At 62.6% G+C, this 57,671-nt stretch carries 45 protein-coding genes and 2 pseudogenes (1 of these 47 running past the window's edge); 24 read left to right on the forward strand and 23 right to left on the reverse strand.

Going from position 1 to position 57,671, the window contains the following annotated elements; translation table 11 throughout:
• The 5 genes and pseudogenes from E4Q23_RS14835 to E4Q23_RS14850 form a co-directional block, all read left to right on the forward strand.
• Nucleotides 1-1,499 (forward strand): annotated as a pseudogene (locus tag E4Q23_RS14835) (hypothetical protein); the annotation flags it as partial.
• Between the two features lie 409 nt (nt 1,500-1,908).
• Nucleotides 1,909-2,730 (forward strand): hypothetical protein, encoded by an 822-nt coding sequence (locus E4Q23_RS23955; protein ID WP_248595471.1) that lies wholly within the window; start codon nt 1,909-1,911, stop codon nt 2,728-2,730.
• Nucleotides 2,612-3,448, forward strand: a complete 837-nt coding sequence (locus tag E4Q23_RS14840; protein ID WP_248595481.1) for an IS66 family transposase — start codon at nt 2,612-2,614, stop codon at nt 3,446-3,448. Before E4Q23_RS23955 ends, E4Q23_RS14840 begins: the two co-directional genes overlap by 119 nt.
• A complete protein-coding gene (locus E4Q23_RS14845) occupies nt 3,445-4,140 on the forward strand; it encodes a Druantia anti-phage system protein DruA (RefSeq protein WP_169067361.1) in 696 nt (231 codons plus the stop codon). The genes E4Q23_RS14840 and E4Q23_RS14845 overlap by 4 nt, the downstream gene beginning before the upstream one ends.
• Nucleotides 4,141-4,144: 4 nt before the next feature.
• Entirely contained in the window at nt 4,145-4,438 is a 294-nt protein-coding gene (locus E4Q23_RS14850) for an acylphosphatase (protein WP_169067362.1), read from the forward strand.
• Nucleotides 4,439-4,456: 18 nt separating this feature from the next.
• Here E4Q23_RS14850 and pbpC read toward each other — a convergent pair.
• The 9 genes and pseudogenes from pbpC to E4Q23_RS24610 form a co-directional block, all read right to left on the reverse strand.
• A pseudogene (gene pbpC, locus E4Q23_RS14855) lies at nt 4,457-6,738 on the reverse strand (penicillin-binding protein 1C).
• Nucleotides 6,739-6,834: 96 nt separating this feature from the next.
• Nucleotides 6,835-7,131, reverse strand: coding sequence for a type II toxin-antitoxin system RelE/ParE family toxin (locus E4Q23_RS14860; RefSeq protein ID WP_169067363.1), 297 nt, complete (start codon nt 7,129-7,131; stop codon nt 6,835-6,837).
• Nucleotides 7,132-7,141: 10 nt separating this feature from the next.
• On the reverse strand, nt 7,142-7,426 hold the full coding sequence (locus tag E4Q23_RS14865; RefSeq protein ID WP_169067364.1) for a ribbon-helix-helix protein, CopG family: 285 nt from the start codon (nt 7,424-7,426) through the stop codon (nt 7,142-7,144).
• An 84-nt stretch (nt 7,427-7,510) separates the two neighbouring features.
• Nucleotides 7,511-12,676 carry an MG2 domain-containing protein gene (locus E4Q23_RS14870; RefSeq protein WP_248595472.1) on the reverse strand — a complete coding sequence of 1,722 codons (5,166 nt, stop codon included), beginning with the start codon at nt 12,674-12,676 and terminating at the stop codon, nt 7,511-7,513.
• A 123-nt stretch (nt 12,677-12,799) separates the two neighbouring features.
• A complete protein-coding gene (locus E4Q23_RS14875; RefSeq protein ID WP_169067365.1) occupies nt 12,800-13,618 on the reverse strand; it encodes a symmetrical bis(5'-nucleosyl)-tetraphosphatase in 819 nt (272 codons plus the stop codon).
• Nucleotides 13,619-13,627: 9 nt separating this feature from the next.
• Nucleotides 13,628-14,632, reverse strand: coding sequence for a UDP-glucose 4-epimerase GalE (gene galE, locus E4Q23_RS14880; protein ID WP_169067366.1), 1,005 nt, complete (start codon nt 14,630-14,632; stop codon nt 13,628-13,630).
• Between the two features lie 378 nt (nt 14,633-15,010).
• Nucleotides 15,011-15,385 (reverse strand): H-NS family nucleoid-associated regulatory protein, encoded by a 375-nt coding sequence (locus E4Q23_RS14885; protein WP_423753347.1) that lies wholly within the window; start codon nt 15,383-15,385, stop codon nt 15,011-15,013.
• Nucleotides 15,386-15,583: 198 nt separating this feature from the next.
• On the reverse strand, nt 15,584-15,931 hold the full coding sequence (locus E4Q23_RS14890) for a flavin reductase family protein (RefSeq protein WP_336511704.1): 348 nt from the start codon (nt 15,929-15,931) through the stop codon (nt 15,584-15,586).
• Nucleotides 15,856-16,290 carry a flavin reductase family protein gene (locus tag E4Q23_RS24610; RefSeq protein WP_336511705.1) on the reverse strand — a complete coding sequence of 145 codons (435 nt, stop codon included), beginning with the start codon at nt 16,288-16,290 and terminating at the stop codon, nt 15,856-15,858. Before E4Q23_RS24610 ends, E4Q23_RS14890 begins: the two co-directional genes overlap by 76 nt.
• Between E4Q23_RS24610 and E4Q23_RS24615 the strand changes: the two genes are divergently transcribed.
• From E4Q23_RS24615 to E4Q23_RS14910, 5 genes are all read left to right on the forward strand, one after another.
• On the forward strand, nt 16,253-16,384 hold the full coding sequence (locus E4Q23_RS24615) for a hypothetical protein (protein WP_272873696.1): 132 nt from the start codon (nt 16,253-16,255) through the stop codon (nt 16,382-16,384). The two genes, E4Q23_RS24610 and E4Q23_RS24615, sit on opposite strands and share 38 nt — an antisense overlap.
• A gap of 326 nt (nt 16,385-16,710) precedes the next feature.
• On the forward strand, nt 16,711-16,854 hold the full coding sequence (locus E4Q23_RS14895) for a hypothetical protein (protein ID WP_169067367.1): 144 nt from the start codon (nt 16,711-16,713) through the stop codon (nt 16,852-16,854).
• Nucleotides 16,847-17,968 carry an A/G-specific adenine glycosylase gene (mutY, locus tag E4Q23_RS14900; RefSeq protein ID WP_169067368.1) on the forward strand — a complete coding sequence of 374 codons (1,122 nt, stop codon included), beginning with the start codon at nt 16,847-16,849 and terminating at the stop codon, nt 17,966-17,968. The genes E4Q23_RS14895 and mutY overlap by 8 nt, the downstream gene beginning before the upstream one ends.
• Nucleotides 17,969-18,056: 88 nt before the next feature.
• On the forward strand, nt 18,057-18,737 hold the full coding sequence (locus E4Q23_RS14905) for a heavy metal response regulator transcription factor (RefSeq protein WP_169067369.1): 681 nt from the start codon (nt 18,057-18,059) through the stop codon (nt 18,735-18,737).
• A complete protein-coding gene (locus E4Q23_RS14910; protein ID WP_169067417.1) occupies nt 18,734-20,155 on the forward strand; it encodes a heavy metal sensor histidine kinase in 1,422 nt (473 codons plus the stop codon). The genes E4Q23_RS14905 and E4Q23_RS14910 overlap by 4 nt, the downstream gene beginning before the upstream one ends.
• A gap of 94 nt (nt 20,156-20,249) precedes the next feature.
• Here the strand turns inward: E4Q23_RS14910 and E4Q23_RS14915 are convergent, their stop codons facing one another.
• Together E4Q23_RS14915 and E4Q23_RS14920 are read right to left on the reverse strand one after the other, a co-directional pair.
• Entirely contained in the window at nt 20,250-20,939 is a 690-nt protein-coding gene (locus E4Q23_RS14915; protein WP_211203775.1) for a CatB-related O-acetyltransferase, read from the reverse strand.
• A gap of 2 nt (nt 20,940-20,941) precedes the next feature.
• The gene (locus E4Q23_RS14920) at nt 20,942-23,284 is read right to left on the reverse strand and encodes a carboxy terminal-processing peptidase (protein ID WP_169067371.1); all 2,343 of its coding nucleotides are present in this window, start codon (nt 23,282-23,284) and stop codon (nt 20,942-20,944) included.
• A 798-nt stretch (nt 23,285-24,082) separates the two neighbouring features.
• Between E4Q23_RS14920 and E4Q23_RS23960 the strand changes: the two genes are divergently transcribed.
• The 3 genes from E4Q23_RS23960 (at nt 24,083) to E4Q23_RS14935 (ending at nt 26,751) form a co-directional block, all read left to right on the forward strand.
• A complete protein-coding gene (locus E4Q23_RS23960) occupies nt 24,083-24,925 on the forward strand; it encodes a PEP-CTERM sorting domain-containing protein (RefSeq protein WP_248595473.1) in 843 nt (280 codons plus the stop codon).
• 496 nt (nt 24,926-25,421) lie between these two features.
• Nucleotides 25,422-25,808 carry an alpha-amylase family glycosyl hydrolase gene (locus tag E4Q23_RS24620; RefSeq protein WP_169067372.1) on the forward strand — a complete coding sequence of 129 codons (387 nt, stop codon included), beginning with the start codon at nt 25,422-25,424 and terminating at the stop codon, nt 25,806-25,808.
• Nucleotides 25,771-26,751, forward strand: coding sequence for an alpha-amylase family glycosyl hydrolase (locus tag E4Q23_RS14935; RefSeq protein ID WP_169067373.1), 981 nt, complete (start codon nt 25,771-25,773; stop codon nt 26,749-26,751). The genes E4Q23_RS24620 and E4Q23_RS14935 overlap by 38 nt, the downstream gene beginning before the upstream one ends.
• Before the next feature lie 112 nt (nt 26,752-26,863).
• Here the strand turns inward: E4Q23_RS14935 and E4Q23_RS14940 are convergent, their stop codons facing one another.
• Both E4Q23_RS14940 and E4Q23_RS14945 read right to left on the reverse strand, forming a co-directional pair.
• Nucleotides 26,864-30,037 (reverse strand): efflux RND transporter permease subunit, encoded by a 3,174-nt coding sequence (locus E4Q23_RS14940; protein ID WP_169067374.1) that lies wholly within the window; start codon nt 30,035-30,037, stop codon nt 26,864-26,866.
• An 11-nt stretch (nt 30,038-30,048) separates the two neighbouring features.
• Complete coding sequence (locus E4Q23_RS14945; RefSeq protein ID WP_169067375.1) at nt 30,049-31,257, reverse strand: efflux RND transporter periplasmic adaptor subunit; 1,209 nt, start codon at nt 31,255-31,257, stop codon at nt 30,049-30,051.
• 186 nt (nt 31,258-31,443) lie between these two features.
• Here E4Q23_RS14945 and E4Q23_RS14950 point away from each other — a divergent pair, with 186 nt between their 5' ends.
• A complete protein-coding gene (locus tag E4Q23_RS14950; RefSeq protein WP_248595474.1) occupies nt 31,444-32,055 on the forward strand; it encodes a TetR/AcrR family transcriptional regulator in 612 nt (203 codons plus the stop codon).
• A gap of 83 nt (nt 32,056-32,138) precedes the next feature.
• Here E4Q23_RS14950 and E4Q23_RS14955 read toward each other — a convergent pair whose 3' ends face one another.
• The 4 genes from E4Q23_RS14955 to E4Q23_RS14970 form a co-directional block, all read right to left on the reverse strand.
• Complete coding sequence (locus E4Q23_RS14955; RefSeq protein WP_169067376.1) at nt 32,139-35,615, reverse strand: HEAT repeat domain-containing protein; 3,477 nt, start codon at nt 35,613-35,615, stop codon at nt 32,139-32,141.
• A complete protein-coding gene (locus E4Q23_RS14960) occupies nt 35,612-36,502 on the reverse strand; it encodes a TIR domain-containing protein (protein WP_248595475.1) in 891 nt (296 codons plus the stop codon). Before E4Q23_RS14960 ends, E4Q23_RS14955 begins: the two co-directional genes overlap by 4 nt.
• The gene (locus E4Q23_RS14965; protein WP_169067377.1) at nt 36,495-37,811 is read right to left on the reverse strand and encodes an SIR2 family protein; all 1,317 of its coding nucleotides are present in this window, start codon (nt 37,809-37,811) and stop codon (nt 36,495-36,497) included. The genes E4Q23_RS14960 and E4Q23_RS14965 overlap by 8 nt, the downstream gene beginning before the upstream one ends.
• A 258-nt stretch (nt 37,812-38,069) precedes the next feature.
• Entirely contained in the window at nt 38,070-38,738 is a 669-nt protein-coding gene (locus tag E4Q23_RS14970; protein WP_169067378.1) for a TetR family transcriptional regulator, read from the reverse strand.
• Nucleotides 38,739-38,982: 244 nt separating this feature from the next.
• Between E4Q23_RS14970 and E4Q23_RS14975 the strand changes: the two genes are divergently transcribed.
• From E4Q23_RS14975 to E4Q23_RS14985, 3 genes are all read left to right on the forward strand, one after another.
• The gene (locus E4Q23_RS14975; protein ID WP_169067379.1) at nt 38,983-40,806 is read left to right on the forward strand and encodes an acyl-CoA dehydrogenase C-terminal domain-containing protein; all 1,824 of its coding nucleotides are present in this window, start codon (nt 38,983-38,985) and stop codon (nt 40,804-40,806) included.
• A gap of 76 nt (nt 40,807-40,882) precedes the next feature.
• Nucleotides 40,883-41,338, forward strand: a complete 456-nt coding sequence (locus E4Q23_RS14980; protein ID WP_169067380.1) for a hypothetical protein — start codon at nt 40,883-40,885, stop codon at nt 41,336-41,338.
• A 47-nt stretch (nt 41,339-41,385) separates the two neighbouring features.
• Nucleotides 41,386-41,592, forward strand: a complete 207-nt coding sequence (locus E4Q23_RS14985; RefSeq protein WP_169067381.1) for a hypothetical protein — start codon at nt 41,386-41,388, stop codon at nt 41,590-41,592.
• A gap of 429 nt (nt 41,593-42,021) precedes the next feature.
• On the opposite strand, the gene E4Q23_RS14990 is transcribed toward E4Q23_RS14985, so the two are convergent.
• On the reverse strand, nt 42,022-43,131 hold the full coding sequence (locus tag E4Q23_RS14990; RefSeq protein WP_248595476.1) for an AraC family transcriptional regulator: 1,110 nt from the start codon (nt 43,129-43,131) through the stop codon (nt 42,022-42,024).
• Nucleotides 43,132-43,398: 267 nt separating this feature from the next.
• Here E4Q23_RS14990 and E4Q23_RS14995 point away from each other — a divergent pair, with 267 nt between their 5' ends.
• On the forward strand, nt 43,399-44,877 hold the full coding sequence (locus E4Q23_RS14995) for a DUF1254 domain-containing protein (protein ID WP_248595484.1): 1,479 nt from the start codon (nt 43,399-43,401) through the stop codon (nt 44,875-44,877).
• A 581-nt stretch (nt 44,878-45,458) separates the two neighbouring features.
• Nucleotides 45,459-46,361, forward strand: coding sequence for a hypothetical protein (locus tag E4Q23_RS15000; RefSeq protein ID WP_169067382.1), 903 nt, complete (start codon nt 45,459-45,461; stop codon nt 46,359-46,361).
• A 231-nt stretch (nt 46,362-46,592) separates the two neighbouring features.
• Here E4Q23_RS15000 and E4Q23_RS15005 read toward each other — a convergent pair whose 3' ends face one another.
• The 4 genes from E4Q23_RS15005 to E4Q23_RS15020 form a co-directional block, all read right to left on the reverse strand.
• Entirely contained in the window at nt 46,593-47,048 is a 456-nt protein-coding gene (locus tag E4Q23_RS15005; protein WP_169067383.1) for an META domain-containing protein, read from the reverse strand.
• A complete protein-coding gene (locus E4Q23_RS15010; protein ID WP_169067384.1) occupies nt 47,018-47,371 on the reverse strand; it encodes a hypothetical protein in 354 nt (117 codons plus the stop codon). Before E4Q23_RS15010 ends, E4Q23_RS15005 begins: the two co-directional genes overlap by 31 nt.
• Before the next feature lie 170 nt (nt 47,372-47,541).
• Nucleotides 47,542-48,252, reverse strand: coding sequence for a hypothetical protein (locus E4Q23_RS15015; protein WP_169067385.1), 711 nt, complete (start codon nt 48,250-48,252; stop codon nt 47,542-47,544).
• 686 nt (nt 48,253-48,938) lie between these two features.
• Complete coding sequence (locus tag E4Q23_RS15020; protein WP_169067386.1) at nt 48,939-49,838, reverse strand: LysR family transcriptional regulator; 900 nt, start codon at nt 49,836-49,838, stop codon at nt 48,939-48,941.
• Nucleotides 49,839-49,944: 106 nt separating this feature from the next.
• On the opposite strand from E4Q23_RS15020, the gene E4Q23_RS15025 reads away from it, so the two are divergent.
• The 4 genes from E4Q23_RS15025 to E4Q23_RS15040 all read left to right on the forward strand — a co-directional run bounded on the left by E4Q23_RS15025 (nt 49,945) and on the right by E4Q23_RS15040 (nt 52,492).
• On the forward strand, nt 49,945-50,406 hold the full coding sequence (locus tag E4Q23_RS15025; protein ID WP_169067387.1) for a DoxX family protein: 462 nt from the start codon (nt 49,945-49,947) through the stop codon (nt 50,404-50,406).
• Nucleotides 50,407-50,446: 40 nt separating this feature from the next.
• Nucleotides 50,447-51,385, forward strand: coding sequence for a dioxygenase (locus E4Q23_RS15030; RefSeq protein ID WP_248595477.1), 939 nt, complete (start codon nt 50,447-50,449; stop codon nt 51,383-51,385).
• On the forward strand, nt 51,382-51,621 hold the full coding sequence (locus tag E4Q23_RS25275; protein WP_423753348.1) for a hypothetical protein: 240 nt from the start codon (nt 51,382-51,384) through the stop codon (nt 51,619-51,621). The genes E4Q23_RS15030 and E4Q23_RS25275 overlap by 4 nt, the downstream gene beginning before the upstream one ends.
• A gap of 619 nt (nt 51,622-52,240) precedes the next feature.
• Complete coding sequence (locus E4Q23_RS15040; protein ID WP_211203776.1) at nt 52,241-52,492, forward strand: hypothetical protein; 252 nt, start codon at nt 52,241-52,243, stop codon at nt 52,490-52,492.
• Here E4Q23_RS15040 and E4Q23_RS15045 read toward each other — a convergent pair.
• Complete coding sequence (locus E4Q23_RS15045; protein ID WP_169067389.1) at nt 52,489-52,746, reverse strand: hypothetical protein; 258 nt, start codon at nt 52,744-52,746, stop codon at nt 52,489-52,491. The genes E4Q23_RS15040 and E4Q23_RS15045 overlap by 4 nt on opposite strands.
• A gap of 383 nt (nt 52,747-53,129) precedes the next feature.
• Here E4Q23_RS15045 and E4Q23_RS15050 point away from each other — a divergent pair, with 383 nt between their 5' ends.
• Nucleotides 53,130-57,671: the 5' portion of a DUF4157 domain-containing protein gene (locus E4Q23_RS15050; RefSeq protein ID WP_169067390.1), read on the forward strand. 714 nt of this gene lie beyond the right edge of the window; the window shows 4,542 of its 5,256 coding nt (coding positions 1-4,542); its start codon is at nt 53,130-53,132; the stop codon falls past the right edge of the window.

Raw genomic sequence — 57,671 nt, forward strand, 5'->3', positions numbered from 1 at the left:
ACGTTCCGACCGGCGGCACCCTTCTGCTCGGTAGCGCTTCAGATCCGGTCGGTCTACTGGACATTGCAGACAACGCCACTGGCGGCGCCGACACCACTGCGGACCTCGACTTCTCGGTAACCAACCCCATGTTCGCCGCCTATATTGGCAACGAATTGCGCATTGGTTCCGCGGCGGCCAGCAGTTCCTCTGGTGAGCTTGTCTTGGCTTCAAACTCCGCGCTGAACGTGGGCACCGAAGCAGCGTTGGCTGACGTCAACATTGGATACGCCTACAACTGGGACGCGACCCCGACGGGTGTCCTGGATGCCCTGGACGCTGCCGCAACCATCAACCTGCATCTCGATGGACTCTTTGTCGGCCGTTCCAGCCATAGCGGGGCAGTTGCCGCGAGGGGCACTTTCCTCATGGGCGAAGGCGTGACCGGCGATGCGAATTCCGTGGCAATCGGCGCAGGCACCGGCGCCACCGGCCTCGTCGACATCGTCGGCGGCAGCCTGCACGCCGTGACGCTGACGCTCGCCAGCGGGACGCTCGACGTGAACGACCAGCCGCTAATTATTGGCTCCACTGGCGCGCTCAACGCGCAGACGCTCGACCTGGCCGGCGGCTTGCTGACCGGCCAATCGGTCGCCATCAACGGCGGCACCTTCAACTTCTCCGGTGGCGTCCTGGCGGTCGATACCTTTACTGGCCTGCTTGAACAGGACGGCGGCGTGCTCGCGCCAGGAAACTCGGTTGGCCAGACCACGGTAAGCGGGAACTATGCCCTGGCGTCGGCCGGAACACTGAGCATCGAGATCTTCGGCAGCACCTTCAACACGACCACCAAGCTGTACGACCGCCTGGCGGTCAACGGCACGGTCAATCTGAACGCCGACAGCAACGCTGGTGGTGGCGGCACCCTCGACGTACACCTCGGCTACAGCCCGAGCGTGGGTAGCGCCTTCACCATTCTCACCAACGACGGCAGCGATGCGGTCAGCGCGCGATTCAAGGGATTGCTCGAGGGAGCGACGTTCAACACCGCCTATGGTGGCCAGACGGTGACCTTCCAGATCTCCTATTCCGGAGGTACCGGCAACGACATCGTGCTGACCGTCACCAACAAGACCGGAACGGCGCCGACCGGCCTGACCGTGACCGGGACAGCCGACAGCGAGTTGTTGAGTGGCAGCGTCGGTGCGGACACGTTTACCGGGCTGGGCGGCAACGACATCTTCACGGGATGGCTGGGCAACGACTTGTTCACGTTCGATGTCGGCTGCGGTTTCGACCGGATCAACGACTTCAGCCCCGGCAGTGATCACCTTCAGCTGAACATTGCGCTCGGAGTGGACAGCTTTGCCGCCCTCGACAGCAACAGTAACGGGGTACTGGACGACGCTGATGAGCTCGTGATCGTTGCCGGCAACGATACGATCCTGATGTTTGGCACCGATCAGATCGACATCGTCGGTCAGACGGCGCTGCACAGCACCGACTTCCTCTTCGTCTGACGCCGCGGGAGCGGGCGTTTGGCTCGACGACACCACGGCGTGGTGTCGTCGCCAGCCTGTGTCGACAGCACAACCCTGTCCGGTCAATTGCGTGGCGCCGAAAACGCCTGCCGTTGGGTAAGTATTCGGCCAACCCGTAGTGAGCCAGCGCCGTTGGCGAGGCGGGTTAGCGGCAGAGGACTGATTGGAAGGATCGGTGAAGGGGATCAGACAATCTGATCTCGGCGCCATGACGTTCGCACGATCGTCATGCTAAATCCACGGAAGTTTATGAAGTTGGCTTGCCAAACGATGAGCAGTTCGTAAGGATTCCGTGAACCCGTAGCCCCCGCCGTTTTAGTCGACATGCGTCAGTCAGCGAATCTCTGGCGCGCCGGGATGCTGTACACAGTAGAGAAGATCGGGCACCATGCCGCGCATGGACACGGGTGCGGACATCATTTGCGGAGGATCGGCGGCAAGTCACCGCCAGGTGGTGCCGTTCGCCGAAGTGATGGTGACGTTGACCAAGGAGCAGGAAATCAAGCTCCGTTGCGAGGCCGACTTCTGGCGGAGCCAACATCGGCAAATGCTGGTCCGCTTGGCGCAATCGGAGGCCGCTCATCGGGTGGAAATGGCGCAAGCGGCGGAGCAAGCGGCGGCGCGTGAGGCGGCCTTGCGCAGCGAGCTAGAGCAGGCCCAGGGCAAGATCCGCGATCGGCAAAAACGCCTGTTTGGTCGCAAGTCAGAACGCTCTTCAGGAGCCGAGAAGAACCCGCTAGCAGACCAGAAGTCGTCGCGGGCCCGAGGTCAGCAACCGGGAGCAGCGGGTCACGGGCGGAACCCGGAAAACCACTTGCCGACGCAGATCGAGGTCATCGACGTCGACTGCCCGCATTGCCCGGACTGTGGTCTGAGCCACGTCGACTTTCCCGGCACGGAAGACAGTGAAGTTCTCGAGATCGAGGTCAAAGCCTACCGCCGGAAGATCTGCCGGCGGCGCTACCGGCGGACCTGTCAGTGCCCGGGGGCGCGGGGTATTCTGACCGCGCCACCGCCGGCACGACTCAGCGTTGATTGCGCGCGGCAAGTACGGAGTGTCGATCTGGGTGCACCTGCTGCTGTCGAAGTTCTTGTACGGCCAGCCGACGCATCGGCTTCTGCGAGACTTGTCCGATCACCAACTGACGCTCTCGGCGGGAACGGTGACCGGCGGACTGCGGGCCTTGGCGCCGCTGTTCGAGCCGCTTGAAGAAGCGTTGCTTGGCCAACTGCGCCGCGAGAAACAGTGGCACGCGGACGAGACCCGCTGGCGGGTCTTTGCCGAGACCGAAGGGAAGGTCGGACAGCGCTGGTATTTCTGGGTGTTCCACTGCCCATCGGTCATCCACTTCGTGCTCGACCCGAGCCGCTCGGCGGCGGTGCCGATCCGGGAGCTCTCCGCTAGCGCCGGGGGAATCATCATCTGTGATCGCTACTCGGCCTACAAGAAACTCGCGCGCGTCCTTGCGCACTTCATTCTGGCCTTCTGCTGGGCGCACCAGCGGCGGGACTTCCTGGAACTGGCCAACGCCCGTCCGGATCTCGCGGACTGGGCACTGGCCTGGGTCGAGCAAATCGGTGAGCTCTACTACTTGAACGGGGCGCGCCTGGAAGTCCGTAACGACCCGGCACAGTGGGCCGAGCGCGCCCAGCGCACGCCGGTGGTCGCCCGCAAGAACTTCTATGGGTCGGGCAGTCACTGGTCCGGCGCACTCGCCGCGACGATGTTCAGCTTGCTGCTGACGCTGCGCTTGTGGGAAATCAACCCGCGCATCTGGCTGACGGCGTATCTGGAAGCCTGCGCCGCCAACGGCAGGCAGCCGCCGACAGATTTGAGTGTCTTTCTGCCCTGGGCGATGGCGACCGATCGTCTGGCCCGGATGCGTGACATCCCGGTCGCTCAGACGCGTCCCATCGATAGCTCGTGAAGCCTTATTGCGGGCGTCACTTTACCGCCGACGAACTGCAGACGATCCGCGGCCTGATCGAGGCCCATCCGGGCAACAGTCGCGCACACCTCTCGCGCCAGGTGTGCGAGCTCTTCGACTGGCGCAAGCCGAACGGGGAGCTGAAGGACATGACCTGCCGGGTGGCCATGCTGCGCATGCAAGCCGACGGCCTGCTCACCCTGCCGGCGGCACGGTGGGCCGCTCCTCGTCAACCCGACTATCGGCCCACGCACGCCACCGATCCACAACCGTTGCTCACCCAGCCGGTGCATCAACTACCGCCTCTCTCTGTGCGCCAGGTCGTCGGCTTGGCGAACTCGCGTCTGTGGAACGAGTACATCACCCGTTACCACTCTCTCGGTCACACGCCCATGGCGGGCAGTCAGAGCCGCTACTTCGTCTTCGCCGGCGAGACCCTGGTCGCCTTGCTCAGCTTCGGCGCCAGCGCCTGGAAACTCGCCGCGCGTGAGCAATTCATCGGTTGGCACGATGAGCAGCGACAAAAGGACCTGCAACTCGTGGTGAACAACGCCCGCTTTCTGATTCTGCCCTGGATTCAGTGGCGCCGCATTGGCATTCCTGACGAGCTTTTAAGCAAGCCTGACAGCGGAGCGAAACCCACGGGGTGGCCAGAATTCATAGGTTCCGTACTGCGTGTAACGTTACACTAGCCTGATGAGTGATGCAGTTTGCCGAAATTTGCGTATTCATGGCCGCGTGCAGGGCGTTGGCTACCGCTGGTCCTTGGTTGCCGAAGCGACAAGGCTTGGGCTGAGCGGCTGGGTGCGCAACCGCCGCGATGGCAGCGTCGAAGCAATGGTCAGCGGCCCGTTCGAGGCGGTCGACGCACTGCTCGTCTGGGCCCACCGCGGGCCGTCGATGGCCCGCGTCGATCGCGTCTTGTGCAACGAAGGCAATGCCGGCGAACTGGGCAGCCGCCCCGGCTTCTTCCAGATTGCGACGCGCTGAGCAAAAGTCTTGCTGCCTTCAGCGCACGCTGATTTCGACACGATCGTAACGACCGGCGTCGTCCATGACTGTGATCTGGTAGCGTCCGGCATCGCTGAAGCGCTGTTGCAGGGCGCGACCAGCCGGTACGCGGCCGATCTGGCGGCCGTTCAGAAGCCAGATCAGCTCTTCCTGGCCGCCGCGCGCTTCGAGGCTCAGCTCGGGCGCCGGGCCGTTGCCGGCGCGGCGGATGGTGGCGCCGTTGCTGATGCCGACGATGCGCAGGCCGCCTTCCGGCGCGCGTGCGCCGATGCAGTCTGGCGCCCACTCAGGGGGCAGTGCGCGGGTTCGCGTCGCCGCGTCGAGCCAGGGTTCGAGGGCGGCTGGCCAGCGCGCCATGTCGACGGCAGTCATCTCGCCAGCGGCACAGGCTGCGCGGACGCGTAGTCCGCTGGCGGCGTCGCGGTAATCGGTATAGCGCGGGCTGCCGCCGCGCAGGCGGTCGGCGAAGGTCGGCGGCGCGGTGTCGTTGACAATCCAGGCCGTTCGTTCCTGATGGCAGAGCTCGGGCGGCGTGCTCTCGCTGCGCGTGCCGAGTGGCCAGCAAATGCGGGTCGTAGATACGCTGGTCGGCGGCGTGCGCGGCCCTGGTGGTGAGTCGTCGACGACCGCAAAGACGTCGACCAGCAGGGGTGCCGCGATGTTGGCGCCGAAGAAGCCAGGGTTCGGCGTGCCATCGGGTCGGCCGATCCAGGCGCCGACCGTGAAGCGGTCGCTGACGCCAACTGCCCAGGCGTCGCGAAAACCGAAGCTGGTGCCGGTTTTCCAGGCGATGCCACGGCGTGCGCCGACGCCGTCGTTGAGCTGCCGCGCGACCGGGCCACCCGCTTCGAGGATGTCGCGGATGATGAAGGCCGCGCCTGCGCTCATCATCCGTGCTTCCTCGCGCGGCGCGTCGGCAAAATAGCGCGGCTGGCCGCTGACCCCGGCGCGCGCCAGCGCGGTATAGGCGCCGACCAGACCTTCCAGGTTTACCGCCGTGCCGCCAAGGATGACACTGAGGTTGGCTGCGGCACCCTGCGGCAGTGCCAGCTTCAGGCCGCCGCGGCGCAGCAGGGAAACGAAGCGCTGCGGCCCGAGCCGTTCGAGCACTTCCACTGCCGGGACGTTGAGCGATTTCTGCAGGGCTTCGGAGACGCTGACCGGGCCGCTGAAGTTGGCCTGGAAATTGCCCGGCTGATAACCCGAGAAGGATTGCGGCACGTCGGCGAGCAGCGACTCGGAGTGAATCAATCCTTCGTCGAGGGCCAGGCCGTAGAGGAAGGGTTTCAAGGTCGAACCCGGTGAGCGCGCCGCCTGCACCATATCCACATGCGCAAAGCGCGCGTCGTCGCTGAAATCGGCGGAGCGGCGTAGGCCCGCACTTCGAGAGTCTGGTTATCGACCACCAGTGCCGCCATCGACACGCGTGGCGGCAGCAGCGGCAGCCTGGCCGCAAGCAGGTATTCGACCGCTTGCTGCAGGCTCGCGTCGATGGTGCTGTCGATGCGCGCGACCTGTGGCCGCAGTCGCCGCAGGCGTTCGGCGAGCAGCGGCGCGAGGAGCGGCTCGCGGATGCTTTGTGCGATCACCGGTTCCTGACGGGCGTCGGCGATCACTGCCGCGCCCCAGCGCGATTGCAGGCGATCGAGGACCTTGTCGCGCGCCTGCCGGGCAGCTTCCGGGTAGCGGTCGGGGCGCAGTCGCGAAGGGGCTTGCGGCAGCACGGTCAGCAATGCCGCTTCGGATTCGCTCAGTTGTCGGGCCGATTTGCCGAAGTAGGCACGGCTGGCTGCTTCGACACCCTCGACGACGCCACCCATGGGCGCAAAGCTCAGGTAGATTTCGAGAATCTCGCGTTTCGAGAGGCGCAGTTCGAGCTGTAGCGCGCGCGCGATCTGGCGCAGCTTGCCGGTGGCACTGCGCGAGGGCGCGTCGGGTTCGAGCAGGCGCGCTACCTGCATGCTCAGTGTCGAGCCGCCGGAGATAATCTGCCCGTGTCGCTGCCATTGCCAGGCGGCGCGCAGCAGCGCCCAGGGATTGACGCCGGGATGCCACCAGAAGCTGCGGTCCTCGTAGGCAACCAGCGCTTCGACATAGCGTGGCGAGACGTCTTCGACGCCTACCGGGTGGCGCCAGATGTGCTCGCGGTCGGGGAAGGCGCGCAGTGGCGTTCCGTCGCGGGCGACCACCAGTTGCGCCTGTGGCGCCGACTGCCCAGGCAGGGGGGGCGGGAAAAGTTGGTCGGCGATGAGGAGTGCGGCCAGCGTGCCGGCGAGCATCAAGCGCCAAGCCCTGGGCGATGGTAATGGCAGCTTGCTGCGCGTAGCAAGGGTCACGATCAGGCCAGAGCAGGCGCTTTGTGCAGGGCTTGGCGCTCAAGCTCGCGCATAGCCAGCCTCCCGTTGACTGCGCACGGCCAGGACAAAAACGGTGTCGACTTCAGGCGCATAGACGTATAGCGCCAGATAGCCACGCGAAGAACGCCCGATCACCAGTTCGCGCTGGTCACCATTGACCGGTCGGCCAATCAGCGGGTTATGTTCCAGGACGCTGATCGCGGCGATGATTTCGCGCAAATGCGACGCGGGGTCGGCGGCCGCGTAGCTGGCGAGATGATCAAGGATTCGCTCGAAGTCGTCGCCGACCTCCGGCGCGAGTTCGATGCGTGACATTCTTGGCCCGCTAGCCTGCCAGCTTGCGAGCTGCCGGGCGCTTCAGCGTATTGCCGGCCAGGCGGTCTTCAAGATAGGCGCGCATTTCCTGCCAGGGAATGGCCTGGCCCGAAGCCAGGATGCGCGCATGGCGCTCATCGGCCAGCGCAGCGAAATCAGCGCGCAGTTCGGCCGCTGCCGCCTTCTCGGCGATGGCTTCGAGAATGAAGCCATGCGCGCTGGTGCCGGCGCGCTCGGCCGCCGCCACAACACGGGCTTTCAGATCGTCTGGCAAGCGAATCGTCGTCGTGGACATGCTTGTCTCCTGTCGAATCAGAGGTCTGAGCCAACTGTAGCACATTCGTGCTACAGAACCTTTCCAGCTTGCTCCCTCGGCGGCCTATCGGCTCTCGCTTCGATCATCCTTGCCATCGCTCACCAGCAAGGTCTCGCCACCCCCTGCCAGGCCGTAGATCTGCGGCTGGTACATGTCTTCGGCGTAGGTCGGTGGTAGCACGAAGCGCCCCGGCGTAACGACGCGCACGCGGTAGAAGAAATGCATCTTGCCGGAAAGTCTGGCGGCGACGACGAAACGATCGTCGCGGAACTCGACATGCTGGATGCTGTTGTGCTGCATTGCCTGGCGTGGATCGACGCCATCGATGGTGATCACCGCCTGCTCGCCCTGGACGATGTTGGTGTTCTCGATTTCGAGACCGGCCGGGATGTAGTCGACGACCAGGCCGTTGACGTAGCGTCCGGCGCTGTTCACCTGCAGGCGAACGATCGCCGTTTCGCCGACGCGCAGTGGACGCTCGCCGAGCGGCTTGCCGTCGGCCGAGAACCAGTCGCGGCGAAGATCGAAGTCCGTGCGGCGTGCGGAGGGCATGCTCAGCGGGTTGCCGGCGAAGTTGAGCTCGGCGACGAGGGGGGCGTGGCCGGGGTTCCTGATCGTCACTCCTGCCGCCAGTTGCTCGGTCGCCAAAGGAAGGTACTGCGTTCCCTGGCCACCGATCATTTGCGCCTCGCCTGCCGACAGAAATTCGCCGCGCCATTCCCTGGCCGTGTCGGTAGCGAAGCTGCGCCCGAGGAGGAACAGCGCCATCTGTTCCTGCGTGCTGTAGCTGCGCTGGCTGAGCATTTCGCCGGCGACCTGGGCAAGCAGGTCCTCGCGTCCAGCCGGCGTCAACCCATGCTTGTCGAGCAGCACGTAGATCAGCGCCCAGTCGCGCAGATTGCTGCCGTAGTCGCCCCACCAGGCGCCGTGTGGGCCGGCACGCCGCTTGAGCAGGCCGGCGGCGATGGCGCTGTTCGCGCGTGCCTCGTCGCCCATCAGCTTGAGCGCCAGGCCAAGCTGGACCAGGGCCAGCCCGGACGGTGCGGCGGCTTGCGCGTCGGCCAGCTGGCGCAGTGTCGACAGCGGCGCCTTGCCCTGGCGCGCGAGGACGTAGGCGCCGTAGGCGAGCACCGCGAAACGGCCGGAGCCGGCGTAACGGGGGTCGTTCCAGACCGAGTTCTCGTTGTAGGTGACGGTGCCTGTCGGCAAGCCGGCAAGGCCTTCCTGCAGGCCCTTGAGGAGGAAGCCGAGAGCGCGTTTCTCGACTTCGGGCGGCACGTTGAAGCCCTGTTCGCGCGCGTCAATCAGGAAGTTGCTGACGTAGGCCGACAACCAGTACTGGTACTCGGAGAGGTTTCCCCACAGGCTGAAGCCACCGTTTGGCGCCTGCATGCCGGCCAGCCGGGCGATGGCCTTGTCGAGCATCGCAGCACGCTGGGCCTGGGTGAAGGGCTGGAGCGCGAACTTCCGCGCCGCCGCCGCGTCGATGAAGACGTGCGGATAGGCGCTGCTGGTCGTCTGCTCGGCGCAGCCGTAGGGGTAGCGCAGCAAGCCCTGCACGGCGTTGCGCACGTCGATCGGCGGCTGGTTCGAGATGGCCAGCGTCGCGGCCACCGTTTGCCGCAGGAAACCGCCCAGCTCGGCGTCGCGGACTTCGATGCTTTCGCCGGGAGCGATGGAGAGCCGCTTGATCACCGTCTGGCGTGGGGTCGGCGCCTGCACCTGTAGCGGGAAGCGGCGATTGATCTTGACGCGTGGGCTGTCGACGCGCACCTGTATCTCGGTCAGGCCAAGGGCGCTACCGGCCTCGATCGGGATGCGCAGGGTCCGCTTCTGCTGATCCTGGAGCCAGAATTCTTGCTCGCCATCCTGGATCAGCAGGCCGTCGCTGTTGCTGACTGCGAGGCTGATCTGCTGCGCGCTGCCGGCCAGGTTCTGCACATCGAGTGCCAGCACGGCGCGGTCACCGACCGAGAGGAAGCGCGGCGTCGCCAGTTCGACGATCAGCGGCGCGGCGACGGTGACTTCGGCTTCCTGCCAGCCGAAGCGCTCGCCGCTGGCGGCGACGGCCATCAGCCGCAAGCTGCCGTTGAAATCGGGGACCGGCAGCGAAACCTCCGCCTGGCCATTTTCGTCGAGCATGACCGGGCCGCTGAAGAGGTCGACCAGGCGTACTTTCTTGGGCAGGCTGCGCGTTGGCTGCGGCCCGGCGTCGCCGCCAAACTTGAGCTTGCCCCGGTCGCCGGCCATCTTCTCGATGACCCGGCCGTAAATGTCGTAGGCGTCGGCACCGTAACGCAGCTTGGCAAAGAAGAAAGCGAAGGGATCCGGGCTGGCGAAACGGGTGATGTTGAGGATGCCTTCATCGACCGCTGACAGGGTCAGCAAGGTCTTTTGCCCCTTGGCCTCGGGAACGCTGATCTTCACCTTCAGTGGCTGTTCGGGTTCCACCTTTGGCGCGGTTTCGAGGTTCACCGCCAGTTTGCGGCTGCCGCGGTCGAGTGGCAGGTGCAGCAGGCCCAGGGCCCGGGCCGGGGTCACTTTTTCGTCCTTGCCGCCGGGACGCAACACCATCACCGCGACGTAAAGGTCATGCCGTTCCCAGGCCTTGTCGATGGGGATGGCGATGCTCCCGCCGTCGACGCCGATCGTCAAGCGGCGTGCCCACAGTCCACGCTCGCCTTCGACGGTGACCAGCGCTTCGCCGGCGTGCGGCGGGGTGATGGTCAGGCGCGCCGTTTCACCGGCCAGGTAGGCGGGCTTGTCGAGTTTGAGCGTCACCCGGTCGGGGCGGACGCCCTGCGTCTCGTCGTCCTTGGCCGACCAGCCGGCGTAGAAGCGGAAGCGCGTCGTCTGGCCGGTTTCGGGGTCGAAAACTTCGACGCGGTAGCGACCGTACTTGACCGGCAGGCTCAGCATGCCGCGTCCGCCAGCAGGCACCGAGACCTGCGTCGTGGCCACCAGTTCATTGCCTTCGGTGAAACCCGAATGCCAGCCACGCTGGTCGTCGAAGCGCCAGTAGTAGTGCCTGTCCTCGCGGAAAAGCCGTACCGGCAGTGCCGCTCCGGCGAGCAGGGCGGCGTCGGCATTGGTGCGCACGACTTCGAATTCGGCCGGTGCGCCCTCGCGCGCGTAGTCGCCGACGAACATCGGCCGCAGTCCGACCAGGACCGGTGCCGGCCAGAAGACGCGTTCGATGCTGCGGATCACCGGCCGGCCGCCGCTTTCGAGCAGGCTCAGCGTGGCGCGCACGGTGAACGGCGAATGCCGCGCGACGATCGTCGCCAGGTCGACTTCGATGCTCGCCTGGCCCTTGTCGTCCATGCTCGTTTCCGGCAGCTCGCTACGCGACTTGACGCTGTCTTCGTCGGCATCGCCGAAGACGAATCCCGGCAGCTTCTGCGCCAGCGGATTGCGGTTGCGTGCGCTGCTCACCGCGCCGACCAGCTGGTTTCCGGCAGCCGCGGCACCGTACAGGTAACGGCCGCTGACGTCGACCTGCCAGGTAGCCGAGGCTTCGCTCAAGTGATCGCTGGCGGTGCTCAGTTCGAGCTTCATTCTCTCCGGCAGGAATTCCTCGACCGCGAAAGCCATGCTGGTGCTGGCCATCCTGGCCGCCGGGTCGGCGCGCAGTTCGAGTTGCCAGGAACCGGTGGCGGCGTCGACCGGCAGTTCGATGGCGCGCTGGTAGTAGCCGGCGAAGGCCGGGTCGGGTTGCCAGGTGGCCGTCCACTGGGCCTTTCCGTCGGGGCGGCGAAGAATGGCCTGGATCGGTTGTGGGGGGACGGGATGGCCGTCGGCATCGCGGGCCAGAACCGAGACTTCGAAGTGCTCACCCGGCCGGTAGAGGTTGCGACCGCTGTAGGCAAAAAGGCGCAGCGGTACGTAGGGCATGCCGGCGATATCGAATTCGGCGAGGTCGAGCGCCGCTTCGCGCAGCGTGATCAGCGACATCTGCTCGCCTTCTCTGGCCATCAGCACGCGCGCGCCGGCCGGTTTCTCGGCAAAGCTGACGCGGCCGTCAGCGTCGCTCTCGGCACGTACCAGGGTCTTGCCCTGTTTGTCCACCCAGCTCACTTCGACGCCCGCGCGCGCCTTGCCGTCGGTCAGCGAACTGATGTAGGCATCTGCGCCACTGGCGTACTGGCGCAGATGCAGGCCGAGATCGCTGACGTAGAAGTAGGTCGTCTGGTAGTCGCCGCGGAAACGATTCGGTTGCGACATCACCGCCACGTAGACCCCGGGTTCGCGGAGCGCCGGAATGCTCTCGACCGGGATGAAGGTGACGCGGCGGCGATCGGCTTGCTGTTCGGTCAGAAAGCGGCCGACGAAGGCGCTGCTCGTCAGCTTGTGCAGCTGATCGAGATCCCAGTAGCTGACGGCTCCCTTGAGGCGCGTGCCACGCTTGTAATAGTCGTGGCCGTCATCGGCATCAACATCGTCGTCGCGAGCCTGCTCGCTGCTGGTCGCTCCCTGGGCGACGACTTTTTCGAGGAAGCGAGCCAGTTGATCGGGCTTGACCTTGAGGAACTGGATGTCCACTTCCGGCACGTTGACCGTGGTCACCGGCAGGCCGCCGTTCTGCGCTGCCGGCAAAACCATGCCGCGGCTGGCAAAGTAGAAGGCCGGCGGAACAGCTGCGGTAACAATCGAGAAGCGCGCTTCCTGGTCGAGCTTGCTGCCGTTGCTGGCCGGCAAACCGGGCTGGACGCGTACCACGTAGCGTACCTGCGGCTTGATGCGTGGGAAGAACAGCAGGTGTGGGTTTTCGCCGACGACCCAGGCGCCGGCAACCGGCTTGCCGCCTTCGAGTTCGGTATCCTGCGGCGCGGTGCTGGTGGTGGTTTGCGCAGAGCGGTCGTCGTCCCCTGCGTCGTCCGCAGCGGCATCGTCCACGCTGCCGTCGTCGCGCGCCGGGCGGGCTTCCGTCGCGGCAGGCATTTCCAGAACCTGCACGAACTTGTCGTAGTTGCGCTTGCTATCGAGGGGCAGACTGAACGACAGGGCCAGCGCCGGCGAGCCGTCGAGTTCGCGATGCGTGCCGTCGACCACCTCGAAGTGCACGCCAGCCGTTGCCGCGTCATCCCTGTCTTTGTCTGGCGAATGGCCGATGGCCAGAAAGATTGAAATCGCCGCCACCGCGGCTGCGACAATCGCCAGCATTTGCGCCTGGCCAAGCTGTCGCCAGCCTTGTCCGCCGCCCTGTTCCGCCTGTCGTCCGATCTGCATGGCTTTCTCCAGAGGCAAGTTCTCCAGGGATTCTAGCAGGCAGCCGCTGCGCGGTGGCGAGGTCCACGGCAAAGAGCGGCGAGCGCAAGGCTCCGCGCTTGGCCGTGCCGGGGGACGCTCAGCTCAGTTTCGGGCTTCGCCAAGCGCGCAGTCGACCTGAAAGAGCTCGCGGTCTTCAAGGCGAATGGCGGTCAGATGGCGGCCCCAGAGGCAACCTGAATCGAGGGCCAGCAGATTGGCTTCGATTTTCAGCCCGAGCGCCGACCAGTGACCGGTGACCAGCACGTCGTCGGCGCTGCGTTGGTTGGGAAGCTCGAACCACGGCATCAGCCCGGCCGGGGCGCTGCTGAGCTCGCCCTTGGTCTTGAAATCCATGATCCCCTCCGAGGTGCAGAAGCGCATGCGGGTCATGGCATTGACGATGACTCGCAAGCGCGGCCATCCTTCCAGATCGTCCGACCACGCGGCGGGTTCGCTGCCCCACATATTGGCCATGAAATCGAGGTAGGTCGGGCCGGCCAGTACTGCCTCGACCTCCGCCGCCAGCTCGCGAGCCCTGTCCGTGGTCCATTGCGGCAGCAGTCCGGCATGCACCAGGCAGAACGGACCTTCGCGGTGACACAGCGGGCGATGGCGCAGCCAGCCCATCAATTCCTCGCAGTCGGGCGCGTCAAGGATGTCGTCGAGCGTGTCACCCTTGTTGCGCCGGTCGAAGCCCGCGGCGGCCATCAACAGGTAGAGGTCGTGATTGCCGAGAACGGTGGTTGCGGCAGCGCCCAGGTCACGCACGAAGCGCAGGGTTTCCAATGAGCGCGGGCCGCGGTTGACCAGGTCGCCGACAAACCACACGCGGTCTCGCGCCGGGTTGAAGCGGCATTTTTCCAGCAGCTGCTGTAGCGAGTCGAAGCAGCCCTGGATATCGCCGATTGCGTAAGTTGCCATGATCGTCCGTCAGGTCCTGGCGCACTGCTGCTGCCAGCGCCAGGCATCGCTGCACATCTCGTCGATGCCTCGCCGCGCTTGCCATCCCAACAGCTCTGCGGCGAGCGCAGGATCGGCGTAGCAGGCGCCGATGTCGCCGGGCCGCCGCGGCACCAGTGCGTAGGGTATCGGGCGTCCACTGGCGGCTGCAAAGGCGCGCACCATGTCCAGCACCGAGTAGCCGCAACCGGTGCCGAGATTGACCGTCAGCAGGCCACCCTTGGTGAGCAGATAGTCAAGAGCTGCCAGATGGCCGTCGACGAGATCCATGACGTGAATGTAGTCGCGCACGCCGGTGCCGTCGGGCGTCGGATAGTCGTTGCCAAAAACACTCAGTTGCCGGCGTTCGCCTGCCGCCACCTGTGCCACGTAGGGCAGGAGGTTGTTCGGAGTGCCATTCGGTTCCTCGCCGATCAAGCCGCTGGCGTGCGCGCCGACGGGATTGAAATAGCGCAGGCGCGCGATTCGCCACTCCTCATCGGCCTGCGCCAGGTCGGCCAGAATGTCTTCGATCATCAGCTTGCTGGCGCCGTAGGGGTTGGTCGTCGAGCGCGGAAAATCTTCCCGGATGGGCACCGACGCCGGGTCGCCATAGACCGTCGCCGAGGAGCTGAAGATCAGCGTTTTCACCGCGCTTTCGGCCATCACTTCGCAGAGGCTGATCGTGCCCCCGACATTGCAGTCGTAGTAACGCAAGGGTTGAGCGACCGATTCTCCGACCGCTTTCAAGCCGGCGAAATGAATCACCGCGTCGATCGGCGAGGCGGCAAAGACGCGCCGCAAGAGCGCTCGGTCGCGGACATCGCCCTCGAAAAAGACCGGCCGCTGGCCGGTAATCCGAGCAACCCGATCGAGAACTTCGGGGCGACTGTTGGACAGATCATCGACGACGATCACGCCATGGCCTGCCGCCAGTAAGGCGACGCAGGCGTGCGAGCCGATATAGCCGCTACCTCCCGTTACCAGGATATTCATTCTTAGCCTCACATGAATGCGCTTTCGAGCGCGTGGCCAGCGCTGTGCTGCGCGATCAGGCTCTCGTCGGGCTCGCTTTCGCGGCCCTCGCGCCGCGACAAGCGTGCGCTATTGGTCCCGGATTCGCTGGCTCAACTTTTTCGCACTTCTGCCCATGCTGACGCAGCGCCAGGGGCGAAAACGGGGTAGCGGGGAATAGTAACAGGCACACAGGCAACCGACACGCAGACAAATCTTGCGGCAATTTCGAGCATTTCAAAGCCATTCCCAGCATTTCCCACTGGCATCGGGAACGGCACAACAGCGCGGACTGTTCGCCGACAACTCCGGCCGCAAGCGGGCGCGGAGTGCCGGCATCAAGCGGCGCTGCGCGCCCTGCTAGCGAGCCACGAGAAACTCGTCCCGATGCCGACCCTGCCCCTCAAGGCTGGTCAGCCAGTTTGGCGCCTTGCCGCGACCTGACCAGGTTTCACCATTCGGCCCGCGAAACTTGACGGCGACCGTGGTGCGTATTTTTCCAGCCACGACGCCGAGGCCTTTGAAGCCACAATCGGCGGCTGTCAAACCATAGTCGGCAATCAGTTCCTTGGCCTGGGCGATCGCCGCCGACACTTCCGAGCGCCGCGCTTCGGCGATCTGCTGTTCCAAGGAATCACGCTGTTCCAATAACTCTTTGTAAGTCGCCATACTTATCTCCTGGGGTAAAAATGTGTTATCAAAAAAAGCAATTGAAACAGGCTGCGAGCCACCCATCAAGGGAAAATCTCACAAACCCGGGGTTACTCTCTGCCGGTCGGAAGGCCGGCTACAGAGGAGGTCGTGCAGGTAAGTCATTTGCTCACCGCCTTGCTTTGCCCGGTACACCACCATCATCGCTGCAGCCAGGCACCGCTGCGGCGGAAGCGGACCCCAAGCGCTTGGGGTCAAAAGTTGCAGTCTGTTCTCTCAGCGTTATCGCTCCGCAATTCCGCGCAATTGGCGATAGCAGCCACCATGAAAAATCAGGGGGTCACTCGCTTCGCCGCGGGCAAAACGCTGCACCCGGCCGAGAAAGACGAGGTGGTCACCGCCTGGGTGCTGCATTTCGTTGACACATTCGAACCAGGCCGAGCAGCCTTCGATGAGCGGTATGCCAGCGATGCCACGGCTCGTCGCCACGCCGTCGAAACGATTGCTATTGTCCGGGGAGGCGAAGCAGTCGGAGAGGTCTTGCTGATTGGCCGTTAGCACGTTGACCGCGTAGTGCGTTGCACGACGGAAGGCTTCAAGCCTTGGCGAGTGAGCCGACAGGCTCCAGATAAGTCAGGGGGGGGGTCCAGAGAAACCGAGTTGAAGGAGTTGATGGTCACGCCCATCGCCTGTCCATCCTCGGTCAGCGCCGTAAGTACGGTAACCCCGGTTGCAAAGCTGCCGAGCGCATCGCGGAAGTCACGGCAGACAAGATCTCTGGTCGCCAGTGCGCGGCCCGTGTCGCAGGTCTCGCACGGTAGAGGCTCGGCGAGCGCGGTAATGGACGTCGGACATGCCTGGGAATCGAAGCGCTGGGGCATCAGGGGGCGCCGATGCGTGTTCGAGGCATGCTGAAATTCGTGGTCGGCAGGAAGATTCGTGAGGTCCTCAATGGCAGAAAAAACACTGGGCGTTGGCGTTGATTTCATCGCCGGATTTGACACTCTCGATATTATGGTTGCTGCAGGCACCATCATGTCCGATACCGGCAATAATACTAGGGACAGGATTATCCTCGTGTAGCCTTTCTGTGTCGACATAATTCTGGCCCTGGCTCACAGGAAAAGTCTACGCCATCGGCTGGGCAGAACTTCATGGCTTGTCGCTGATAACCTCTGGAAAGAGCGCAGTAGCCCGTTTTAATTGGGAAATCCGCTCAGCACTCGGGGGTATCTCTCGCCTTCGCGCGATTCTCTGCTGGCATTTCAGGCGCCTCTGGGTGCCGGGCGCCGCGCTGAGCGATAGGAGCGCGAAGGAAGTCCTCGCACGCAGACGGGCGGGCCGGTTTGTGCACGACAAGACAGCGCGAAAAAGAGGAGAATCGCTAGCTTTCTGAGAGGAGCCTCCACTTGATCCGTGCCGCTGATTTTCCCATCCGTCGGGGACGCCGCCTGGCGTCGCTAGCCGCCCCTGCGGCTGGCGAATCGATGCGCGTCGCCCTGGGACTGGGACTGGGACTGGGACTGGGACTGGGAGCGCTGATCCATGGCTGACTCTCTGGATGCGGCGCAGCGCGGTTTCGCGCGCCGCATCATCATCTGGCAGGAAGGGCATGGCCGCCACGATTTGCCCTGGCAGAAAACACGAGACCCGTATCGGATTTGGTTATCTGAAATCATGCTGCAGCAAACGCAAGTGCAGACGGTGCTTCCCTATTACGCGCGTTTTCTGATGCGTTTCCCGACTCTGGAAGTGCTTGCTGCTGCGCCGCTCGAGAGCGTCCTCGAACTATGGTCGGGGCTCGGTTACTACGCGCGCGCGCGCCATCTTCACCGTTGCGCGCAAGTCATCGCCGCGGGCGACGGGACGCTGTCGGCAGATCCCGAAGGAAACGCACGCTTGCCGGGGATCGGGCGCTCGACAGCTGCCGCGATCAGCGTTTTTGCCTTTGGTCGCCGGGCGGCCATTCTCGACGGCAATGTTAAACGCGTGCTGGCCCGTTGTTTCGCTGCCAAAGCAGCGGCCACTGCCGCGCAAGATGAACGCCAGATGTGGGCCCTCGCTGAATCACTGTTGCCGGCCAGCAGTATCGAGAGCTATAGCCAGGGCATGATGGACCTGGGGGCGACGGTGTGCTCTCGCCACAAGCCGCAATGTGAGCTTTGTCCGCTCCGCGAGATCTGTCTCGCCTGCCGTGACGGTCGGCAGGCCGAACTGCCGCGGCGGCGAGTGAAACGTGCACCAGCGCAACGGCTGAGCAGCCTGCTGCTGCTCAGCGACGGTCGGCGCATCCTGCTCGAACGCCGGCCGCCTATCGGCATCTGGGGTGGACTGCTGAGCCTGCCCGAAGGCAGCGGCGATTCGGCGGCTGTTTTCGCCGAGCGCCACGGCTGTCGTCTGCTGAGTAGCCGGGAACTGACGCCCATCGAACACAGCTTCACCCATTTCCGCTTGACCATGCAGGTGTTGCACTGCCAGGTGGAGGCGATCGGCCTGCAGGCCAATCAAGCCCCGCTGCAATGGTTGCCGGTCGATGAAGTCGTCGCGGCGGCCTTGCCGGCGCCGATCAAGAGGCTGCTGCTGGCGCTGGGGATGCGCGACGCACCGTCGATCGAGGAAGCGAGCGTCGCCGATGATGAGGCGCACACCACCCGGTCGGAAAGCTGACCGGGTGATTACATTTCTGTAATAGGCCGCCCAGCGGCGTCGCAAGCAGGCACAATCTCGCGCAATGACTGGGCAGCGGACGACGCACATGAAGATACTGATTGTCGAAGATGAGCCAAAGACTGGCGACTATTTGCGCAAGGGTTTGCTTGAGGCGGGTTTCGTTGTCGATCTTGCACGTGATGGTCTCGATGGTCTGCACCTGGCACTGAGTGGCGATTACGATCTGATCGTGCTCGATGTGATGCTGCCTTCGCTGGACGGCTGGGGCGTCCTGACAACGGTGCGCCGTAGCGGTCACGAAACGCCGGTACTCTTTCTCACCGCCCGCGACGGCGTGGAAGACCGGGTGCGTGGGCTGGAACTGGGCGCGGACGATTACCTCGTCAAGCCCTTTGCCTTTTCCGAGTTGCTTGCCCGCGTGCGCACCCTGCTCAGGCGCGGCCGTTCGCAGGAAGTCGAGATGCTGCGCGCCGCAGATCTGGAGTTGGATCTCTTGCGCCGTCGCGTCAGCCGCGCGGGCGTACGCATCGATCTCACGGCCAAGGAATTCGCGCTGCTCGAGCTGCTCTTACGCCGCCAGGGGCAGGTCTTGCCGCGCTCCCTGATTGCCTCACAAGTGTGGGACATGAACTTCGACAGCGACACTAACGTGATCGACGTCGCGGTGCGTCGCTTGCGTGTAAAAGTGGATGAACCCTTCGAACCGAAGCTGATCCGCACCGTGCGTGGTATGGGCTACGTGCTCGAAATTCCGGCAGCTCTCTGAACGTGCGGGCGTGGCCGAGGTCACTGACCACCCGTCTGGCGCTGCTCTTCGCGCTGCTGACGGCGACCTTGTTGCTGGTTGTCGTGCTGGTGCAGGGGAGCGCCGTCGAAAGCCATATGCGCGAGCTTGACGATCATGAGCTCACTGGCAAGGTGACGCTCATCAAGAACGTCCTGCATGATGCCGAACCGTCCGCATCCCTGTCACGTCGGCTTGACGACGCTTTTATCGGGCACGACATGTTGGCGGTGGTACTGCGCGACGCCGAGGGCAGCGTCGTCTATGCACTGCGTCCGGAGTTCTTCGGCGAACGACAATTGGCCGCTGACTCAGTGCTGGATGTCACCACGACATGGGAAAAAGGCGGGGAAAAAGGCGGGGAAAAGGGCAGCGACGAGAGCAGCAAACAATACCTTGGGCTGGAGACTCTCGTCGAAGCGCTCGATTCCGGCTCCAGGCCGACTCGCTTGCGCGCGCTGGTCGGACTCGATGTCTCGCATCACCTGCGCTTCCTCGAAGAGGTACGCAAGCGCCTGTGGATCGACATTTTCTTCGCTGCGATCATCGCGGCTTTGTTCGCCTGGTTCGCGGCACACCGCGGACTCGCCCCCTTACGGCGAGTAACCGCTACCGCCCGCGGCCTGTCGGCAGAATGTCTCGGCGAGCGCCTTCCCGAGCGCGACGCACCGAATGAGGTTCGCGACTTGGTGATCGCTTTCAACGGCATGCTCGAGCGACTGGAATCCTCATTTCGCCGCTTGTCCGATTTCTCGGCCGATATCGCCCATGAGTTGCGCACGCCGGTCTCGAACCTGATGACCCAGACCGAGGTCGCCTTGTCGCACACCCGGAGTCCGGACGAGTACCGCGACGTTCTTGCTTCCAACCTGGAAGAGTACGAGCGCATTGCACGCATGGTCAGCGACATGCTGTTTCTTGCCCAGGCTGAAAACGGGCATCTGCTGCACTCGTCCGAAGCGGTCAATCTGGCCGATGAGGCGCGGGCACTGATTGACTTCTACGAAGCGCTGGCCGAGGAGAAAGGCGTGCAGATCGTCCTTGCGGGAGAGGCGAGCATTACTGCTGACCGTTCGATGATGCGTCGTGCACTGTCCAACCTGTTGTCGAATGCTCTTCGTCATACCCCGTCAGGAAGTATCGTCGAGATTTCGATTAGCAGTCAGGCCTGCTTGGCGATGCTGGCCGTGAAGAACCACGGCGATACGATTCCGTCCGATCAGCTGGCGCGGATTTTCGAGCGCTTCCATCGTGCAAGTCCCGAGCGACACCGACACGGTGAGGGCGCCGGCCTTGGGCTGGCCATCACGCGCAGCATTGTCGAGGCGCACGGCGGTCAGCTCAAGGTGACGTCCGCGGCCGGCGTAACCACCTTCACGCTGCATTTGCCGCTAGTGTAAGCTTGCGCGTAGTGTGGAACACAGGCATTCCAGACATGACAAGGGCTGCCATGGACACGAACGAAGCTTGCGTGCCAAAGGGCAGAGTCTTCGACTAGCTTGAAATGCGCCACGTATCACGGGTAAGCGAAACCTTTCTGTACGCCGATGGACGATTCACGCTGCTGATTTCTTCCAGGAACTTGTCAGGATCGTTTGACGGTAGGCGTTTGAGCACTTCGGGGTCCACTTCCCACCACTTCGAACAAAGGAGTCTGGCAACTGTTTCCGGAGTGTGGCGGTATTTCACAATACGTGCTGGAACACCGACTACGATTGCGTATGCTGGAACGTCACGAGTCACGACGGAGCGTGCTCCGATGATCGCTCCGGTTCCTATCGAGAGACCTTTCATAATCATGGCCTCTCTGCCGATCCATACATCGTTACCAATAACTGTCTGCGCGGGATCTTCCAATTCCTGGTTGAGAGCGTCATTTTGTAAACAACCTGTACTTACCCAATCTATGGGATGGCTTCTCGCATTTTGCCCAAGAACTACCTCATTGCCGATCGAACAAAAACGTCCGATGGCTGCAACGTTCAATAACTCACTTCCACTCCTTATATAAGAGTAGGCTCCCACCTTTAGATATTCGAACTCGGTTACGGAGGCATTGATGGACACCTGCTCTTCCAGGATCAATATTGCGTGTCGTTTGAATCCAGAAACTCCTTGCGATAGCTTTATATTAAAGCGGTGCAGAGAGCTGTTGAGGATGGTCGCTTGCAGTTTTCTTAGCATGGCTAGTACGGATGTGGGGAGAAGAAGCATTTCTTCCTTGCCAAGAGCCGGCCAGTTCGCTTGGAAATGTGGCGTGACTTTGAGGCTTGGCCGGGAAACCGGTATTGTGCCGCTGCAACTTGCTTACCACGTGGTGGCCGGGGCCCTTGGGGCCACGGCTTCTCATCGGAATTTATCGACGAAGCGGGCTTGCCACGTACAGCCACTCGGGTTTCGCGTTTGAGCAGTCCGACCTGATCGCTGAGAATATGCGCGGCCTCGTCCAGCAAGATATCTTTCGCATCTTTCCGCGCTTTTTCCGCTGCCAGTTCCTTCTTGAGATCACGTTCGTCGGCCTGCAGGCCGTCGTCCTGCACTGATCCCGTATTCCTGGCCTCGGTTTCCTCGCCGTTAGGCCCGGACTGGGCATCCTCTTCGGTGCCCCGCAGTTTTTTTCGCAAGGCAATTTTTGCCTCCTGGTCTTCACGCTCGCGGCGTCTTTCGGCCTCGTTTAAAGAGACTGAAGTTCTCTTGCGAAGGCGGCTTGCTTCGGCCACGTCCTCTTTCAGAAACTTGAAACCCTGAACAGATTTTATCCGGGCTTCGTGGCGCATTTGCAAGCTGGGCAGGAGCGCTTTCTGATTGCCCTGCGGTGAATAATCAGCTGCCTGGACTTTTGCCCAGGGGAGCGCATTATCGAAGCTTGATTCGCCGGAGTTCTCTTCGTCTGTAAACGAAGGGAAGTTGATGTCGGGTTCTACACCCCTGAGTTGCGTGGTGCCGCCATTGATACGGAAGAACTGGGCAATGGTCAGTTTCAAGTCGCCGAGTGCCGGAGTCTCGTTCTTGACGATTTGATCGAGGTTGATCATGGTTTGCACAGTGCCTTTTCCGAAACTGCGCTCGCCAATCACAAGGCCGCGGCCATAGTCCTGAATTGCCGCGGCAAAGATCTCCGAAGCGGACGCCGAATTCCGGTTTATGAGCACCGCCAATGGTCCGTCCCAGGCGACAATGGCATCGGCAGCCCTGGCCACGGTAAGGCTGCCTTTAGCATCGCGCTGTTGTACCACTGGCCCCGCGCCAATAAACAGGCCAGTCAGCTGGACGGCTTCAGCCAACGACCCGCCGCCGTTATTACGCAAATCCATCAAGACACCGTCGACCTTGTCCGTCTTCAGCTCATCCAGCAGACGATTCACATCGCGGGTGGCGCTTTTGAAATCCGGGTCACCTCTTCCCCGCGCTTCGAAATCCGCATAGAAGGCGGGCAGGGAGATCACCCCGATGCGGCGAGTGGTCTTTCCTTCGGCCACCGAGATGATCGACTTCTTGGCCGCTTGCCGATCCAGTGTTACTTTCTTCCGAGTCAGTGCGACTAGTTTGTGCTGGCCATCAGGACCGGCATCGACGGGCAGTATGTCCAGCACTACGATGGTGTCCGGCTCGCCGCGAATTTTCGCTACGGTGTCGTCCAGGCGCCAGCCGAGGATATCGGCGACGACCCCGTTTTTTCCCTGAGCAACGCCCATGATGCGATCGCCGGGCTTCAGTTGCTCGGAGAGTTGAGCGGGCCCGCCCGGAACAAGTTCTCGAATGATCGTGTAATCGTCTTTCTGGGTCAGTACCGCACCGATGCCAACGAGAGAGAGCCGCATTGAAATGTCGAACTCCTCCGTCGCCCTTGAACCCATGTAGTTGGTATGCGGTTCGATGGACGTGGCGTAGGCATTCATGAACAGCTGGAAGGCGTCTTCACTCTTGGTCAGGGCCACTCGCTGAAGGGAATTCTCATAGCGCTTGTCGAGCGTCTCGATAATGGCCTTGTCGTCTTTTCCGGCCAGTTTGAGTCGCAACCAGTCGCTCTTGACCCGTGTACGCCACAATTCCTTGATTTCCTGCTCGGATTTCGCCCACGCGGCCTTTTCTCGATTGTATTGGTAATGCTCATTCTTGCGGAAATCGAAACTGTCTTTGAGCAAGCTGCGGGCGTAAGTGAAACGCTCGACGACCCGCTGCGTGTAGAGGTTGAAAATGGCAAAGGGAAGGCCGAGGTATTCATTGTAGATGGCGTCATCGAAGCTGGTGCGTGCGGCTTCGAGGTGATCGATGTCGCTTTGAACAAAGAAACGCTTCTCACCGTCGAGCAATTTCAGGTAGCGGTCGAAGATCTTCGCCGACAGTGCGTCGTCCAGGGGGACTGGCTTGTAGTGGTGTCGGGTGAGCAATTCTGCTGCCAGGTGTGCTGCCTTCGGCTGTTCCGACAGGGGCTTCAAGGGCGGGACAGCTTGCGTCGTCAGTTCGGACGTCGCGGCCTGCACCCCCATCGCTGCCACAAATACGAAGCACCACAGTAACTTTTTCATTGATCTCCTGCCTCATCGAGCCGCCGAGTCCGGTGACTGGGTGCAAAATCGGTATGTCTGCCTTGACCTTCCGGGAACTCGCCGAACGGTCGCAGCAATTGTTGAGTGCGCGCAATACTAGTGGGTTTGTCGGACAACCGATAGACAGGAACTGTAACCGGATGTGCGTGATTTTATATCCGCCAACGCTATCCTGGTCCTGGCCGGCGTGCGCTCGGGGTCGGGCGAAGGGCGCCCCGCTCGGCGCGCAGCGTCTTCCAGGCGCTGTTGGCCACCCTGGGGGCGGTTGCCAGCCGCATCGGTTCGGAGTTCATGCCGACGCTCAACGAAGGCTCGCTGTCCTGCTTGCCGGCATGTCAGCCGGATTCCGTTTCGCTGCTTTGCCACGCACTGCTGACCACAGGTGCAAGCCGGCATGGCCGAAGTTATCGCGAGCAATGGCGATGCGGTAGCTCGGACACGGTGGTCGCGGTTTAGATCCAGGACGGCCATGTCCCGGCAAGAGTTTGGTACGCCAAGACGGGAGGTTGAGGGAATCGTCGCGGTTCTCTTGTCTTGCCACAAAACTCGAGCGAATTTGTCGGATTTTCTTACACTACCGGCGAAGGAATCGGCCGCTTGCCGTCGATTGGTGGCCGCGAAGCGTGAAAAGCGCAATTAATTCAGCTTCGCCGAGCGGTATCCAAAACCTCTGGCACGATTGCTGCTTCGACTAGGCGTGCACGGCGATTCGCCGTAAGGGGCTCGGATCGTTGAGCTCCGACCATTCTTCCACGACACCTGCTACGGGAGTTCCCCATGTTCAAACCAATCTCAATCCTCTCGCTATCCTTGCTGGTGGCGAACGTATCCCATGCCGCTTTGGTCACCGATCCGAACGACGCGCGTTCGTGGCAGGGCGCAACAGTCGGCACCTTCGCTGCCCTCTACTATGGCTCCGACACGCTGGCGAACCGTCAGTTGGTCGTCGACAATCAACTTCTGGACGATAGCTATTTCCAGTCGGCCGGCTTCGCTGCCGCGCAGTTCATCAAGTTCAACGGCGTTGACCTCGTCGCCAACCCTGGTTACAGCAGTTATGGCACGTCGTTGGACCAGCCAAATGCCAGTGACAGCAACGATGGTACCTACAATTACACCGCCGGTGCTCCGGGAGCAGTCGTCGGCGGTAGTAGCGTCGATCAGCACTGGGTACAGACTGATAATGTGATCGGCAATTCGATCTGGGATCTCGGTTTCCAGGCCACCAAGGCTGCCGTTTTCAACACCATCGACCATGGTCCCTTGCCTCAGGAAGCCATCGAATCAACGGTCTACCTGTCCAACGACAAGCTTATCTGGACGCAGGCGGTGACCGAGCGTGTATGGCTTGAGGGCATTTACGCTGACAGCTCGGTGGTCTGGGACGGATTTGCCTACGCCGTGGGCACCGGCAGCAACGCAACTTTCCGCTATGCGTCGGTAATTTGGGGTGGCCCCGGCGCCTTGCTGGCTGACGGTGACAACGAAATCAACGGCATCATGGGTTTGCAGTCGGATTTCCAGCCGCCTCCAACCGACGTTCCCGAGCCAGCCTCTCTCGCCTTGCTGGGGATCGGTTTGGCCGGTCTCGCAGGCATGCGTCGCCGTCGCGGCGCCTGATCAAGCGTGGTGCCGGATGATGATTGCTCCGCCGGTGTCCGGCGGGGTCTTCTCGTTCGGCCAAGCACCATTGTCGGACCGTGTCCAAGCGGGCTGATGGGAGCAAGCGGGGGAGACGGTACCCTGTGCCCCCGGAGTTCGACAGGCGACGTCGCAAGTTGTGGAATATGCAGAAGTCGCTTAGGGAAAGGAGTCGCTCGCTGGGTGTGCCCGCTTGTCCGCGCTTATCCCGGTTCCGCCGCGGCCTACTGACGTTTTCCGTGTCAGGAGTGACCGCTATCGTGCCGCTGATGCAAGGCGCTCTCGATCTTCTTGAGCTCGGTGATGCGGCGAAAGTTGATCAGTGAAACCTGGCGCGTATGCTTCGCCCGACAAAATCGCTACCGGTGTGCGAACGCTGCCGCTGAGACTTGCCAGTCTCGTTCCCTTTCAGCCGCAAGTGTAGGCTGGGCGGGAACGAGACTGATGCGCAAGTTTGCGAGAGGCAGGAACAAGCATGAAACGGCAGCTCATGAAACGCAGTGAAATCTGGTACCACCTCTATCCGCTCGGTTTTCTGGGCGCGGAGGAGCGGAATCCTGCTCCTGGTGCGGTTGATGGCCCCACTGCGCACCGACTGAGGGACCTGGTGGGCTGGCTGGACCATCTGGTCGAGCTTGGGGTGACAGCATTGCTGTTAGGCCCGGTGTTCGAATCGGAATCGCACGGCTATGACGTCGTCGATCCCTTTCGCGTCGATCGTCGACTGGGCAGCGAAACGGACCTGCTCCACCTCATCGACGAGTGCCACCAACGTTCTCTGCGCGTGGGACTCGATGTGGTTTTTAACCACGTCGGGCGCGGCCATGCTTTTTTTTGCCGACGTAGTGGAACATGGTCGTGAATCTGCCCGCTCGGATTGGTTCCACATCGATTTCGATCGACCGGGTCGCGACGGATTCGGCTACGCCAACTTCGAGGGTCACGGCCAGCTGGTGAAACTCAGGCATGCCAATGCCCAGGTTCTCGACTGGGCCGTGGATGTCGCCACCTATTGGCTGGATCGTGGCGTCGATGCCCTGCGCTTGGACGCGGCTTACGCCATCCCGGCCGGTTTCCTGGCGAGCCTTGAGAAACGCATGCGTGCCGCAAGGCCGGATTTACTACTGATCGGCGAAGTGATCCACGGCGACTACGCAGCAATCGCCAAAGCGTCACGGCTGACCTCCGTAACCCAATACGAACTATGGAAAGCCATCTGGAGTTCTCTCAACGAGCACAACTTGTACGAGTTGGCGCATGCGCTGGAGCGGCACATTGATTTCTGCAGGCATTTTGTGCCGTGGAATTTCGTGGGCAACCACGACACGACGCGTATTGCCAGCAAACTGCGCGACCGGCGCCATCTGCCGCATGCGCTGGCGATCCTGTTTACGATACCGGGCATCCCGGCCGTCTACGCCGGAGATGAGCAGGGCGCTGAAGGTACGAAGTACGATCGCGAGGGTGGCGATGCGGAGATTCGCAGGCCTTTAGCGCATCAGCCCGCCGACCTGGCCGGCGACAGCCTGCGCACTTGGCAAATGCACCGTGAATTGATCGCCCTCCGTCGCGCTCGACCCTGGCTCGTCGATGGCGTGTTAAAAGTTACGCAGCTCGGTAATCGTTCGATTGCCTTCGAGGTGCGCGCCCAGAAAAACCTGCTGGTGACGGTGTTGAACACGGATGAGCGCTCTGTTTCGTGCACCCTTCCACCCGGCCTGGTTCTGGTCGCCGGGCACGCAGTGAGCAAGTTGCAGGCGAGCGAGCTACCCGCGCAGGGATGGGGAATCTGGTCGTCGGCGTGAGGCCTGTTGCGCTTTCGGCCAATCACCTGCCAAGGGCTGCTTGACGGGCGCCAGAGAGTAGGCCAGCAAAGCGTTTAGCAAAGCGGCTACCCCAGCAGCAAAGCGATGCGGGTCACGGAGATCCTTCGTTGCGGCCTGCGTCAGTGGCCGCGGCGACAGCCTCCGCTGCTGCCGGCTTGTCCTTGAAGATGCGCTTGATCAGCACATAGAACATCGGCACGAAGAAGAGACCGAGGACGGTGGCCGAGATCGTGCCGCCGAGTACGCCGGTGCCGATCGCGTTCTGGCTGCCGGAGCCGGCGCCGGTGCTTATGGCCAGCGGCAGCACGCCCAGTGCGAAGGCCAGCGAGGTCATCAGGATCGGGCGCAGGCGCATGCGTACCGCGCTCAGCGTGGCGCTGACCAGATCGTGGCCGGCCTCGACCTGGGCCTTGGCGAATTCGACGATCAGAATCGCGTTCTTCGACGACAGGCCGATGGTTGCCAGCAGGCCGACCTGGAAGTACACGTCGTTGGACAGGCCGCGACCGCTCGCTGCCAGCAGCGCACCAAGCACGCCCAGCGGCACTACCAGCATCACCGCAAACGGAACCGACCAGCTCTCGTAAAGCGCCGCCAGGCACAGAAACACGACCAGCAGCGACAACGCATACAGCGCCGGCGCCTGCGCTCCCGAGCGGCGTTCCTCGTAGGAAGTGCCCGACCATTCATAGCCAATGCCCGGTGGCAGCTTGGCGATGAGCTCCTGAACGGCATTCATCGCGTCACCCGAGGAGAGTCCGGGGGCTGCCTGGCCGAGCACTTCGATCGACGGCTGGCCGTTGAAACGCTCGAGAAGCGGTGAGCCAAAGCCCCATTTGGCCGTGGTGAAGGCCGAGAAGGGCACCATTTCGCCTTTGCCGTTGCGCACATACCATTTCTTGAGGTCGTCCGGCGTCATGCGGGCAGCCGCCTCGGCCTGAAGATAGACTTTCTTGATTCGTCCGCGGTCGATGAAGTCGTTGATGTAATTGCCACCCCAGGCCGTGGACAGCGTGTCGTTGATGCTCGCCACGCTCACCCCGAGGGCGCCGGCCTTGGCATGGTCGATCTCGAGCTGGTACTCGGGCATGTCTTCCTGACCATTCGGGCGCACGCCGACCAGTCGCTTGTCCTCTCTCGCCATGCCCAGGAACTGGTTGCGTGCCGCCACCAGGGCATCGTGGCCGAGGCCGCTGCGGTCCTGTAGCTGGACGCTGAAACCGTTGGAGGTGCCCAACTCGATCACCGCCGGCGGGACAAAGGCAAAGACCATCGCTTCGCGGATCTTCGAGAAAGCGGCCATCGCGCGTCCGGCGATCGCCTTGACGCTCATGCCCGGTCCCTGCCGCTCGCTCCAGTTGCGCATATTGATGAAGCCAATGCCCATGTTCTGGCCGCGGCCGCCGAAGCTGAAGCCGGCGACGGTGAAAATCGAAGCTGCGGTGTCCTTTTCGTCGTCGAGGAAGTGGCGCTCGACTTTCTTGAGGACCTCGATGGTGCGCTCCTGGGTGGCGCCTGCAGGCAGCATCACCTGGGTGAACATCACCCCCTGATCCTCTTCCGGCAGGAAGGAGGTCGGCATGCGCATGAACAGGAAGCCGAGCACCACCACGATCAGCGCGTAGATGACCAGGTAGCGCCCGCTGCGCTGAAGAATGCGCCCGACCGCGGATTCGTACCGCCCGGTGTTGCGTTCGAACATGCCGTTGAACCAGCCGAAGAAGCCGCTGAACCAGCCGCCCTCGCCGTGGCCATGGCCCTTGGCCACCGGTTTCAGCATGGTGACGCACAGCGCCGGGGTGAACACCAGGGCGATGAGCACCGACAAGGCCATCGCGGCGACGATGGTGATCGAGAACTGGCGGTAGATGACGCCGGTCGAGCCACCGAAAAAGGCCATCGGCACGAAGACCGCCGACAGCACCAGGCCGATGCCGACCAGCGCGCCGGTGATCTGGCCCATCGACTTGCGGGTTGCATCACGCGCCGAGAGGCCTTCCTCGCTCATTACCCGCTCGACGTTCTCGACGACCACGATGGCGTCGTCCACCAGCAAGCCGATGGCCAGCACGGTGCCAAACATGGTCAGGGTGTTGATCGAAAAACCGAAGGCCGCCATCACTCCGAAAGTTCCGAGCAGCACCACCGGCACGGCGATGGTCGGGATCAGGGTGGCGCGGAAATTCTGCAGGAACAGGAACATCACCAGGAACACCAGCACGATCGCTTCGAGCAGGGTCTTCACCACTTCCTCGATGGAGATCCTGACGAACGGTGTGGTGTCGTAAGGGATGACCACGTCGACGCCGGCCGGGAAATAGCGCTTCATTTCTGCGAGGGTGGCACGCACCGCAGTGGCCGTTTTCAGGGCATTGGCGCCGGCCGCCAGCTTGACGCCGATACCGGCCGCCGGCTGGCCGTTATAGCGGGCAACGGTGCTGTAGTCCTGGGCGCCGATTTCGATCCGTGCCACATCCCCGAGTCGTACTTCGCCGCCCTGGCTGGAGCTGCGCAGCAGGATGTTTTCGAACTCCCCGACGGTCTGCAGGCGACTCTGGGCGGTAATCGCGGCGGTGAAACCCTGCCCGGGCAGCGCCGGCGTGCCGCCGAGCTGGCCGGCGGAGACCTGCGTGTTCTGTGCCTCGATCGCCGTCCGGATGTCGGCCGGCGTCAGCCGGTAGTTATTCAACTTGGCGGGATCGACCCAGACGCGCATGGCGTACTGCGATCCGAAAATTTGCACCTCGCCGACGCCGCTGACGCGCGACAGCGGATCTTGCACCGAGGAGACAATGAAATCCGCCAGATCGACATTGTCGAGCGTGCCCTGTTTCGAAACGAAACCGATCACCATCAGGAAGTTGCGCGCCGACTTGGCGACCTGCACGCCCTGCTGCTGTACCGCCTGCGGCAATAGTGGCAGCGCAAGTTGCAGCTTGTTCTGTACCTGCACCTGCGCAATATCCGGATTGGTGGCGGCATCGAAAGTCAGCGTGATGGCGGCGCGACCGAAGGAGTCGCTCGACGAGTTGATGTAGAGCAGGCCGTCGAGACCGGTCAGTTTCTGCTCGATGATCTGGGTGACGGATTCCTCAACCGCCTTCGCCGAGGCGCCCGGATAGCTGGTGTTGATCACCACGGCCGGTGGGGCGATCGACGGATACTGCGAAACCGGCAACTGCAGAATGGAAAGTGCGCCCGCCAGCATGATGACGATGGCGATGACCCAGGCGAAGATCGGCCGGTCGATAAAGAAATTGACCACGCTTCAGGCCCTCACTTCGCGGCCGCAGCGGACGCCGCCGCAGACGCCGTTGCTCCGGCACCGCCACCGGCGCCGGCTTCCAGCACCGTCACTGCTGCGCCCGGACGGATTTTCTGCAGCCCGTCGACAATGATCCGGTCACCCGCGGCCAGTCCTGCGCTTACCAGCCACTTGTCGCCGATCGAACGGGGTGTGGTCACCTGGCGCGCCTCGACCTTGTCCTCTGCACCGACCACCATCACCACGGCATTGCCGCGCCGATCGTGAGTCACCGCGGCATGCGGCACCAGGATGGCTTTTTCGATCTCGCCCTGTGCGATACGGGCGCGGACGTACATGCCGGGCAGCAGCTCACCCTGCGGATTCGGAAAGACCGCACGCAGGGTCACGCTGCCGGTATCCGTGTCGACCGAAATGCCCGAGAAGGCAAGCCGGCCGCTGGCCGCGTATTCGCTACCGTCCTCGAGCAGCAGGCGTACCGGAACCACCTGTTCTGCAAGCTGCTGCAGTGTGCCATCGGCGAGATCGCGCTTGAGGCGCAGGAGTTCGACGCTCGACTGGGTGAGGTCGACATAGATCGGGTCGAGTTGCTGGATGGTGGTCAGCGGGTCAGCCTGATTGGCGGTCACCAGCGCGCCGGCAGTGACGCTCGAGCGTCCGCTGCGGCCGGCGATGGGGGAGGGCACGCGGGTATAGGCGAGGTCGATGCGCGCTTTTACCAGCGCAGCCTGCGCCGAAGTGACGTCCGCCTCGGCCTGCTTGAGGGCCGCCACGGTGTCGTCGTCGGCCTGCTTGCTGATCATCCCTTTCTTCCCCAGGTCCGCGTAGCGCTGGGCTTTCAGCCGGACAGCATAAAGGTTTGCTTCGGCGCGGCTGAGACCTGCCTTGGCGCTTTCCAGGGTGGCGCGATAGCTTGCCGGGTCGATCTGGTAGAGCGTTTGTCCTTCCGTGACCTCGCTACCCTCGGTGAACATCCGTCGCTGCACGATGCCGCCGACCTGCGGCCGTACCTCGGCGACCATGTACGCCGCCGTGCGTCCGGGGAGTTCGGTGGTCAGCCTGACCGCCTCGGTGCTGGCCACGATCACGCCGACCGGAGTCGCTGCGGGAGCGCCACCGGCTGCCTGCTGCGGGCCACCGTCGCTGCATGCGGCCAGCGCCAGGGCGCTGGCGAGCGCGAATACCAGGCTTGGGGATGGCAGCCGTGATGGGAGATTCATGTTGTGCCTCGGTGGAGTCAGTGTAGTTGGTAGGGTTGGTGGAGTCGGTAGCGTCGGAGACTCCTGGGCAGGAGCGCTTGGATAGGTGGCGAAGGATAAACTAGAATGAACGTTCAATCTAGTGTATCTTTCCTGGCCCATTGCAAACTGTTTGCGAACTTTTCTCAGCCACTCCGTGGACCGTCGATGACCGAAGAAATGCACCCTGCCGCGGAATGCTCGCGCGCGGAAGCGCGGCGCACCCAAATCCTCGACGCCGCCGAGAACTGCGTTCGCGAATACGGCTTCCATCGCGCCAGCATTTCGAAGATCTCAACAGCTTCCGGCATGGGTGCAGGCCACATCTACCACTATTTTGCGAACAAGGAGGCGATCGTTGCCGCCATTGTCGCGCGTGAACTCGAGCGCTTGCTAACGCTCACCGCCGAGGTGCAGGCGGCAGAGAACATGCTCGAGGCGCTGGCCCTGCGTACCGCAACGGGTGTGCTCGGAAACCTGGATCCCCATGCTGCGGGACTCAAGCTGGAAATCGTTGCCGAGGCGTCGCGCAACCCGACGATCGCCGAAATCGTGCGTGCGGCGGACAGCCGCCGCAGCGCCGGTCTCGAAGAAACCCTCAGGGCCTTGCGGCAGGCGCACGGCCTTGCCGACGACGCGGCAACAATTTCAACCATTGCCGAGGTGATCGCGGCAATGTTTGAAGGTCTGATGGTGCGCGCCATACGCAATCCGGCCGCCGACCGTCAATTGATCGCCCGAAAATTCCAGCAGGTGGTCCGCGATCTGGTGCTTTCGTGAGCCGGCAGCGTGCGCGGCGGGCGTAAGCGGGGGGGCGAGTGTGCTCTGTCGCCGGGTCTCGCGGTTCTCTGTCACTACCCGTTTCAGCCTTCGGGCTTGTTGCTTTCGACGCGAATTTCCGCTGACCGAGGCACGGCGGCCGCCTGGAGCCGCTTTCTGAACTCAAGCACATCGGCGATGACCGGAATCGTCCAGTCGATGCGCTGCAGGATGGTCTGCTGGACCCGGCGCTGAGTGCTCCACGCGGACGCCAGAGTCGGGTCCTCCTTAAATTTCTCGGTCAACTCCGTTTGCAGGGCCTGCAGCGTTACCAGGTCACTGGCGTCGCCGACCACCTCCAGGCGTTGCAGCAGGCGGTCGATGGCGCGGTACAGCGCGAAGCGGTACAGCGGATTGTTCTCGTTCGCGTGCTTGTCGATCAGCCAGCGGACCCTTTCGGCATTGCCGCTCGCGGCGAAACCGATCCAGGCGCCGCGACGGATGGCGTAGCTCGGGTCAAGCAGCAGTTCCTTGGCGCGCTGTTCGTCCAGACGGGCGATCTGGCGGGCGAACCAGGTTTCCAGCGCCTCGTTGGGCTGCATGGCCTTGAGCTTGCGCTCCCATTTCTCCCTGGCCTGACTGAGTTCCTGTCGCTGGTCCAGGAGCTTTTTGTCATTGAACGCTTCCTGCCAGGTCGCGCGGTGCTTGCGCCAGTCCTGCCGGCGTTCTCGCTGCGCGCGCAGGCCCCGTTCCATGAAGGGCAGGGCAGTCTTCGATGCGATGCGGTCCAGCGCGCTGTAGATCGGGTTGGCCAGGGAGGGATCTTTCGTGATGAGCTCGGCCAGGAATCCGGCCGCCGAATCTGACCCGCTGTCGCCCAGCGCTCGGATAGCCGCGACGCGGATCGGGCGCGTTTCCCGCTCATCCTCGGCCACCGCCTGCAGACGCGCGATGGCCTTCGGGTCGCGAGTCTTGCCAAGAGCCAGCAGAGCGGCAGTGCGCTTGTTCTGGTTGTTCTCCTTGGTCCCGGTCTCCAGTTCGAGGAGCTTCTTCAGGATCAGCGGCGATGGAAAGCGGGCGAGCTCGGGCAGAAAGGCGTTGCGCTCTTCATCGTTGAGCGCCTCGATGCCGGACACGAGCAGCGCAGCATTGCTGTCTCTCATCGCCGCTTCGGCAGCTGCGCTGGAGTTTGACGGGGGTTTGGCCGCTATCCCGCTTTGATGCGGTGCACCGGATACAGCTTGGTCCGGGTTCATCAGGGCCAGAGCCAGCCGCGCTGGAAAGCTTGATGCTCCGGTCCCGGATTCGGCGAGGTGTCGAAGGGAGGCGGTAGCGGACGCTATGTCGAGGAGGCCTGCATAGCGGAGGAGGACGCTGGTCGCGCTGTTTCGGACCTTCGGGTCCGGGTGTTTGAGCAGGGCGACCAGCGGTGCGACGGCCTGGTCGCCGCCGGGCTGCCCGGCAAAGCCGCCGAGGGCGCTGGTCGCCCTGTCACGGACCTCGCTGTCGCGGACCTCGCCGTTGCGGCCATCCGAGTCCCGCTTCTTGAGTAGAGCGACCAGCGGTGCGACTGCCTGTTCGCCGCCGGGCTGCCCGGCAAAGCCGCCGAGGGCGCTGGCCGCGCTGCCGCGGACATACAGGTCCGGGTCCTTGAGCAGGGCGACCAGCAGAGCGACGGCCTGTTCGCCGCCGGGCTGCCCGGCAAGGCCGCCGAGGAGCGCAGCGACCTGTCGCCTCACCCCCGCGGTTCCATCGCGCGAGGCATCTTCCAGCAGACCCGGTGCGTGTGTGGTCGGCAGCCCCCGCCAGTCCGCGACGAGTTGTTCTCTTCTCTCTGGATCGGGCTCGTCCTCGAGAAATCGGGCCACAACGGCGCCGGTAGCAGGGTTGCGGAACCGGACCAAACGCAGCATCGCCTTCGCCGACGCATCCCGGTCGCGACCAATCAGTGTCTGCGTGAGCAGTTTCAGCCCCTGCTCATCGAACCCGGCCTCGCGGTAGGCGTCGATGCGCTCTATCAGCGACGTCAGCCCAATCAGCTCGATGTTGAGCTGCTCGTAGTCGCCTACGGGTGCGTGTTCGAGCTGTTTGTCTGGTGCGACCTCGTTGCGAAGCAGCTGGGTCTCGGCCTGGAAGGTCCGCTGGCCAATCAGGTCGAACCCATCGTGGGTGCCGCTCCACAGCTCGATACGGTCCGACAGGCCGGCCGGGGGCGCCAGGCGCAGGTGGTCGTGCGTGCGCTGGTAGACGATGTTCCAGGCCGCGTAGAGTAGCAGCGCGCCGGCGGCCGCGCCGGTGACCCCGAACACGGTGCGGCGCCGGGCGCGGCTGATCTTGTATTCGCGGTTCCAGTCGTTGACCGCCTTGGCGAAGAGGTCGTGGTACAGCTCGTAGTAGGGCTCCCACTCCGTTCGGTCGCTCTTGGTTTCCAGGCGTTCCTGGCGACGCAGTACGCGGGCCTTTTCGAGGTCCTCCAGCACGAGCGCAAAGGCATTGGCATTCCGTACGCCGGTGCGTTTGAGCAGCTCGTACAGCGGGTAGGCCATCTTGGTGCCCTGGCTGCTGACCAGGAAGTCGAAGGCGCGCGACGCGAGGTCTTGTTGGCCGGTGCTCAGTGGCGCGACCTTGGCTTCGAAATAGCGCTTCAGCAGGCCGTCGGTGCCGCCCATGCTCTGGTAGGTGCTCTGCCGAAGCTGCCGGCTGTCGTCGGCGTGTTCCTTTTCCCAGAGCTGGGTGCAGATGATCTGGATCTGCGCCGGTTCGATGCGCGCTGGCGGGAGCTCCAGCAGGCGACCGCCGGGCTGTGAGCCGCTGTCCGGCTGCTGGTCGTACTTGCCGAGGTCGTTCAGCAGTGCCTCGAGCAACGCCGCTTCGCAGTCGCAGTCGACGCGCTTCAGCGGTGCCAGGATCACGGTCTTTGCGTTGTCGCGGCTGAGCGCCTCCAGCCGGAAGTAGTTGTCGAACAGCAGGGTCGGCAGCTCGGGCTTGAAGGCGTTGAGCTCGAGAGCGAAATCCTCGCGCATCGAGAGCAGGAAGCGGGTCGCGCTGGCATCGTCGCGGATCGCGGCGGACAGTTCGTGGATGAAGGGGCGGAACTCGGGCCGGTGGCGCTGGTAGTTAAAGAACTCCTCGAACTGATCGAGGATCAGCACCAGGGGGGCGCTGCTGAAGAGGGTGCAGCGACGCAGGAATGGTGCCAGTGGGGCGTCCAGGGGCAGTGGGTAGTCCTGGGGGATCTTGTCGCGGCGCCTGAGCTCCTCCACGACTTTCGTCTTGAGGGTGACGCCCGGTTCCTTGACCCAGTCGTTGCAGTACACCACGTCCAGGGCGTCGTGGCCCGGCGGCTCCGGATGCTCCAGGGCCGGCAGCAGCGCGGCCTGCAGCAGCGAGCTCTTGCCGATGCCGCTGGCCGCGAACAACAGGGTCAGCTTGCGGCTGAGGAGCTTGTCGGTGAGGATGCGGGTCTCGCCGTCGCGGCCGAAAAAGTTGTCCTTGTCCGACTCTTCGTAAGGGCGCAGGCCCTTGTACGGGCACTTGCCGTCATCCTTTGCCGTGCCGGTGTCGTTCGCCGGCGTGCTCATTGGCGGTCTTGCTTCATGGCGGCCTCGATGGCCTGGTACAGGGTTTCGAAGTCGCTGCCACGGTGCATCTCCGGGGTCAGGACGAGCATGTTCCTGAGAATGTCGGTCAGCCCGGCGATCTGGTTGCGGATGCGCGTGTACAGGTCGATGTCCTCGCGGATGCCGTGCAGGTTGGCGCTGCAGACTTCCTTCATGGCGCTGTCCAGCTCGGCGATGCGCTGTTCCCAGTACTTGATGTAGCGAATGCGCTCGATGGCCTTGTAGATGTCGGCGCCTTCGAGAACGATGGGGAAGATGCGTTGCTGGAGGTCGCCGTGGCCGGCGATCTCCAGCAGCTCGAACATGCAGTTCTCGGACTTCAGGTATTTCTCGCTGATCACGACGATGACGTAGCGCCCGCGCCCGATGCTTTCCATGAACGCCTTGATGCTGCCCTTGTAGCCGAGATTGCGGCGGTCGCGGATGATCTCGATGCCGCGAGCCTGGAAGTTGCGGTCCAGATCGTCGACGATCTCCTCCCAGGGTTGGCCAAAAGCGTAGCTGATATAAATGGCCGCTTTGCTCTCGGCGGAGCTGGCGCCAGCGGTCAGCGTGCTTGTGCTGGATGGTTTGCGTGGTTCGGGCGGAGCTGTCGTGCCCGGTGCCGGCGTGGGCAGCGCGTCGTCCGGCCAGTCCAGTTCTGGCCGCAGCTTCCGCCCGGTGCGGACCAGATCGTCCAGGCGCTTGCGGCGCTCAAGGTACTTGACCAGCTCGCGGGCCTGCGCGGGCCGAGCGCTGCCGGCGAGGTCCTCGAGCTCGACTCCCAGCCGGGTGGCGACCTCGTCCAGCTCGTCGCGATTGAAGTCGGCGAGCAGGTCCATCAGCGGGATCAGGCGGGGATCAGCCATTCATCTTCTCCGCGAGCTTGTCGAGGAAATCCTTGGGCTCCAGCTTGCAAAGGTCGATCTTGCGGGATTTCCAGTAGTTTTCGGCGAAGGAGCCCGGCCGTGGCTGGATGGCGAGGCTGCGCCCCGGTTGCTTGTCCTGTATCACCTGGATCAGCAGGCGCTCCTCCCAGCCGTCCGGGTAGTGGCCGAAGTACCACAGGCTGCGGCCCTTGAGCTGTCGGACCAGGTAGGCGGGCATCAGCCGGTCGAACTCGCGGGCGAAGCGGAAGTAGTCGCGCTCGGAAAGGGTGAGGGTATCCGACGCCGGGGTGGACTTGATGAAGCTGAAGCAGCCGCGGATCTTGTAGATCAGTGAAAAGCCCTTCTTCAACGGATCAAGCTCCGACAGCTGCTCGGCCGTGTAGAGTTGCGGGGCGCCATCGCTCCCGTCCCTGATCAGTACATTGCCGGCTGACGCAGCCCCGCTGTCCTGGCTGTGGGTCAGTAGCTTGAAGGGCTTGCTGCGGGCCTGAAAAGCCTTTTCCAAGGCATCGCCATAGGTAGCCGAGATCAGCAGCTGGGGCTGATGGACTTTGTCGGCGAGCAGTTTGTACAGTGCCTGCTGGGCGCCGTCATCCTGCGCCGACTCCTGGTTCTGGATGTCGCTGATCTTGCGCAGCAGGGTCTGCCGTCCGTCGCTCTCCATGAATTCGCAGATCTGCGAGAAGCTGCCCTGGAACTTATCGAGGCGCGCCGCCCGGGCCAGTCCGTCGACCATGGAAGGCGGGTAGCAGGCCCCGAGGAACAGGACGATCTCGCCGTGCTGCAGGCGGTCGGCGAGGTCGACATAGTCAAGCTCCGTTCCCGCCACCGCCTGTTGTTTGCCCTGCTCCTTGTGCCACAGGCGCACCAGTTGGGCTCCCGATATATCGCCTTCGCCGAACATCTCCAGGGTGTTCAAGAAGATTTCGTCGGCAGCGGTGATGCCCTGGTTTTCCAGTCGCTTGAGGTAGGTAATCAGCTCGGGAAAGATCTCGTCGACCTCTTCGGAGTCCTGCTTTCCAATGGCCCGCCTGAGGGCGCCGAGGCGCGCACCGGGGAGCTGAGGCCAGTCCAGTTCGTGACGCAGCTCGCGACCTTGCTCGAGCAGTTCGGGGATCTTGTTGCGCCGTTCGAGGTGGTCGAGGAATCCGTTGATGAAGGGCGTCAGGGTGTGCGGGAACTCGTCCTTGTTTTCGTCCAGCCTGAAGCACAGGTCGTGGAGCTCGTCCATGTTGAAGCCGTCGCTCAGGACTTTCTGCAAATTACGGAGCGTAGTTCTGTCGGTCATGTGGATAGCGCCTCTTGCGAAACGGGCACTGCAGGGCTGACTCCTTCGCTGCCGGGAGCGACAGCGGAGGGTGCAGGCGGTCATTTCCGGCTGGATGGTTTACTCAAGACCAACATCATGACACTCGCGAAATGGATACTACTCAACACGAATTGATCATGCAACGCTGGAACGGGGTTCAGTACCGGTTCCAGCCTCTGAGGTGGGCTTGCTTTCGCCCGACGCGCCAGATACAAAACCCGTAGCTGTCTGTCGCCGTCAGCTTCTGCTCAATTCCTCATTCAGGCGGGTCGCGCTAAACAGGATGATCTTGAGTTGCTGCACGAAGTTTTCCGACATTTCGGCTTCGAGCAGGGCCTGCCCGGGCGGCAGGTCGAGAATGTCGGTTGCCGCCGCGAGCATGGTCATCACGATCATCCCGCAAACCATCTGCAAACTTGCCGTTGGCAGTTGCGTGTAAAGGCCGCGCATCCGGAAATCCTGCGCCATTTCATTGGTGAAATGGGAGACATCATTGCGAATCGCCAGGCGCAGGATGCGGCTGCCCCCTGAGCGCTCGCTCGAGATGAACATGAACTGCAAGCGGTTCAGCTTGACGTACTCCAGATAGACGCTGACTGAACGCCGCAGCATGTCGCGCGGCGCCACCGCCATCTTGCGTGCCTCGCGCAACAGCCGCCGCAGCGTAATCCCAACGTCCTCAACCAGCACCAGACCCAACTCATCGGTATTGCGGAAATGGCGATAGAAGGCGTTCGGGACGACGCCGGCTTCGCGGGCGATTTCACGCAATCCAAGACTGGTGAAACTGCGCCCCTCGCCCATCAAGGTCAGCGCGGCCTGCAGCAGATTCGCGCGCGTCAAGTCCTTGCGCGCGCTGCGTGTCAGGTACTGGGGATTCGTCGATGCCGTTCTATCGGCGGGCATGGCAACACTCCTGTTTCAGTGGCTATAAAAACACGTGTATCGAACGACGTGCATGAAATTGACCTATTATCGCTTAACAATCATGTTCCTACCTATAGACGGCAAGAGCAAGCTTGCTATCAGAAAGTTTTCAGAGGACACTCGTGCACTAAGCGTCGCAGCCCGGCAAAAGTGGCCGCTGATCGCTGCTCACACAGCGAACGCGGCACCGAGTCACTTTGCCCTCTTCTCGAAGGACAGCAGCATGCCGACCTATAAAGCTCCCCTGCGCGACATGCGCTTCCTGATCAACGAGGTGCTCGACTATCCCGCGCACTACGCGGGCCTGGCCAACGGCAGCGAGGCGACACCCGAGCTCGTGGACGCCGTACTTGAAGGCGCCGCTACCTTGTGCGAAGAGGTCCTCGCGCCGATCAATCTTTCCGGCGATCGGGAGGGCTGTCACTTCAACGCCGGCGAAGTCACTACTCCGGCTGGTTTCAAAGAGGCTTACCGCCAGTTCGTCGACGGCGGTTGGCAGGGACTTTCATTCCCGACGGAATATGGTGGCCAGGGGCTGCCAACATCGCTCAGCCTGTTCAAGACCGAGATGATGGGCGCCGCCAACTGGTCGTTCAACATGTATCCGGGACTAAGCCTGGGCTGCATCAATACCCTTTTGCGCTACGCTACCGAGGCACAAAAATCGCTCTATCTACCATCGCTCGTCAGCGGCGAGTGGACCGGCACCATGTGCCTGACCGAGCCGCAGTGCGGCACCGATCTGGCGCAGGTCAAGACCAGGGCCGCGCCGCAGCCCGACGGCAGCTACAAGCTCACCGGCACCAAGATGTTCATCTCGGCGGGCGAGCACGATCTGGCCGGGAATATTGTGCACATCGTCCTCGCCCGCCTGCCCGACGCCCCGGCCGGCACACGCGGCATTTCGCTATTCGTCGTGCCGAAGTTTCTTGTCGCCATTGACGGCTCTGCCGGCCAGCGCAACACCGTCAGTTGCGGCTCCATCGAACACAAGATGGGAATTCGCGGTTCGGCAACCGCCGTACTGAATTTTGACGAGGCAACCGGGCACCTGATTTTCGAACCCAACAAGGGCCTGGAAGCCATGTTCACCTACATGAACACCGCCCGAATCGGAATCGCGATCCAGGGTGTCGCCCACGCCGAAGCCTCTTTTCAGGGCGCGCTGGCCTATGCCAAAGACAGACGATCAATGCGCGCCCTCTCGGGAAAGAAGGAACCCGAGGCCAACGCCGACTCTCTGATCTGGCACGCCGATGTGCGACGCATGCTGCTGACCCAAAAGGCCATCGCCGAAGGGGGGCGGGCGATGATCTATGCGGCCGCCCAGACAGCCGACCTGATGTTCAACGCCACGCTCGAAAACGACCAGACCAACTACGACCGCTACGACAACGAACTCGGCTTCTACACCCCCATCCTCAAGGGCTTTCTTACCGAAATGGGCCTCGAAGCCGCCAATATCGGCATGCAAGTGTTCGGCGGGCACGGCTATATTCACGAGCACGGCATGGAGCAGATCGCCCGTGATGCGCGCATCTCCACCCTTTACGAAGGCACCACCGGCATCCAGGCGCTCGACCTGCTTGGCCGCAAGGTATTGATCGGCACCAAGGGAAAGTGCGTGCGCGAATTCACGCGCCTCATGCTGCGCCTGGCAAGAGCCAACTTGTTTGCGCGCGGCCCCACCGGCACCATGGCGCGCTCAATCATGAAGCGCGCCGTCGAGTGGAATCTCCTCACGCTGCGCATCATGCTACGCGCCGGCAAGGATCGAGATCTCGTGGGGTCGGCGAGCGTGGACTACTTGATGTATTCAGGCTACGTCATGATGGGCTACTTCCTCGCCTTGCAGGCGGAGAAAGCGCAAACGCTATTGCTCAACGGCAAAGGAAGCGAATCCGCCGATTTCTATCGCGCCAAGATTCAGACGGCCACCTTCTACTTTGACCGCATCCTGCCGCGGGCCGACGCCCACCGCAGCAGCGCACTGGCGCCAACGCACTCGCTGATGCAGATGGACAACGCAAGTTTCGCGTTCCTGTGATTCGGCTTGAACAATGCGGCAAGGCAAGCCATCTGCATCACGCCACACCCTGACCCGACAAAACAAAGGAGAAATTGTGCCCACCACAACAAGCTCATCGACAAAAGCAGCCGACACTCCTGTCGCCAAGACAGCCAAGGAGAGCATTCCGATCGCCGCCAAAAAGCCGCGCACGGTCAAAGCCAAGGCCAGCACTTCCACCCAGCCATCCCTGCGCTTCTATTATTCAGAGGCTCTTCGTGAGAAAACGGACACCGTCCTCTCGGCACTCGATACACGGCCAAGTGAGCCCGGCCACGGAGAGGCCATTGCCGACCTGGTCACCGAGTTGATCGATGCGGGCATGGATTACTATTTCCTGAAACCGCTCAAACAGGCTGAAGTCGGCTTTGTCGGCGAGCAGTCGGCCCGACTCGGCATATCCGGGGCGGTCAAGCTGCTCAGCTCGGTTAGTCGCAAGTTCCTCACGCGCATGGATCACGCACAACTGCTGGTCGTTGCCAAGCACCTACGCACTCTTGCCGCTCCATAACAGCCGGTCGTGGCGCTTGCGGCCATCACGGCAGCCGCAGACGAGACTTGAGCAGCGACCGTTCGGGGACGAGCGCGGCGGCAGCCAGTGGCCTGGCCGCCGCCGAAGCTTGTCCGGCCGATGCCGGCAGGCGCCAGAATATCGAGCATCGTGTTGGCGGCGTAAGAGCGTGCAAATCTGGTGGCTATGAGCGCAAGCGCAGTCCGAGCGACGACAATCAACGACCGGTACTTGCTTTCAAGCAGGCATTCTGAAAGAGGCGCACCTCGCCTGGCCATCGGCCGTTTCGGACATTGGCGTCACTCTGGGCGGACCTCCGGCAGGGTTCCTTTACCGGGCGCAGGACGGGAAATTGCACCGAACGGCTGCTTCAACCGTTTCGCTACGCCCGGTTCCGACCCAAAGCGGAAGTAGCGATCGCCCGATAGCGGCCATTCAGCTAAACCCAGGTTCAGCGAACTGGAATTCTCCGAAGCGGCCATTTGCGACCTCACCCTCCCGGCCATGAGCAGGCACTCACTGGTCGCTTAAACCCGCAGATTGAGTGTCAGCAGCAATCTTGAAAGAAGACGTCCGCCGACAGGCAACTTTCGGACACGTTTAGCCTTGCCTGCCACCGGATGCAGTACAGCAGGCAGCTGGTCGCCGCAATCCGATCACGATGTAGCCATGGCAGAAATGATCTACCCCAAAGTGGTCTCCCCTGTGCCACACCGAGCGCGCCACTTCTTTGGACTCACCTGTGCACATTTCCGAAATGCTCGTGAAAATACGGCTGAGTCAGCGTAATGCAGCGCCGCCGCAATTTCCGATAAAGGAAGTTGCGTGTTTGCCAGTAGTTGCTGTGCAAGCGTGAAGCGCGTTTGAGTGACGAGTTGCTGTAAGGAAGTCTGCTCCGCGGCGAGCCGTTTGCGCAGCGTTCGATCATGGATGCCAAACAGGCGTGCCACGTCCTGCGCTGACGATATGCCATTTAGCACCATCTGGTGCAGCGCGCTCCGCACTTCATCGACAAAAGACGTTGTGCCATTTGCATGTTCCTGCCTGATCGCCTGTGCGATCAGCACACGAAGCGCGGGGTCTGCACCTACGATGGCATGGTCAAGCCACGACGAGGCGAAAACGATACCCGACACCTCGGCATCGAAACGGAGGTTTGAGCCGAAGAGTCGCTGGTAGGGTCTCGTATCTTTTGGTCGGACATGCGAAAACTGAACGCGCAGCGGTTTCCAAGCGGGACCGCAGATGTCAACCAATGCCCGGAAGCCAATTGCGATCGCCGCATCGTAGAGTTGCGAGACACCCGGCACCCCGGGTCGATAGATGGAGTAACCGAGGACTACGGTTGATGTATCCAGATTGAGCAATACCGGCGCCGCACCCCGATCATGCAGGTGAAGGTGTAGAAGCAGTGCCCGCAACGCTTCGCCGACTGTCGCTGAATTGCGCATCAGGTAACCGATGGCACCGAGTCCTTTCAGATCGAAGTGTCTTCCGACGAGCAGGCCGAAGTGGGTGCAATTCGTCAGGCTTGCACACTCCGAGAGCAAGCGCCCCAGCGCGTCGAAGGCGATGCGATTTTCGGGATTCTTGAACAGGTGAAGCGGCACGCCGGCCCGCACGAACGCCCGACGTGGATTGATGCCGAGTTCAGTCAATACCATCGGCACCGCAGCGACTGGGCCGATCCTGACATCACCGTCGGCAGTGACGGACACAGCAGCGCGCCGAGCTGACATCGAGATGTTGGCCTGTTGCAGGGGAGGCTTACTGATACTTCCGTGGTTTGTCATGGAAACCTTGTCTGCCGCTGATTGTTTTGATCGAGCCATCCCGAAACCCCCTGTTCCTCAGCTGTTTTCGGCGTGCCCGATCCTAAGCGGAGCTTGGCGGACGGGTCAATGAGAGGGCCGGAATTGCAAAGTAGCTTTTCCTCGAAGCTGATACGCTGACGAACAAGCAGTGTTACTTGGACGCTTCAACCCAGCGGCCGGCGGATCTGCCATGAACACCGAGACATGCAATTTACCGGAGTGAAGAACATGACGAAACAAGCGCTTATGGGCGCACTGCTCGCCGCTGCCTTCGTGGCGACAGCGAGCGCCAGCGATTACAAAATGACTACGCCGATCGCACCGGGCGTCGCTATACCGGACACGGTCGAGACGTCGATCGGCACCCTGAAGCTCAATGACGGTTTCCCGACCACCGAGACCATTGAAAAAGTCTACGACAACCTTGATCGATCGCGCGCGCTACAGGCCTACCTGCTGGCCATCCCGATTGTCAATCAGGCTGGCATGCGCGATTCGCTGCGCAAGTTTGGTCCCGACAACCAAACAGACGTCATTTGGGAAAATCTGGTCGACCCGAAGACAGTTGAGCTGACTGCAAACGACAACACGGTCTACAGCTTCATCTGGCTGGACACCAAAAAGGGACCGCTGGTGATTGACATTCCCCCCAAGGTGCTGGGGCTGATCGACGACTTCTGGTACAAGTGGGTGGTCGATGTCGGCATCACTGGTGCGGATAAGGGACGAGGCGGTAAATACCTGGTGCTCCCGCCCGGTTACAAGGGCGATGTCCCAGCCGGTTATCACGTCGTGCGACCCAGCACCTACGGCACTTGGCTGGCCTTCCGATCCTTCCTCGTCGATGGTTCGACAAAGCCCGGGGTCGAGTCGGTCAAGAAGAACCTCAAGATCTATCAGCTTGCCGATGCAGCCAATCCGCCGTCGATGAAATTTGTCAACGCTTCGGGCATTCCATCGAATTTTGTCGCACCCGGCGACTACTCATTCTGGAATTTTTTGAACCAGATGATTCAGGAAGAGCCGGCTGAGGGTTCCGACCCAACTACCCTTGGACTCTTTGCCTCGATCGGCATTGTCAAAGGCCAGCCATTCAATCCCGATGCGCGAATGAAGAAGATTCTCGCTGATGCAGCCAACATCGGTGCTGTCACCGCCCGTGCCATTGCTTTCAAGATGCGCGAGAAGGACGCCTATTTCTACCCGAACAGTTCGTGGCGTCTGCCCTTCTTCGGCGGTTACAAGTTCGAGGTGGCGCCGGGTGTTGCCAACCTCGACGGCGCTGCCTTCTTCTATTATTTCGCCACCGGCGTGACGCCTGCGATGGCCGAGAAGATGGTTGGCCTCGGCTCGCAGTACCCATGGGCCGCCCTGGACTCGAAGGCAAAGCCTTTTGATGGTGGAAGTACCTACAAGCTTCGTCTGCCTCCAAACGTTCCGGTCAAGGATTTCTGGTCGGTCATCGTGTACGACAACCAGACACGCTCAATGCTGCAGACCGATCAGAAGGCGCCGAGTGTCAGTAGTCAAGACAAAGGATTCAAGACCAATGCCGATGGCTCTGTTGATGTCTGGTTCGGACCCAAAGCTCCGGCAGGGTTCGAGAATAACTGGGTACAGACGATTCCGGGCAAGGGCTGGTTCATGATCTTGCGTCTCTACGGACCGCTGGAGCCGTGGTTCGACAAGACCTGGCGACCAGGAGAGATCGAACTGCAAAATTGACCTGCCTGACCAGGCGTAATTGAAACGAACCAATGGGCGCTACGGCGCCCATTGTTGCTCCTATGGCGACGACGTCCACAGGTTGCTCAATCAACTCCGTAAATGGCAGCTCAACTGCCCAATCCAGCCATAGCACTTGCGAACGTCAGCAGGCCGCTTCGGGTCGTGATGCGCCCGACCTCTCGTCGACTTTGTCGCCGGAAAGCGGTCAGTGAAGCTTCGCTTCCCGGAAGCGGCCATTCATCATCGAGTGCTGACGACCCAAACCTCCCTGCTACATTTAGCATACTCAATGGCGGCTTACTGATCATCAAGCTGCCGGTCATGGGCATCTGATGTCAGGCTGGTTCTCGGCCGGAGCCGATGCTGTAACATCAGACGTTCGGCGACCGGCTAGGGGCTGCCAGGCGAGGGTTAGCCGTTCCACATCAGGAAAATGGGAACGACTGACGCCTGATTCTTGACCTTCCTTCGACTCGAGGGCAAGCTGACGGCTCGCTCAATCGACGAAAGGCTCCCGCATGCCAGCTACCAAGGCCATGCTACTCCCGACTCGCGCCGCCTGTATAGGCACGCTCCTGATGATGGCCGCCATGCCTGCCGCGGCGCAATCCTTGAAAGACATATTCCGTCCCTTGGTTGCGGAGGCGAATCTGGGGGCGGGCTATGCGCAGATGTTGAACCTAGCGGCGACACCCGATATCGGCGCGGCACACTTCGAGATCGATCACGGAGGCGATCGGCCGACCATCGATATCTTTCGCCTTCCCTACCAGTCTCGCTGGCTCGCACTTTCGCAGGATTCCGACCTCTATTGGCGAGTGTCCGGAGACTACCTGCAACAGAAGGAAGATCTCGACGTGGGCGGTGGCAGCATCGCAAGCAAGTGGTCGGCATACAGCCTTACGGGCGGGCTGCTAGCCAAGATTCGACTCGGCAACGGCTTTACGCTCGCGCCCGCGCTTGACCTTGGCGTCGCCCGTCTGGACAACCGGGCGGACTATGACGGCACGGCCAACCTCCTAAAACCGTTTTTCGATGAGTTGTTATTCAACTGGCGAACAAATGCATGGTTGGTGACCCCGAGTGTCCAGCTCGGGTGGAACAGGATCGACGAGGCTCGAAGGATCAGTATCAGCGGCCATGTTGCGCGCTCGTGGATTTCCAGCTTTGGCGAGTCGGACCGCGTACTCGAATTCAACGAAACCGCCAATATCTACTCGCTGCGGGCGGAGCACGCCGCGCCGACCGACATGCAACTGGCTGGACGTCCGCTCGACTGGGTAATTTATGGCGGCTACGCCGGCTTCTTCGGCCCCAACCGCGATGTGCTTGGCTTCACGTCAGTCGCAGAAGTGGGTGTCGGTATGGAAACGCCTCTGGTGACCGATCAAAAGCGCCCAGACCGCGCGCGACTGGGCGCAAGCTACCTGTTCGGTGAGCACGTCAGGGGATGGACGATAAGCCTGTCGCTGCAATATTGATTTGAGGCGATATTGGGCCCCCACACGCATTCACAGGCATCGCGTCACGTCGCGCTTGCAGGCGGAATTTTTCTCATCCGAGAAATTGGGGTACCGAGAGACTAAGTGGCACGCGCGTTGCGCAGATTCCTCCAGCCAATTGTGCTTGTGCTAATGAGACGGCGACCGCGTGGCCAGCCAACCGAGAGCCAATTCGGGCAACTAACGTCGAGCGCTTCTTTACCTACCTACTTACCGTCCTGAACGGCGCCAAGTGTAGATTCCGCCATCTGCATACAGAGACATGTGCAACTGGCCCTCGCGTAGCAGGTAGGAGCGAACGTAGGCCATGTCCCGTGCGACGCGCTCGTCCTCCGAGGGGGGCAGGCACAGGGCTTTCGTTGCGGCAAGCGGCCCGAAAGCAAGTTGTCCGGAATCTCCCCTGCCGGGCTGCGCACTCCAGTCCCCAGTCGCCCGATTGCAATTCAGCCTGAAGCTGGCGCGGCCATCTCTGCCAAAAGTGAGCACGTAGTACGCCGGCTCAGAAATGTGGGTGGTGCCTGTCGCATCATCCATCGACTGGATGGACATCAATTCCCACGAGGTGCCCACCAAGGGTGCACTGGCCTTATTGTGATGTGCTGGTACGCACGCCGAGAGCAGGTAAGCCAGAGAGATCAGGCCGCAATAGTTGGCAATACGGTGCATGTCTGCTCGTATTCACACTCATCATGAAGACCGGCAACCCATGATCGCCCGGTCCTGAAAATTGACCACGGGGTCAGGATTATCAGGATTGGCCAGATGATCAACAGATCAACCCGTATGTTCGCCTCTGGCGTCATGGTGACAACCAGCCATTCCCAGACGGCATAGTACAGCCAGGCGATCGCCGCCACCCGCAGCGAATTGCCGTGACGGGAACGCTCGCCAGGAGCTCGACGCGCCAGGCCCCAGGCAAGAAGGCAGACGACCGCGACAAGGAGGATGTGCAGCGGCTGCTGAACAAACACGCGACTCAGGATTTCCATTGCCGGAACCTTGGTCGCCTGCTATGACGACTTTCACGATGATGTAAGAAGGGAAGTCGCCGGCATTGTGCAGCGAGTCGTCGGCGTCCCAGACTATCGATTGGATGTCGGCGATCGTGCGCTAATCAAGAGGCAGGCCGGAGTACGACCAAAGCGGTTGGACTGGGGAATCAACCGCCCGAGATCACTGCCTGCGGAATCTGGTAGTGCTCATAGTCGTTGACAGTAACCGACCACATATCGCCGCTCTTGGTGGCCTCCACCTTGGCGTCGCCCTCTGAACTCACCTTGTTGCCGGCGAAGTTCAGCGTGCGCTTGAAGCCCCTCGGTGGCATCACATGGACCGCGGCGTTGCCCGGCTGGCCACGGATCACGCCGAAGTTGCACTGCGCAGAGCCTTGAGGCGCATCGCCCTGCGAACATGGCACTTCCCCGGTGGCGTGGTACGGCGTCCCCTTCACCTTTGCATCGCTAGCGGGCGCGGCCTCCGCGGCAGGCGGTGCTACAGCGGCACCGGTGATGCCGACGGTGAGGGTGTAGTTGGCGGTCTCGTTGCGGCGGGCGGCGTTGCGCATCAGGTAAACCCGAACCGCGTATTCGCCATCGTCCTGGAGGGTCCCGGACCATTCGTTGCCGCTGGTCGAGCCAACGAAAATGGCGACATCGCTGGAGCCGGGCGGGAGCACGTTGAAGTAGTTGCTGAGGTTACTAGTCTTCAACTTAACGTTCATCGACTGGCCTGCCTTAGCCCGCAGTTTGTAGTCGACAACCTTGTAACCCTTGAGCGACCCTTTCACTGTGGCCGCGGAAGCGCCCTTGGCAAAATGGATCGACCGGGACTCGACAGAGTCCGCTGCAAATGCGAAGAAATTGGTAGCCATCAGAACACACGCCAGCATCAGGCGTCTAGTCGTTACGACCATCGTATCCTCCATATCAAAGACTGACTCTCGTCAGGGAACGCTGGCGAGTGGCCGCGCGGACTTCTTCAGCATTTTCACCAGTTTGATTGAATAGCTTGCTCAAGCTTTCCAGAAGCACTGTTTGAACTGGCTGGCTGCTGCTTTCGTTATTACGAACAAGCCTCATGGGAAGTTGGCTTCGTTCTTCCAGGAACTGACCAGCCGTCAAATGGTAGCTTGAATACCCGATCAGTTGCCTAGACCGGTTAGGTCAGGGGCAAGTTCCGATCGGATGTTTCGGCCGATGGGCCGTCCTATGACCACCAGAGTCGAGCGGCTGGTTTCTGATGTGTTGCCTGCCGTTCAACATCGCTATTATTCGAGCCGTTGGATGACCGGATCTGGCCGGGTCGAGACAGTCCAAACATCAAGTTGCTTGCCGAATTCCGGACATTCAGCCGCGTCAGGGAACGCCTTGGCTATTCAAATTGGATGACCACCTCGACTGGCAGGTTGTGGCCGACTGCTGACGCTCAAAAATGTAGCGCAGCGGCGTGCTCGCCGGCGAATTTTCCGCGCGGCCACAGCGTGATCGGATAGCACTCAGCGTGCAGTTCCCCTGAACCTGTGCCGTGGCTGCCTCGCCACGGAAATTCCAATAGCCCCTATCCTGGCCAGGCCTGCATCCGGAAAGCGTCGGCGAGAAAGTCGATCAGCAGGCGAACCTTCGGCGCGACGAACTTGCGCGATGGGTAAACCGCGTACACGCCGAGTTCGATCGAACGGTAGGCCGGCAACAGCTCGACCAGGGTTCCGGCGATCAGATCCGGGCCGACGAGGAAGGAAGGTTGCAACACGATTCCCTGATGGCGCAGCGCGGCGACCCGGCAGGTGTCGCCGTTATTGGTGCGCAGGCGCGGTGACACTTTCACCGACAGCGTGCCTTGTGGCCCCGTGAACGGCCAGTTGTCGCCCATCGAGAACAGGCTGTAGGCGACGACCGCGTGCTGCGCCAGCTCCGACGGATGCGCCGGCGTGCCGTGATTGCGCAGATAGCTGGGGGAGGCACACAACACCAGGCGCGCCGAGGTGAGCTGGCGGCTGATCAGCGTGGAGTTGGGCAGGCGCGCGATGCGCACCGCCATGTCGAAGCCTTCCTCGACCAGATCCACCACGCGGTCGGCCAGCGTTACGTCCAGCGTCACTTTCGGGTGCAGGGCCATGAACTCGACCCATAGCGGCGCCAGATGCAAGTGGCCGAAAGTGAAAGGGACGTTGATGCGCAGGATTCCCGTGGCCTCGCCGCTGACCGAGGTGATTTCGGCTTCCGCCTCTTCGACGCTGGCGAGCAGTTCCTCGCAACGCGCATGGAAGACCTCGCCCTCGGCCGTCAAGGACAACTTGCGGGTCGTGCGGTGTATCAAGCGCACGCCCAGGCGCGACTCCAGATCCGCGACATGGCGCGATACCGCCGCCTTGGAAAGCGCCAGCGCGTCGCAGGCACCGACAAAACTGCCGGCGTCGATCACGGCGACGAAAACCCGCATGGCTTCGAATCGGTCCATTGGTCTCGAAATTCGGAACAGTGAATCGCATTCAAGCATGTTTATCTGCCCAGACGCAATTCCTACAATGCGCTCTTCGCTTGACCACCCTTGTCCGGAGCACCCCATGAGTACCGCCAATACCACTTCCCTCCTGCAACGCGTCGTCGCTACCAACGCCGGCTGGAGCGCGCTGGCCCTGCGCATTCCCGTGGGCATCATCTTCGTTGCCCACGGCGCGCAGAAGCTGTTCGGCGCCTTTGGCGGCTACGGCCTCGAAGGTACCGGCCAGTTCATGGCCTCGCTCGGCCTGACGCCGGGCTACCTGATGGCCTTGCTGGCGGGCAGTGCCGAGTTCTTCGGCGGTCTGGCGCTGATCGCCGGGCTGCTCGTTCGCCCTGCCGCAGCGACCCTGGTGTTCGCCATGCTTGTCGCGATCTTCAGCGTGCATATCGACAAGGGCCTGTTCATGGCCAACAACGGCTACGAATTCGCCCTGGCACTGCTCGCCGCATCGCTCTCGCTGTTGATCAGCGGCGCGGGTCGAGGGTCGCTGGATGCCATGCTGGCCGCGCGCGGCGCGCGCTGAAGCGCAGCGCGCGAACACTCATCCGACCAGGAGCGACGCCATGGAACGTCTACCCAGTTTGTTCGTCTCGCACGGCGCCCCCAGCTTCGCGATGGAGCCCGGCCTGGCCGGGCCGCGACTGACGGCCCTGGGTCGCGAACTGCCCAAGCCCCGCGCGGTGCTGATCGTGTCACCGCACTGGATGACGCCCCGTCCGCAGGTCGGGATGGTGGAACGGCCGAGGACGATCCACGACTTCGGTGGCTTCGACCCGGCGCTGTACGAGATCGACTACCCGGTGGCCGGTCACCCGCAGCTGGCGCGTCGCACGCTCGATCTGCTGCAGGAAGCCGGCTGGTCGCCGCGAGCGGACGAGCGCCGCGGTCTGGACCACGGCGCCTGGGTGCCGATGCTGTACCTTTACCCCGCGGCCGACGTGCCGGTCTTCCAGGTCTCGCTGCCGTCACGGCTGGACGCCGATTCGGCCTGGACCTTCGGTCAGGCGCTCGCGCCGCTCGCCGACGACGGCGTGTTGATCGTCGGTTCGGGCAGCCTGACCCACAACCTCAACGAGGTTCGCGGCGCCCACGGCCCCCACGGCCAGCACGGGCACCACGGTCATGACGAGGCCTATGTGGCCGAATTCGCCGCCTGGGTTCGCGAAGCCCTTGTCGCCGGCGACAGCACGCGCTTGCGCCAGACCCTCGCCTTGGCCCCGTATGCCCAACGCGCGCATCCAACCGCCGAGCATTTCTGGCCACTGCTGGTGGCCGCCGGCGCGGCTGCCACGTCCCTGCCGGCGACGGTGATCGATGGCGGCATCACGCACCGCGTGCTGGCGATGGACAGCTTTGTTTTCGGAAGAGCCGGCCGCGAAGGTCGCGAAGGTCGCGAAGGCCGGGATGACGGCATCGTGGCGAAGGAAATCCTCGACGCCGGCGGGCACTCTCTTGCGCAAGGCGATAGCGGCGAAATTCGTGGTACGGAAGCTTCCGTCTGAACCACCACCCAGCGCGGAGCGGGCGCGATCCAAGAACCGGCGCCACGGTTCCGGTCCCCGAAAAGCGAGTGCTTCCACTTCACGGTTGTCGGGAGTGCCGCCCTATTGCGAGCACTCCCTACGGTAGTGATGCATTCTGGATGAGACGTTCGGCAAGCATCTCCCACCCACCGTCATTGCGAAGAGGCGCAGCCGACGCGGCAATCCAGAGCTTTGGTTTTTCGCGTTGTGAATAGGTCAATGCGGCGGGGAAAGAGTTAGAGGATGGAACTGGATTGCCACGTCGGCTGCGCCTCTTCGCAATGACGTGTGGGCTGGTGTAGTGCCGCACTCCTCATTCCTCGTTCCCGACAAGCCTTTCAGTAAACCTGACAGCGGAGCGAAACCGACGCGGTAGCCGTAATTTAGAGGTCCCATATTGCGTGTAATACGACACTAGCGACGATCGCTCCGCTTCGCGCCCTCTCTCGCAAGCAACGCCGAACGCCGAAGCGCATCCGGAAATTCTCCCCGGCAGCCTGGGCCTCGAAGAATTCCGCGTCGCCGTCCAGCTCATCGAAGCGCTCTACCCCATTCGCCACGCCGCCGAAACCCTGGGCCGCCGGATCGACGACAGCTACTTCGCCGCCGGCAGCGAAGCCTACGTCCGAGCCTTGCTGGTGGGCCAGTACGCCAAAGTCCACCACATCCACACCGGCGCACTCGAAGAAACCCTCGACGACCTCGGTCGCCGCTTTGCCCGCAAGACCAGGAAGAGCACCGAAGCCCCGTAAAGCCAGCCCTCTGGCCGGCGGCGACCATCCCGGTCATTGTGCCGGCCAGGGGTGCCCATTCCAGGGACGGATCGATCGATCCATGCCGGAGAAGCAAGGGTCCATGCCGACGATCGATCATTCCATGAAAAACATGGGAGGTTTCATGTCGCTGATAGAACGCTTCATGAAAAAGATGGAACGTTTCATCCACACGATCGACGCTTCCGTCAAAAACAAGAAACGACCGAGGTTGGCGATGAAACATTCCCTGCCAACGATAGAAGGCTTCACCACCGACAGGGAGCGATTCGCCAATCTCGGCCAATTCTGCCGTCAGATCCTCAACGACTAAGCCGCAATCTCCAGCCACTGCACGACCCCAGCCTGCCGCTCACCAACAATGTGGAAAATCTTCCCACCTGGCCCAATTGTCGCCTCGACGAATGGTTGCCAATCAAAAAACTGCCTGCCTGATTTACAAAAGGGTAGGTGGGTGCGCTGCACGTTCACCTTGACGAAGCGCCACAAGATTCGGATGCGGAAGGTGGCACTCTGCCGGGTTTCCCGGTTTCCCGGTTTCCCGCGGGTTTCCTGCTCTTCCGGCATCAGGCAGTGCTCGGGGTGCCATTTGGAAGGGCTCTTCTGCAAATGGTGACGCATGCCGGCCCAAGATCGGCGATTGACGGCTGCACGCGGCGTCAGCCATACTCTCCGAAGGCCGGTTGGATTTCCTCTCCTTTACGCGGCCGCCGGGCTTTCGCAGAAACCATGAAGGCATGCCACGCAGGGCGTTGACCTACGGCGCCATGCGAGCCTTTTGCGAGGGCGCGACGAGGCGTGCCGGGCCATGTTTCTCTGGTCCGGTTCATGGCCGCGAGCCACCGACAGTGACGGGGCATGAAATGAGCAAACTTGCTCTCTCTCGCAGGCGTGTCTCCGACGGGGTTGCCAAATCGGCGGACGCCGCGCGCCCGGCGACGAACTCGGGCATGCCGCGCTACCTGGAACGTCGCCCTGCCGCCGTGGCCCAACCGACCGACGCAAGCGCAGTGCCGGGCGATGCGATCGCCGATCGCGTGATGTCGAATGCATCGGCTTTTCCGCAGGCAGGCGAATCGACACCGCCCCACTCCCGAACCAACGAGACACACGCGGCAGCGTTCGCTCTGCACGGCGTTCGAGCAAAGCTCACCGTCAGTCGTCCGCAAGATCCGGACGAGGAGGAAGCCGACCGCTTGGCGGACCAGGTCATGCGTATGCCGAGAGGCGGGCCGCTGGCGACGTCTCCGTTCGTGAACTCGGCCGGCGCGTGGGCGTCGGCGAAGGCGGAGCGCGACACGCGCAGCCCTTCCCTGTCACGAAAACCCACAGCGTCGGGCGCGGCGCCCACTGCCTCCTTCGCCGTTCCGGACCGGAACAGCGGCCGGGCCTTGAACGCGAGCGTGCGTGACTTGTTCGAGCCACGCTTTGGTCGTGATCTCGGTGACGTTCGCATCCACGACGACGCGGCGGCCGCCGATTCGGCGCGCCGGATCGGCGCGCGTGCCTATGCCTACGGTGATCAGGTCGTCTTCGGCGTCGGCGAGTTCGCGCCCGACAGCGACGCCGGGCGGCGCCTGCTCGCCCACGAACTGACCCACGTCCTCCAGGAAAAAGAGGGTGAACAGCGCATCCGCCGCGCGCCCGAGGACGTCACGCGACTTAACCAGCTTCCCTTGTCGGCACACCGATCCCGGCCGCATTTCACCATCGCTTTCTACACGGTGTACGCGGAGGCGACCGGAGATCTCCCGGATTTCAAGGCACGCGTCAAGTCGGCCTGCGCCGAGAGCAGCGAGGGGCTGAATCTGGACGCGGGCAACCAGGGCGCGGTCAACGCGGCGGCGGACGAGATGGCGGAGTTGACCGACGGCCTCACCGTCGGCGGAGCCTACCAGCCCTTCGATCTCGCCGGGGCAGTGAAGAAGCTCTACGAACTGATGCCCTCGGTACCGGGCGACATCCAGGTCACCAACTTCGGCTTCGAGTACATTTACGGGCGGCTCGTCTCACATTCGGCCGATTTCGTGGCCTTGAGCCTGCAGGAGCACGCGCACGGCCCCGATATCGACGCCGACCCCGATCTCAGCGCGGTGGCCGGCAGCAGCGACACGGCCTTCGTGCAGCTGTCGCAGGACCTGGCGCGCATCGTCGCCGCCCTCAGCGACGGCAAGAGCCTGCTGATGCTGGAGCTGGAGGGTTTGGTCAGCACGCTCGTCGATCTCCGCAACCAGTTCGATCCGCGCGCATCGCGAGACGAGCAGGCTGAGAACTACCGGATGCGCAGCGAGCTGGCGCGTCGGGCGCTGCTCGTCAACGACAAGCTGATGAAGATGAACGACGATCCGACGGCGCCCACACCGCTGGACACGAGCGTGGAAAAGACGCTCTCGGAAATCCGTAGGACGGCAAGAAGCGAGGAAGACACGCGCACCGCGCTCGGCGACACGAAATCGCTGCTGGCGGCACAGCCGCTCAACATGGCCGATCGGGTGGACGATCCCTTCTTCAAGGAAAGCGGGCTGAGCGAGGAGGCCGAAGGGGCGGAGATCAAGCCGCAAGTGGCGTTTCCGAAGACCACAGAGGGCTTCGCGGCCGAGGCACAGCACGACCTCGCGGATCGGATCAACAGGCAAAGCAAGGGCCTGCAGGAGCAACTGGCCCAGATCGTCCCGCCGCACGAGGAATCGAAATACAACCTGCCCGAGTTCGCGAAAGTACACAAGCACTGGTTCAGCCTCTTCGGCATCGAGGCGGAGAAGGCCATGATCCAGCAGGCCGGCGCGCTGGACCTGTGGCACGGTATCCACCAGGCAACCGCCATCGGCACGCTCTCGGTGAGCGGCGACATGATGACGGCCTGGCTGCGCTACGAAACCATGAAGCAGACCATGGGCCTGCTCGGACTTTTCGTCGGCACCGGGGTTGAGCGCGAGTTCGGCAGCGTGATCGCGCAGCAGACCATGCGCCGAAAGCAGGCGCTTTCCGGAACCGGTGCCAGCGATGCGCGATACGAGTTCGCGGAGCTCTACGGCAGCGCGTCCTCCCTGACCACGGGCGGCGAGGAGGCCTCCCGCAGCAAGGTCGCCGCAGAAGGCGCCAAGACCAGTTCGGCCCAGTTCTCGCGTGCCGCAAGCGTGCCGACCTTCCTGCAGACGCAGGCTGCCCACCAGCAGGGGCTTACCCCGGCACCGCTGCCGGTGCTGGGACTGCGCAAGGTCGAGGCCAAGGAAGGTTGGAGCTATCTGGTCGAAGTTCCCGATTACCTCTCGGGAAAAACCATCGCCTACGAGCAGAAGACGGCCACGCCCGAGGTCGCGGATTACCTGTTGGCGCAGCGCCAGCACGCCGCGACCCTCAAGAGCACGCATTCGGCCTTGGTGACGGTGTCCTCCCCCGGCAAATTCAGCAATGCCAGAACACTGCGGCACGTGGGGCCGACGCCCGCGCTGGAGGGCGCCCAGACCTCGCAGACTTCCAGCCTCGAGCGAGCCGACCGGGACGCGCGCGAGGCCATCGCCATGCCCGGACGTGGCAGCAGCAAGACGGCTCCGACGGGTACCGAACTGCTGCAAGGCGCGATGCTCGACTATCTCAACTTCTTCTTCAAGGAGGGCGATTCGGCGCTGCGCGTCGCGGCGATCATCCATATGATGAATGTCGAGCACGGCATCGGCAAGGTGTTCGACAAGATGCTGGAGCCAGCGGAAATCGCCAAGGTGCTGACAAAAGCTTTCGGCATGGGCTTCGGGCTCGGCGTGCTGGCCAGTCTGGGACCGATCGGCAGCATATTGTCCTTGGGGATCGGCAAGGCGATGAAAGTCGCCGGCGGAAGCGACATTACGGCCGCTCTCACCGTGGCGGCATTCCTCAAGGAAGCGGCCGAAACCGGAGACTTCTTCACGGCGCGAATGATGGGCTATCTCGGCGTTCCCATCGTCGAGGACATCAAGCAGCTCTTCGAGTCGGTGATTTCCGCCCCGGCGGCGATGGCCGGCGCGAAGGCAGCGGATGCCAGCGTCAAGGCGGTGCTGGACAAGATCAACCAGAAGCCGCCGGCAACCATCGCCGAGGCGGCCGATCTCGCGCGCGAGCTGGCGAACGCCTCGCCGGACGCGCGCGCGGACATGCTGGCCGCCATGGACAGCCATATCGCCGATATGGAAGCGCAGGGATTCGGCAAGACGCAGTCCAGCCAGGACTACGACGTCATGATCGCGTTCCGCAACGCCTTCCATCAGCAGAGCACGCTGAACCAGATGCTCGATCCGTTCACGACCAAGCTCGAAACCAAGGTGCCCGAGGAGGCGAAGACAGCGTTCGGCGGCGAGCCGTTCCGCCTGAAGACGCCGGGAGAGCGTGCCAAGCTGCTGGCGGCGATGGGCGACCTCGCCGGCAAGGTGATGCTGTTCCAGGATCCGACGCTGCGTGGCGGCGACGCGGCGACAGTGCGGGTCCATTACGACAACGGCAAGGTGCGGATACATCACGGCAGCGAGGCCACCGCGCGCGACATCGAGCTGCACTTACCCACGGTGCGTACACTGCGCAAGTATGAGGGCTTCAGCGGGTCGGTGCGCAGCCTGCTCGCGCGCGCGATTTCCCTGCTCGGCTTCACGCAGACGCCGCAGTACGGCAGCAAGGGCTTCGAGGCCGAGCTGGAAATCAAGAAGCTGACCGAGATCCGCGACGATCTTCTCGCCCGGCAGGAAGCGATCGATCTCAACGCGCGGCGCCTGATCGACAAGCAAATTGACAACGCGATCATCGACCGGCACATCGCCGACATCGACAAGCAGATCCTGCAGCACATGCGCGATCTCGACTCGCTGGAGGCCGGTCAGGGTTTCATCGCCGCCCGGAAGAAATCGGCTGGACTCGCGCGGGCAGAGACGCTCGGGCTGGATCAGGCGACTCCGACGGGGCACTACTGGCGAGAGCGCGAGGGGCAGCTCGAGTTGGTATGGCAAAACGAGAAGGCAGCGGGGTACTTCCTCAATCAGGACATCCTGCGAGCGGAGATCGCCAAGGGCAAGGCGGGCGATGCAAAGCTCGCCATTCGCCCGATCGCCGAGAACGCGTCCGCAGGTGCCCTGAAAGCGACTTCGATCGGGTTGGGAGACGCGCCGAAAGGACATCATTGGCGCGAGGACACGACCGGCGGGCTCACGCTCATACGCACGGACGAGAAGGCGCCGCACTTCTGGTTCGACCACGACGCCTACAGCAAGGCTGCAGACAAGTCGAAACCCTCGAAGTTCATCCGCCCGATCGCGGAGAAAGCAGACAGCGATTCGGCGTCATTCGACGCCAAGACCTGGGACGAAGCCTACGGCGAGCTCGGTGGCGGCGAGGCGAAGTCATCGTTCGGCAAGTTCACCAAAGTGATCGGCGAACTCGGCGTCGACAAGGTCGCGATCATCGACAAGATGAAGCAAACGGAAGGCGGGGATTCACGAGGCGATTCGCCGACCGGACTCAAGATCAGAACG

Origin of the sequence: Candidatus Accumulibacter phosphatis, from assembly GCF_012939955.1 — a bacterium.
GTDB lineage: Bacteria > Pseudomonadota > Gammaproteobacteria > Burkholderiales > Rhodocyclaceae > Accumulibacter > Accumulibacter delftensis.

What these genes read in the sequence shown, in the direction of transcription:
- E4Q23_RS23955 (WP_248595471.1), top strand. Translation starts at nt 1,909, where the DNA reads ATGCCGCGCATGGACACGGGTGCGGACATCATTTGCGGAGGATCGGCG.
- E4Q23_RS14850 (WP_169067362.1), top strand. Translation starts at nt 4,145, where the DNA reads ATGAGTGATGCAGTTTGCCGAAATTTGCGTATTCATGGCCGCGTGCAG.
- E4Q23_RS14860 (WP_169067363.1), bottom strand. Translation starts at nt 7,131, where the DNA reads ATGTCACGCATCGAACTCGCGCCGGAGGTCGGCGACGACTTCGAGCGA.
- E4Q23_RS14865 (WP_169067364.1), bottom strand. Translation starts at nt 7,426, where the DNA reads ATGTCCACGACGACGATTCGCTTGCCAGACGATCTGAAAGCCCGTGTT.
- E4Q23_RS14870 (WP_248595472.1), bottom strand. Translation starts at nt 12,676, where the DNA reads ATGCAGATCGGACGACAGGCGGAACAGGGCGGCGGACAAGGCTGGCGA.
- E4Q23_RS14875 (WP_169067365.1), bottom strand. Translation starts at nt 13,618, where the DNA reads ATGGCAACTTACGCAATCGGCGATATCCAGGGCTGCTTCGACTCGCTA.
- galE (WP_169067366.1), bottom strand. Translation starts at nt 14,632, where the DNA reads ATGAATATCCTGGTAACGGGAGGTAGCGGCTATATCGGCTCGCACGCC.
- E4Q23_RS14885 (WP_423753347.1), bottom strand. Translation starts at nt 15,385, where the DNA reads ATGGGTGGCTCGCAGCCTGTTTCAATTGCTTTTTTTGATAACACATTT.
- E4Q23_RS24615 (WP_272873696.1), top strand. Translation starts at nt 16,253, where the DNA reads ATGGCAGAAAAAACACTGGGCGTTGGCGTTGATTTCATCGCCGGATTT.
- E4Q23_RS24610 (WP_336511705.1), bottom strand. Translation starts at nt 16,290, where the DNA reads ATGAAATCAACGCCAACGCCCAGTGTTTTTTCTGCCATTGAGGACCTC.
- mutY (WP_169067368.1), top strand. Translation starts at nt 16,847, where the DNA reads ATGGCTGACTCTCTGGATGCGGCGCAGCGCGGTTTCGCGCGCCGCATC.
- E4Q23_RS14905 (WP_169067369.1), top strand. Translation starts at nt 18,057, where the DNA reads ATGAAGATACTGATTGTCGAAGATGAGCCAAAGACTGGCGACTATTTG.
- E4Q23_RS14915 (WP_211203775.1), bottom strand. Translation starts at nt 20,939, where the DNA reads ATGCTAAGAAAACTGCAAGCGACCATCCTCAACAGCTCTCTGCACCGC.
- E4Q23_RS14920 (WP_169067371.1), bottom strand. Translation starts at nt 23,284, where the DNA reads ATGAAAAAGTTACTGTGGTGCTTCGTATTTGTGGCAGCGATGGGGGTG.
- E4Q23_RS23960 (WP_248595473.1), top strand. Translation starts at nt 24,083, where the DNA reads ATGTTCAAACCAATCTCAATCCTCTCGCTATCCTTGCTGGTGGCGAAC.
- E4Q23_RS24620 (WP_169067372.1), top strand. Translation starts at nt 25,422, where the DNA reads ATGAAACGGCAGCTCATGAAACGCAGTGAAATCTGGTACCACCTCTAT.
- E4Q23_RS14935 (WP_169067373.1), top strand. Translation starts at nt 25,771, where the DNA reads ATGCTTTTTTTTGCCGACGTAGTGGAACATGGTCGTGAATCTGCCCGC.
- E4Q23_RS14945 (WP_169067375.1), bottom strand. Translation starts at nt 31,257, where the DNA reads ATGAATCTCCCATCACGGCTGCCATCCCCAAGCCTGGTATTCGCGCTC.
- E4Q23_RS14950 (WP_248595474.1), top strand. Translation starts at nt 31,444, where the DNA reads ATGACCGAAGAAATGCACCCTGCCGCGGAATGCTCGCGCGCGGAAGCG.
- E4Q23_RS14955 (WP_169067376.1), bottom strand. Translation starts at nt 35,615, where the DNA reads ATGAGCACGCCGGCGAACGACACCGGCACGGCAAAGGATGACGGCAAG.
- E4Q23_RS14960 (WP_248595475.1), bottom strand. Translation starts at nt 36,502, where the DNA reads ATGGCTGATCCCCGCCTGATCCCGCTGATGGACCTGCTCGCCGACTTC.
- E4Q23_RS14965 (WP_169067377.1), bottom strand. Translation starts at nt 37,811, where the DNA reads ATGACCGACAGAACTACGCTCCGTAATTTGCAGAAAGTCCTGAGCGAC.
- E4Q23_RS14970 (WP_169067378.1), bottom strand. Translation starts at nt 38,738, where the DNA reads ATGCCCGCCGATAGAACGGCATCGACGAATCCCCAGTACCTGACACGC.
- E4Q23_RS14975 (WP_169067379.1), top strand. Translation starts at nt 38,983, where the DNA reads ATGCCGACCTATAAAGCTCCCCTGCGCGACATGCGCTTCCTGATCAAC.
- E4Q23_RS14990 (WP_248595476.1), bottom strand. Translation starts at nt 43,131, where the DNA reads ATGACAAACCACGGAAGTATCAGTAAGCCTCCCCTGCAACAGGCCAAC.
- E4Q23_RS14995 (WP_248595484.1), top strand. Translation starts at nt 43,399, where the DNA reads ATGGGCGCACTGCTCGCCGCTGCCTTCGTGGCGACAGCGAGCGCCAGC.
- E4Q23_RS15000 (WP_169067382.1), top strand. Translation starts at nt 45,459, where the DNA reads ATGATGGCCGCCATGCCTGCCGCGGCGCAATCCTTGAAAGACATATTC.
- E4Q23_RS15005 (WP_169067383.1), bottom strand. Translation starts at nt 47,048, where the DNA reads ATGCACCGTATTGCCAACTATTGCGGCCTGATCTCTCTGGCTTACCTG.
- E4Q23_RS15010 (WP_169067384.1), bottom strand. Translation starts at nt 47,371, where the DNA reads ATGGAAATCCTGAGTCGCGTGTTTGTTCAGCAGCCGCTGCACATCCTC.
- E4Q23_RS15015 (WP_169067385.1), bottom strand. Translation starts at nt 48,252, where the DNA reads ATGGCTACCAATTTCTTCGCATTTGCAGCGGACTCTGTCGAGTCCCGG.
- E4Q23_RS15020 (WP_169067386.1), bottom strand. Translation starts at nt 49,838, where the DNA reads ATGGACCGATTCGAAGCCATGCGGGTTTTCGTCGCCGTGATCGACGCC.
- E4Q23_RS15025 (WP_169067387.1), top strand. Translation starts at nt 49,945, where the DNA reads ATGAGTACCGCCAATACCACTTCCCTCCTGCAACGCGTCGTCGCTACC.
- E4Q23_RS15030 (WP_248595477.1), top strand. Translation starts at nt 50,447, where the DNA reads ATGGAACGTCTACCCAGTTTGTTCGTCTCGCACGGCGCCCCCAGCTTC.
- E4Q23_RS15040 (WP_211203776.1), top strand. Translation starts at nt 52,241, where the DNA reads ATGCCGGAGAAGCAAGGGTCCATGCCGACGATCGATCATTCCATGAAA.
- E4Q23_RS15045 (WP_169067389.1), bottom strand. Translation starts at nt 52,746, where the DNA reads ATGCCGGAAGAGCAGGAAACCCGCGGGAAACCGGGAAACCGGGAAACC.